The sequence below is a fragment of the Pseudomonas sp. NFACC05-1 genome (assembly GCF_900100135.1).
Taxonomy (GTDB): domain Bacteria; phylum Pseudomonadota; class Gammaproteobacteria; order Pseudomonadales; family Pseudomonadaceae; genus Aquipseudomonas; species Aquipseudomonas fluorescens_Q.
The window spans coordinates 13,905-60,977 of the sequence record NZ_FMTR01000030.1; the positions used below are offsets into that span (position 1 = coordinate 13,905).

The following is a 47,073-nucleotide window of genomic DNA, read 5'->3' on the forward strand; positions in this document are numbered from 1 at the left end:
AACTCATCTGATACACCGAGCCGCCTGGTTTCAGGTCTGCTGCGCAGCCCAGCGGGAGCAAGCTCCCTCGCCACAAAAGCAATCTCGCCAGGCTAGGGGTTATTCGAAGCCCACCCGATTCCGCCCATTGTGCTTGGCCAGGTACAACCCCTTGTCCGCCGCCGAGATCAGTTGCCGGCAATCGCCACCTTGCTGCGGCGTGACGGTCGAGACGCCAATGCTGATGGTCAGGTTCTCGCCGCCGTCAGGCGTGGTATGGGGGATTTTCAGGGCGACGACGCCCTGGCGCAGTTTCTCGGCCATTAGCCGGGCGCCGCCCGGCGAGGTCCCGGGCAGGACCAGGGCGAACTCCTCGCCGCCGTAACGGGCTGGCAAGTCGGAGGGACGGCTGCACGCCTCGCGGATCGCCGTGGCGACCTTGCGCAGCGCTTCGTCGCCCTCCAAATGGCCGAAGTTGTCGTTGTAGGCCTTGAAGTAGTCCACATCGATCATCAGCAGCGACAGTTGGCTCTGGTCGCGCATCGCCCTGCGCCATTCCAGTTCCAGGTATTCGTCGAAGTGCCGGCGATTGGACAGGCCGGTCAGGCCGTCGGAGTTCATCAAGCGTTGCAGCACCAGGTTGGTGTCGAGCAGTTGCTGCTGGCTGACCCGCAGTGCCCGATAAGCCGCATCGCGTTGCAACAGCATCATGTAGGAACGCGAGTGATAGCGGATGCGCGCCACCAGTTCGATGTTGTCCGGCAACTTGACCAGGTAGTCGTTGGCCCCGGCGGCGAACGCCGCGCTCTTGACCAACGGGTCCTCCTTGGTGGACAGGACAATGATCGGGATATCACGGGTGGCCGGATGGTTACGGTACTCGCGCACCAGGCTCAGGCCATCCAGGCCGGGCATCACCAAGTCCTGGAGAATCACCGTCGGCTTGATGCGAACCGCATGGGCGATGGCCTGGTGAGGGTCGGAGCAGAAGTGGAAGTCGATGTTGTCTTCATTCGACAGCCCGCGCCGCACCGCCTCGCCAATCATCGCCTGGTCGTCAACGAGCAAGACCATGGCGGCGTTCTCTTCGCGCTTGAATTCGTCGAGCTGCAGATCATTCATGGTGGCTTACCTGAGTACGGCCTGAGGCAACGCGGGCGGAATTCTTCATGGGGTAAAAATCTCCAACAACCGTGGCGCGATAGCGTCCAGGGCGAGAATATGGACGGCGGCGTCGATGGCGGCCGCCGCTTTGGGCATCCCGTACACCGCGCTGCTGCGCTGGTCCTGGGCGACGGTCACATAGCCCTGCTGGCGCATGAGTTTAAGCCCTTGTGCACCGTCGCGGCCCATGCCGGTGAGCAATACGCCCACCGCGTCACCGCTCCAGTACTGGGCAACACTTTCAAAAAACACGTCGATGGAGGGCCGGTAGATCTCGTTCACCGGCTCGGCGGTATAGGCCAGGGTGCCGTCCTTCAACAAACGCAGATGATGGTTGGTCCCGGCCAGCAACACCGTACCACTTTGCGGCGTCTCGCCGTGCCGGGCCAGGCGCACCGTGTGGCCCGACACGCTGCCCAGCCACTCGGCCATGCCTGCAGCGAACACCTCGTCCACATGCTGGACCAGCACAATGGCCGGGGCAAAGTGACGCGGCAGCGCCTTGAGCAGCACTTCCAGCGCCGCCGGCCCGCCCGCCGACGACCCGATGGCCACCAGGCTCTTGCGCGACACTGCCGCACGCTGCGCCGCCGGCGCGGGGCGCTCATGCTTGTTGCGCTCACCGATCAGCCAGCCGATGTTGGTGATCTTGCGCAACAGCGGTGCCGCCGCGTCCGCCGGATTACCGACACCCAGGGCCGGGGTATCGACCACATCCAGCGCGCCATGGCCCATGGCCTCGAACACTCGGTGGACGTTCTGCTGGCTGTCCCCGGTGACGATCACAATCGCGCAGGGGCTGTCGGCCATGATCCGCCGAGTGGCCTCCACACCATCCATGATCGGCATGAGCAAATCCATCAGGATCAGGTCCGGGGTGTACTCGGCGCAACGCTGCACCGCCTCGGCCCCGTTGGCGGCCACCCAGACCAGTTGGTGCGCCGGCTCGAACGCCAGGGCCCGGCGCAGGGCCTCGACCGCCAGGGGCATGTCATTGACGATGGCGATCTTCAAGCGCGCGCCCCTCCGATCAATTCGACCACGGCATCAAGCAAGGCGTCGTCATGGAAACTCGCCTTGGCCAAATAATAGTCGGCGCCGGCGTCGAGGCCACGGCGGCGATCTTCTTCACGATCCTTGTAGGACACCACCATCACCGGCAGCGATTGCAGCCGGTTGTCACGCCGCAACAGCGACACCAGCTCAATGCCGTCCATGCGCGGCATGTCGATATCGGTGATCAGCAAGTCGAAATCCTCTGAGCGCAATGCATTCCAGCCATCCATGCCATCCACCGCCACCGCCACGTCATAGCCGCGATTGAGCAACAACTTGCGTTGCAGCTCGCGCACGGTCAGGGAATCGTCCACCACCAGGATCCGCTTGCGCGGGGCCTGGGCCTGGTTCTGCCGGGCGATGCGTTCCAGGCGTCCGGTATCGAGCAACTTGTCCACCGAACGCAGCAGGTCTTCGACATCGACAATCAACACCACTGAACCGTCGTCGAGCAAGGCTCCGGCGGAAATGTCCTGGACCTTGCCCAGGCGTTCGTCCAGGGGCAGGACCACCAGGGTTCGCTCGCCGATGAAGCGCTCCACCGCCACGCCATAGATCGTCTCGCGCTCGCGGATCACCACGACCTTGAGGGTTTGGCTGCTGCCTTGCGTCGCCGGGCGATTGAGCAACTGGCTGGCGGCGACCAAGCCGATATGCCGGCCTTCGTGCCAGAAATGCTGGCGGCCTTCGACCTGAACGATGTCTTCCGGCGCCAGGTCGCACATGCGTTCGATGTGGGCCAGGGGAAAGGCGTACGCTTCATCGCCGACTTCCACCACCAGGCTGCGCACCACCGACAGCGTCAGCGGCACCTCAAGATGGAAACGACTGCCCTCGCCCGCCGTCTGCTCCAGTACCACCGCGCCGCGCAGTTGCCGGACCATGTGCTGGACCGCGTCCAGGCCGACGCCGCGCCCGGACACTTCGGTGACCTTGTCGCGCAAGCTGAAGCCGGGCAGGAACAGGAAAGTCAGCAGTTCCTCTTCGCTCAGGCTGGCGGCGGTTTGCTCAGGGGAAAGGCCGCGCTCGACGATGCTGCGGCGCACCCGTTCCAGGTCTACCCCGGCACCATCGTCCGCCAATTCCAGGACCAGCAGGCCAGCCTGATGGGAGGCGCGCAGGCGAATCACGCCTTCGGCAGGCTTGCCGGCCAGTATCCGTTGTTCCGGGGGTTCGATGCCGTGGTCCACGGCGTTGCGCAGCAAGTGGGTCAGTGGCGCTTCAAGCTTTTCCAGCACATCGCGGTCGACCTGGGTTTTCTCGCCTTCAATCTCCAGGCGCACCTGTTTGCCCAGGCTGCGGCCCAGGTCACGGACCATGCGAGCCTGACCCGAAAGCACATCGGCGAACGGGCGCATGCGGCAGGCCAGCGCCGTGTCGTACAGCACCTGCGCCCGCTGACTGGCCTGCCAGGCGAACTCATCCAGCTCAGCGGTTTTCTGCGCCAGCAGTTGCTGGGTTTCGGCGAGCAAACGGCGGGCATCGCCAAGGGCTTCCTGGGCTTGCAGGCTCAGGGCATGGTCCTTGAGGTGTACATTCAGCTCTTCAAGGGCGCGCAAACCGGTGCTTTGCTGGCGCTTGAGCCGCTGCATCGTCGCCAGCCAAGGCTTGAGGCGCTGGGTCTCCACCAGGGACTTGCTCGACAGATCGAGCAAGCTGTTGAGGCGTTCGGCCGTGACCCGCAAGACCCGCTCGCCGCCTTCGGTGACCCGTTTGCGCTTGGGGGCCGGCTCCGTTGCCGGAGGCGGTTCCACTTCCGGCAGCTCGATGCGTAGCGGCTCAACCGCTGTCTCGACGCTTGGTAGGACCACTGTCGGGGCCTGTGGCGCGTTGGGATCAAGCAGCCGCCCCATCAACGCCACACAGGCGTCGATATCCGGGGCACCGACGCTGTTGCCCGGGGTGGCGATACGCATCAGCAGGTCAGTACCTTGCAGCAAGGCATCGATGTGTTCAGCGCCCAGCACCAGGCGCTGCTCCTGGGCGCTGACCAGGCAATCTTCCATCACATGGGCCACGCTGACCCCAGCGTCCACCCCGACAATACGTGCCGCGCCCTTGAGGGAATGCGCCGCGCGCATGCACGACTCCAGGTAATCGGCCTGGGTCGGATCGCGCTCCAGGGCCAGCAGGCCGGCACTCAGTACCTGGACCTGGGCTTCGGCTTCCAGGCTGAACAGCTCCAGCAACGAGGCGTCGCGCATCTGGTCAGGGGTCATGACAGGCTCCGAGCCACGGCGGACAGCAGTTGTTCTTCATCCAGCCAGCGCAGGCTGCGGCCCTTGAAGGGCAGCACACCACGGGTGTACTTGCCCGTCGATTGCGAAGCGCTCGCCAGGACGCGTTCATCGATGGCGTGGATGCCGTCGACCTCATCCACCGGCACCACCACCGGCCCGCCCTTGGCAGCGACAATCAACATGCGCGGCATCACCCGCGCGCCGGAAACCACCGCCGCGCCGGGTTCCAGGTCCAACAGCTCCACCAGCGACAGGCAGGCCACCAGCGCCCCGCGTACATTGGCCACCCCCAACAAGGCCCGCGAGCGCTGGTGAGGCAAGGAATGGATCGGCTGCAACGGCGCCACTTCCACCAGGCTGCGCGTCGTCAGGCCCAGCCATTCCTCGCCGAGGCGGAACATCAGCAGCGAGCGCGTGACCACATCGGTGTCCGCAGGGGCAAGAGACAGATCCCGCTGATCCTGCGGCAAGGCATAACGGTCGAGCAACCGGGTGGCGGCCGCCGAATACACCGAGCAATTGCGGCAGTGAATATGCTCGACCAACAACGGGCAGGACTTGTCGCCATGCACGCCGATGCGATTCCAGCAGTCGTCGATAGCCTGGGCATCGTCATGGGTAACGGTGTAAGAAGCCGAACCGCTCATCGTTTGTGCTCACTGTCTGCCGCGCGCCCGCTACGGGCGGCGCGTTCCTGCAATCGACGGGCTCCGGCCGCGTCTCCCTGGGAAGCCAGCAGCGCCGCCAGATGCACCAGGGCCTCGGCGTGTTGCGGTTCAAGATAAAGCGCCTTGCGATAAAAACCCTGGGCTTCAAGGGCGCTGCCAGCCATGTCGCTGAGCAGGCCCAACCAATAGAACACCTGGGCGTTTGGCGCGTGGCTGCGCAAGTAGGCCTCGCAAGCCACGCGGGCCTCGGCGCTTTTGCCACCGTTGGCCAGGGCAGCAATATTGGCCAACAAGGCCGCAGCGTCACTGCTTTTGGGTTCGGCAATCGGCGTCACGCTTGCCGCAAACGGCCGCGGCCGAATCACCGGTGGGACAACGCGGGGCGGTGGCTGGCGAACCGGCAGCGGGGTCGGCATCAAGGCCGGCAACGGTTGCGGCTCGGGTGCCCCCTGGCGGCTGAAGGCGAACGATTGGGCGATCCCGATCGAGCGCATGCCCAATCGGCCCAGCAAGCTGCCCTCGGCGGGGCCGATAAACAGCACACCGTCCTGATGGGTCAGGCGCTTGAGCACCTCGAACACCTGCTGCTGGGTCGGTTGGTCGAAATAGATCAGCAGGTTGCGACAGAACACAAAGTCGTAAGGTGCCTCGTTCACCAACAAGGCCGGATCCAGCAGGTTGCCCACTTGCAAACGCACCTGTTCGCGCACCCGCTCGCTGAGGCGGTAGCCCTCGTCTTCGGCGTCGAAGTACCGCTCGCGAAAACCCAGCTCCGCACCACGGAAGGAATTCCTGCCGTAACGCGCTTCCTTGGCCCGCGCCACCGACAGCGGGCTGACATCCAGGCCGTCCACCTTGAACTGATGCGGTCCCAGGCCTGCGTCGAGCAAGGCCATGGCAATCGAATAAGGTTCTTCGCCGGTGGAACACGGCAAGCTGAGGATGCGCAGCGCGCGCAGGTGCTTGATCTCGGCCAGGCGCTTGACGGCCAGCCTGGCGAGGGTGGCGAAGGATTCAGGGTAGCGAAAGAACCAGGTCTCAGGGACGATTACCGCTTCGATCAGCGCTTGCTGCTCCTGGGCCGAATACTGCAGGCCCTGCCAATATTCATCGGCGGTTCGCCCGGGCACGGCACCGATACGCTGACGCACGGCTCGCTCAATGATCGCGGTGCCGACGGAGGTCACATCCAGGCCGATGCGCTCCTTGAGAAAATCGAAAAAACGCTGGTCGTTGTTCATGGCGTTGCCTCGAGGTCGTCGAGGTTCAGCGGCGGCGCAGGAAACAGCAGCGCCCGAACCGACTCATCGAGCAGGTCATTGACCCGCACCCATTGCAGCAACCCCTGGGCATCTTCGCGTACCGGGCCGAGGTACGGCGCCTGCCGGTTGTCCAGGCCATAGGGTTTGAAATCGGCCGGGTCACAGCGCATGGTGTCGGTCGCCTGCTCAAGGATCAGGCCCAGCACCTGTCCCGTTTGTTGCGCGTCGCCCTGATAGCGCACCAGCACCAGTCGCGTACTGGTCCGGGCCTCGGCGCTCTGGCCAAAGGTCAGGGCGCACAGGTCGATCACCGGCACCACCGTGCCACGCCAGGCAAACACCCCCGCCACCCAGGACGGCGCCCGGGCGATCGGTTTGAGGGGCAGGCGCGGCAGCACTTCCACCACATCGATGGCCTGCAGGGCGTAACGTTCGTTGCCGATGCAGAACACCAGGAACAACGACTGGCGGGCCGTCGGTGCGGCGCCACGCCGGGTCTCGAGTTCGCCCATCAGACTTTGAAACGCGAGACGCCGCTGCGCAGCCCTACGGCTACCTGGCTCAGTTCGTCGATGGCGGAACTGGCCTGGCGCAGGGACTCCACGGTCTGGCTGCTGGCATCGCCCAGTTGCACCAGGGCGTGGTTGATCTGCTCGGCACCGGTGGCCTGGGCCTGCATGCCTTCGTTGACCATCAACACCCGCGGTGCCAGGGCCTGGACCTGATGGATGATCTGCGACAGCTGCTCACCCACCTGCTGCACTTCGGCCATGCCTCGGCGCACTTCTTCGGAGAACTTGTCCATGCCCATCACGCCGGCCGATACCGCGGACTGGATCTCGCGCACCATCTGCTCGATGTCATAGGTCGCCACGGCGGTCTGGTCGGCCAGGCGTCGTACTTCAGTGGCGACCACGGCGAAACCACGACCATACTCACCGGCCTTTTCGGCCTCGATGGCCGCATTGAGGGACAACAGGTTGGTCTGGTCGGCCACTTTGACGATGGTCACCACCACTTGGTTGATATTGCCGGCCTTCTCGTTGAGGATCGCCAGCTTGGCGTTCACCAGATCGGCGGCACCCATCACCGAATGCATGGTTTCCTCCATGCGCGCCAGGCCTTGCTGGCCAGAGCCAGCGGCCACCGAGGCCTGGTCGGCGGCGGTGGACACTTCAGTCATGGTGCGCACCAGGTCTCGGGAGGTGGCGGCGATTTCCCGGGAGGTCGCGCCGATCTCAGTGGTGGTGGCGGCGGTTTCGGTGGCCGTGGCCTGTTGCTGGCGCGAGGTCGCAGCGATCTCGGTGACCGAGGTGGTGACCTGCACGGAAGAACGCTGGGCCTGGGACACCAGTGAGGTCAGCTCGGCCATCATGTCGTTGAAGCCGGTTTCCACGGCACCGAATTCGTCTTTGCGCGCCAGGTTCAGGCGCCCGCTCAGGTCGCCGCTGCGCATGACCTCGAGGATCTCGACGATGCGGTTCATCGGCCCCATGATCGCCCGCATCAGTAACAGGCCACAGAGTACGGCGACGACCAGCGCGACCAGTAACGACAGGCCCATGGCGATCTTGGCCGCCGTTACCGCGTCGCCAATGGTCTGGGTGGCACTTTGCGCCAGTTCGCGATTGCGCTCGATGATCTGGTTCAAGTGCCCGCGGCCGTCGAGCCACGCCTTGGTCAGCTCCGTGTTCAACGCCAGTCGCGCCCCTTCGTAATCCTTGCGCTGATACAGGTCCAGGACCTTCGCCAAGGCCTTGTTGAAATCCTGGTGATTGACTTCGAACTCGTCGAAAGAGACTTGGTCGGCCGGGTCCTGGATCAGTTTCTGATAGTTCTGTATTTCTTCGCGCAGGTGCTGCTCGAAGCCCTGGTAGCGGGCCTTGTCCTCGGCGGTGATTTCCCGGTTGCCCGAAAGGCCGACGATTTGCTGGGTCAAGACGTAGCTGTCCACCCAGCCACCGCGAATCATGGAGCTGTAATACACCCCAGGCACCGCATCGACCCGGACGTTTTCTTCACTGTCCTCGATCTTCAACAACCGTGAATACGAGACAACCACCATCAACAGCATGATGGCGATGATCACCGCAAAACTCGCCAGGATGCGTTGGCGCAATGTCCAATTCTTCACAGTAAAACCTCGGGCACTTGAAAATGCTGGGGAGTATAGCCGAGGGTTGCGTGGTGACTTAAGGGCGGCGTGGGGCGAAGGCAAGGTTCATTAATCGCCCAGGGCCAGATGAGAGCCCTGTGGCGAGGAAGCTTGCTCCCGCTGGCGTGTGGAGCACGTCCAAACGGACCGACGCGGTATGAGCTGACCCACCGCATCGGCTGGTTTGGGGCGGCTGCGCCACCCAGCGGGAGCAAGCTCCCTCGCCACAGGGGTTGCGCCCTTCTGTGGGAGCCTGCTCGCGATGGCGGTGGATCAGGGAATAGCGCTGGGGCTGTTCTAGGCGGTCGCCTGGCGCACCTGTTTTTCCAGTTCCACTTTCAACCCCGGCTCCAATTTGAGTTGGCGCGCCAGTTCATCGAGGTAGGACTTCTCCATGAAGTTTTCCTCGTCCACCAGCATCACGCTGGCGATGTACATTTCTGCCGCCATCTCCGGGGTGCTGGCGGCGCGGGCGACGTCGGTGGGGTCCAGGGGCTTGTTGAGTTCGGCGTGCAGCCAGTGTTGCAGTTCCTGGTCGTTGTCGAGCTTGGTGAACTCGCCTTCGATCAACTGCCGCTCGCGCTCGTCCACATGGCCGTCGGCTTTGGCCGCCGCCACCAGCGCCTTGAGGATCGCTTGGCTGTGCTGCTCGACCTGCGCCGGAGGTACACGGTCGAGGGTCTGCGGTTCGGATTTCGGCGCGGTGCCTTGCTGGGCCTGCCAGTTGCCGTAGGCCTTGTAGGCGATCACGCCCAAGGCTGCGAGGCCGCCATAAGCCAAGGCCTTGCCGCCGAAGCTGCGGGCTTTCTTGTTGCCCAGCAAAAGGCCCATGGCGCCGGCGGCCAGTGCCCCGCCGCCCGCGCCGGAAAGCATCCCGCCCAGGTTGCCGGAGCCGCCGAGCAATCCACCCAGACCGCCGGATGACTTGCCTTGGGACCCGCCAGCCTTGTTCTGCAACATTTCCTGGCCGGACTTGAGAAGCTGATCGAGCAATCCACGGGTGTTCATTTGTTGCCTCCACCTATTCGGGTCAACTTAAGGCCCCCAGCGTAGATCGAAAGTGCCCCGGCGCCGTTGGCGAGATTGCTTCCAGATGTTGCCTGGCTCATTCAAAGACGCGCTCACCTATCCTTCTAAAAAAACGATATACACTCCAGCACATTGATAAAAATCGCCCACCGGGTATTCGACCATGATGACCCTGCGCCAGATCCGCCATTTCATCGCTGTGGCCGAAACCGGCTCGATCTCCGCCGCTGCGCAAACGGCGTTCATTTCCCAGTCGACCTTGACCCTGGCCATCCAGCAACTGGAGCAGGAAATCGGCGTCAGCCTGTTCAACCGCCACGCCAAAGGCATGACCCTGACCCATCAGGGTCATCAATTCCTGCGCCAGGCCCATTTGATCCTGGCTACGGTCGACAATGCCAAGCGCAGCCTGCAACAGAGCACCGACCAGATCGCCGGCCAAGTCACCATCGGCGTCACCAGCCTGGTCGCCGGCTATTACCTGGCTGACCTGCTGACCCGTTTCCAGCGCGCCTATCCCAACGTGGAAATCCGGGTGATGGAGGACGAGCGGCCCTACATCGAGCATTTACTGGTCAGCGGCGAAATCGACGTCGGGGTGTTGATCCTGTCCAACCTGGAAGACCGCCATGCCTTGCAGACCGAAGTGCTGACGCATTCACCACACCGCTTGTGGCTGCCGGCGCAGCACCCATTGCTGGAACACGACAGCATCAACCTGGCCGACGTGGCCCGCGAACCGCTGATCCAGCTGAACGTCGATGAAATGGACCGTAACGCCCAACGCCTGTGGCGCGGTGCCGGCCTGCAACCGAAGATCACCCTGCGTACGGCATCGACCGAAGCGGTGCGCAGCCTGGTGGCGGCGGGGTTGGGCGTGTCGATCCAGCCGGACATGACCTACCGGCCTTGGTCGCTGGAGGGTGACATCATCGAAGCACGACCGATTGCCGACCTCAACCAGACCCTCGACGTCGGCCTAGCCTGGCGCCGGGGCACGGCGCGACCGGCGTCGGTCGACCCGTTCCTGGCCGTCGCCCGGGAACAGCCTCATGGCGGGCGCAAGCCATCTATTTAATCGAACGCAGCCTTGAGTATTTCGAATTTGTCGGCCTTGAGGCTGAGCACTAGTCTTGCTGCATCACCACATTCCATTGTGGGAGCGAGCAAGCTCGCCCCCACAGGTTCGGTGTTTCAACCGACATAAAAAGAGAAATCGGACATGGCTGGTATGCAAACCCCGTTGTGCACCGCGTTGCTGATCGACGGGGAACTCGTTCCCGGTGCAGGCATTGTCGAGCCGATTCTCAACCCAGCTACCGGCGAAGTGGTGGCTCATATCGCCGAGGCCAGTACCGAGCAAGTCGAAGCCGCGATCCTCGCCGCCCATCAGGCCTTCGACGGTTGGTCGCGCACCACGCCGCAACAACGCTCGAACCTGCTGCTGGACATCGCCAGCGCCATCGAAAAGAACGCCGATGAGCTGGCCCGCCTCGAATCCCTGAACTGCGGCAAGCCGCTGCACTTGGCGCGCCAGGACGACCTCAGTGCGACGGTGGATGTATTCCGTTTCTTCGCTGGCGCCGTGCGCTGCCAGACCGGCCAGCTCAGTGGCGAATACCTGCCCGGCTACACCAGCATGGTGCGCCGCGACCCGATTGGCGTGGTGGCGTCCATCGCACCATGGAACTACCCGATCATGATGGCCGCGTGGAAAATCGCCCCGGCCCTGGCGGCCGGCAATACGCTGGTGTTCAAGCCGTCGGAACACACACCGCTGTCGATCCTGGCCCTGGCGCCGACACTGGCCCAGATCCTGCCTCGAGGCGTCATCAATATCCTCTGCGGGGGCGGCGAAGGTGTGGGCAGCCATCTGGTCAGCCATCCCAAGGTGCGCATGGTCTCGCTGACCGGCGATATCGTCACCGGGCAGAAGATCCTTCAGGCAGCAGCGAAAACCCTCAAGCGCACGCACTTGGAACTGGGCGGCAAGGCACCAGTGATCGTGTGCAACGACGCCGACATCCAGGCCGTGGTCGAAGGCGTTCGCACCTATGGTTATTACAACGCTGGGCAGGATTGCACCGCGGCGTGCCGGATCTACGCCCAAGGCGCGATTCACGATCGCCTGGTGGCCGAACTCGGTGCGGCGGTCAGCAGCCTGCGCTTTGCCGGCAAGCGCGACGCCGACAACGAGATCGGCCCGCTGATCAGCACCCGCCAGCGCGACCGCGTCGCCAGTTTCGTCGAGCGCGCCCTCGGCCAGCCGCACATCGAACGCATCACCGGCGCGGCGGTGCATTCCGGCGCCGGTTTCTACTACCAGCCCACGCTGCTGGCCGGCTGCAAGCAAAGCGATGAAATCGTCCAGCGCGAGGTGTTTGGCCCGGTGGTCACCGTGACCCGCTTCGACGAACTCAGCCAGGCAGTGGACTGGGCCAACGACTCCGAATACGGCCTGGCCTCCTCGGTATGGACGCAGAACCTGGACAAGGCCATGCAGGTGGCGGCGCGGCTGCAATACGGCTGCACCTGGATCAACAGCCATTTCATGCTGGTCAGCGAAATGCCCCACGGCGGCCTGAAACGTTCGGGTTACGGGAAGGACCTGTCCAGCGATTCGCTCCAGGACTACAGCGTGGTGCGCCACATCATGGCCCGCCACGGCCAGCATCTGTAGCTAACAGAACTACTCTAATAACAGGCCAGCCATGGCGTTTCACCCGGTTCGAACACTGCCCCGACCATAATTAAAGCAAGAGGGATTTCCATGTACGCGCACAAGACCGTATTGCTCAGTGCACTCACCACGGCGCTGCTGACCAGCGTCAGCCTCCAGGCCGCCGAACCGCTCAAGGCCGTCGGTGCCGGCGAAGGCCAACTGGATATCGTTGCCTGGCCGGGTTACATCGAACGCGGCGAAAGCGACAAGGCCTACGATTGGGTCACCGGTTTCGAGAAGGAAACCGGTTGCAAGGTCAATGTGAAAACCGCCGCCACCTCCGACGAAATGGTCAGCCTGATGACCAAGGGTGGCTACGACCTGGTCACCGCCTCGGGCGACGCCTCGTTGCGGCTGATTGCCGGCAAGCGTGTGCAGCCGATCAACACCGCGCTGATCTCCAACTGGAAAAACCTCGATCCGCGCCTCAAGGATGCACCGTGGTACGTGGTCAACCAGCAAACCTACGGCACCCCGTACCAGTGGGGCCCGAACGTGCTGATGTACAACACCGACGTGTTCAAGCAGGCGCCCACCAGTTGGAACGTGCTGTTCAGCGCCCAGAACCTGCCCGACGGCAAGCCGAACAAAGGCCGCGTGCAAGCCTACGATGGTCCGATCTACATCGCCGACGCGGCGCTGTACCTCAAGACCGCCAAGCCTGAGTTGGGCATCAAGGACCCGTATCAACTCGACGAGGCGCAGTACAAGGCCGTGCTGGAATTGCTGCGGGCCCAGCAACCGCTGATCCACCGCTACTGGCACGACACCACCGTGCAGATGAGCGATTTCAAGAACGAAGGCGTGGTGGCGTCCGGCGCCTGGCCGTATCAGGTCAACGGGCTGATGAACGAGAAGCAACCGATCGCCTCGACCATTCCCAAAGAAGGTGCCACTGGTTGGGCCGACACCACGATGTTGCACGCCGAGGCCAAGCACCCCAACTGCGCGTACAAGTGGATGGATTGGTCGCTGCAACCGAAAGTCCAGGGTGACGTCGCCGCCTGGTTCGGCTCGTTGCCGGCGGTGCCAGCGGCGTGCAAGGGCAGCGAACTGCTGGGCGCCGAAGGCTGCAAGACCAACGGTTTCGATCAGTTCGACAAGATCGCCTTCTGGAAAACCCCACAGGCCGAGGGCGGCAAGTTCGTGCCGTACAGTCGCTGGACCCAGGACTACATTGCGATCATGGGCGGGCGCTAAGTCCCTCAGTCGGCGAAAAAACCGGAGCTGAGCACCGCTCTTGTGGCGAGGGGATTTATCCCCGCTGGGCTGCGAAGCAGCCCCAAAGCAGGCGATTCAATCTGCCTGATACCCGCAGGTGTCAGGTTTTGGGGGGCTTCGCCCCCAGCGGGGATAAATCCCCTCGCCACAGGTCCGTGCCCGACAATCCAGCCATGACTCAATAGAAGTCGCGCTTTTTGGAGCCCCGCACCATGACGCTTGCAGTCCAATTCACCCAGGTATCCCGTCAGTTCGGCGATGTGAAAGCCGTTGACCGGGTTTGCATCGACATCCAGGACGGCGAGTTCTTTTCCATGCTGGGCCCATCCGGTTCGGGCAAGACCACCTGCCTGCGGCTGATCGCCGGGTTCGAACAACCCAGTGCCGGCTCGATCCGCATCCATGGCGAAGAGGCCACCGGGCTCGCGCCGTACCAGCGCGACGTCAATACGGTTTTCCAGGATTACGCCCTCTTCCCCCATATGAACGTGCGCGACAACGTGGCCTACGGCCTGAAAGTCAAAGGCGTCGCCAAGGCCGAGCGCATCCAGCGCGCCGACGAAGCGCTGGAGATGGTTGCCCTGGGCGGCTACGGCGAACGCAAGCCGGTGCAGCTCTCCGGCGGCCAGCGCCAACGCGTGGCCCTGGCGCGCGCGTTGGTCAATCGCCCACGGGTGTTGCTGCTCGATGAGCCCTTGGGCGCCCTGGACTTGAAGTTGCGTGAACAGATGCAGGGCGAGTTGAAAAAGCTGCAACGCCAGTTGGGCATCACCTTCATTTTCGTCACCCACGACCAGACCGAAGCACTGTCGATGTCCGACCGCGTGGCGGTGTTCAACAAGGGGCGCATCGAACAGGTCGACACCCCACGCAACCTGTACATGAAACCGGCGACCACCTTCGTCGCCGAATTCGTCGGCACCTCCAACGTGATCCGCGGTGAGTTGGCCCGGGAACTGAGCGGTTATCCACAGCCGTTCTCGATTCGCCCGGAACACGTGCGTTTCGCCGAGGGTCCGTTGGCCAGTGGTGAGATCGAAGTCCACGGCCTGCTGCACGACATCCAATATCAGGGCAGCGCCACGCGCTACGAGTTGAAACTTGCCAACGGCCAGACCCTGAACCTCAGCCAGGCCAACACCCAGTGGCTCGACAACACGGCGCAGCACCAGACCGGCCAGCATCTGAGCGTACGCTGGGCGCGGGAGGCGATGGTCGCGCTGCACGACACCGTCAGTGGCGAGGTGTGAGATGAACACCCTGGCCATCGCTCAAACGCCCTCGCCCGGCTCACCGTTGCGACGCTTTTCCAACCTGCTGTACCGGCGCCCCAACCTGTACCTGTCGATGTTGCTGGTGCCGCCACTGATCTGGTTCGGCGCAATCTACCTGGGCTCGCTGCTGACCTTGCTGTGGCAAGGTTTCTACACCTTCGACGACTTCACCATGACGGTCACGCCGGACCTGACCCTGGCGAATTTCACCGCGCTGTTCCAACCGTCGAACTTCGACATCATTTTGCGCACCCTGAGCATGGCGATAGCGGTGTCCATCGCCAGCGCCATCGTCGCGTTCCCGATTGCCTATTACATGGCGCGCTACACCAGTGGCAAGACCAAGGCGTTTTTCTACATCGCGGTGATGCTGCCGATGTGGGCCAGCTATATCGTCAAGGCCTATGCCTGGACACTGCTGCTGGCCAAGGGCGGCGTGGCGCAATGGTTCGTCCAGCACCTGGGCCTGGGGCCGGTATTGCAGTTCGTGCTGGGGATCCCGGGCGTGGGGGGCAGCACCTTGTCCACCTCACACCTGGGGCGTTTTTTGGTGTTCGTCTACATCTGGCTGCCGTTCATGATCCTGCCGATCCAGGCGTCCCTGGAGCGCCTGCCGCCATCGCTGCTGCAAGCCTCTGCCGACCTGGGCGCCAGGCCACACCAGACGTTCATGCAGGTGATCCTGCCGCTGTCGATCCCCGGCATCGCCGCCGGCTCGATCTTCACCTTCTCGCTGACCCTGGGGGATTTCATCGTGCCGCAACTGGTGGGCCCGCCGGGCTACTTCGTCGGCAGCATGGTCTACGCCCAGCAAGGCGCCATCGGCAACATGCCCATGGCCGCGGCGTTCACCCTGGTGCCCATCGTGCTGATCGCGCTGTATTTATCCATCGTCAAGCGACTGGGAGCTTTCGATGCACTCTGACTCTCAAGACCGGGCCTCGTGGGGCTTGCGGATCGCGGCGTGGGGCGGGCTGGTGTTCCTGCACTTCCCAATCCTGATCATCTTCCTCTACGCCTTCAATACCGAGGACGCGGCGTTCAGCTTCCCGCCCAAGGGCCTGACCTTGAAGTGGTTCAGCGTCGCCTTCTCGCGCCCGGATGTACTGGAAGCGATCAAGCTGTCGTTGCAGGTCGCGGCCATCGCCACACTGATCGCCATGGTGCTTGGCACCCTGGCCTCGGCGGCGCTGTACCGCCGGGATTTTTTCGGCAAACAGGGCATTTCGCTGATGCTGATCCTGCCGATTGCCTTGCCGGGCATCATCACCGGTATCGCGCTGCTGGCGACCTTCAAGACCTTGGGCATCGAACCCGGGATGTTCACCATCGTCGTCGGCCATGCAACCTTCTGCGTGGTGATCGTCTACAACAACGTGATCGCCCGCCTGCGCCGCACCTCCCACAGTCTGATCGAGGCTTCGATGGACCTGGGCGCCGACGGCTGGCAGACCTTTCGCTACATCATCCTGCCTAACCTGGGGTCGGCACTGCTGGCCGGCGGGATGTTGGCGTTCGCGCTGTCGTTCGACGAGATCATCGTCACCACCTTCACCGCCGGCCACGAACGCACTTTGCCGCTGTGGCTGCTCAACCAGCTTAGCCGCCCTCGCGATGTGCCGGTGACCAACGTGGTGGCGATGCTGGTGATGATGGTCACGATGTTGCCGATATTGGGCGCGTATTACCTGACCCGTGGCGGTGAGAGCGTGGCCGGTAGCGGCGGGAAATAGTCACGGTGGAACCGGATCCCTTGTGGGAGCGGGCTTGCTCGCTCCCACAGGAGTCACAAACAAGATTGAAGAGGACTTGGACATGCAAACCAAACTGCTGATCAACGGCCACCTGGTGAACGGCGAAGGCCCCGGCCAGGCAGTGTTCAACCCGTCGCTGGGGCGAGTACTGGTGGAAATCAACGAGGCCAGCGAGGCCCAGGTCGATGCCGCCGTGCGCGCCGCCGATGCCGCCTTCGAAGCCTGGTCGCAAGTACCGCCCAAGGACCGCTCCCTGTTGCTGCTCAAGCTGGCCAATGCCATCGAAGCCCACGGCGAAGAACTGGCGAAGCTGGAGTCGGACAACTGCGGCAAACCCTTGAGCGCCGTGCTGAACGACGAGATCCCGGCGATTGCCGACGTATTCCGCTTCTTTGCCGGTGCCAGCCGCTGCATGAGCGGTTCGGCGGGGGGCGAATACCTGCCGGGGCACACTTCGATGATCCGTCGCGATCCGGTGGGCGTCATCGCCTCCATCGCGCCGTGGAACTACCCGCTGATGATGGTCGCCTGGAAAATCGCCCCGGCCCTGGCGGCCGGCAATACCGTGGTGCTCAAGCCGTCGGAGCAAACCCCACTGACGGCGTTGCGCCTGGCGGAACTGGCGTCGGAAATTTTCCCGGCCGGCGTGCTCAACGTGATCTTTGGCCGTGGGCAGACCGTCGGCAATCCGCTGGTCACCCACCCGAAAGTGCGCATGGTGTCGCTGACCGGCTCCATCGCCACCGGCTCGAACATCATTTCCAGCACGTCCGACAGCGTCAAGCGCATGCACATGGAACTGGGCGGCAAGGCCCCGGTGATCATTTTCGACGACGCCGATATTGACGCGGCGGTGGAAGGCATTCGCACTTTCGGTTTCTACAACGCCGGCCAGGACTGCACCGCCGCCTGCCGCATCTATGCCCAGCAAGGCATCTACGAGCAGTTCGTCGAGAAACTCGGTGCCGCGGTGGGCAGCATCAAATACGGCCTGCAAACCGCGCCGGACACCGAAATGGGCCCGCTGATCACCGCCCAGCACCGCGACCGCGTGGCCGCTTTCGTCGAGCGGGCCATCGCCCAGCCTCATATCCGCCTGGTCACCGGCGGCAAAGCGGTGGACGGCAACGGTTTTTTCTTCGAACCGACGGTGCTGGCCGACGCCCAGCAGGATGACGAAATCGTCCGCCGGGAAGTCTTCGGGCCAGTGGTGTCCGTCACCCCGTTCCTCGACGAAGCACAAGTACTGGCCTGGGCCAACGATTCGGACTACGGCCTGGCCTCATCGGTGTGGACCGCCGACATTGGCCGTGCCCATCGCCTGTCGGCACGCCTGCAATACGGCTGCACTTGGGTGAACACGCACTTCATGCTCGTCAGCGAAATGCCCCATGGCGGTCAGAAACGTTCCGGCTATGGCAAGGACATGTCCATGTATGGGCTGGAGGACTACACGGTGGTGCGGCATGTGATGTTCAAGCATTGACGACAAGACAACGTTGGCAACACATGCTCGCGCCTGCCCGGCGTTCGTCCTGCTAAGGTTTTCGTCGATCGGTGCACGCCCGCCGGTTGACGGAAATCCTGGCAGCACCTAGGGTGTCTACAACGTATACACCTTGGAGATCAGCCATGGCCTCGCCCGTTTTGTCCTTTCGTGTGGAAGAAGGTCTGGCCCAACAGCTGGACTTGCTGGCTGCCGCCACCGACCGCGACCGCCAATATCACCTCAAGCGTGCACTGGTTCGATATGTGGAAGCCGAATCCTGGCATCTGCAAGCCATCAGCGAAGGCATGGCCGATGCCGACGCTGGAAATCTGACCGATCTGGACGCCGTGAAGGCTAAGTGGGCAAAGCGTGCCGAGCATCGTACTGACCGACAAAGCACAGAGTGACCTCGACTCGATCCACGAACATTACCAAAGCGCTATCGGCGCAGAAGGCGCCGATGAGGTCATCTTCGCCATCCTGGAGACATTGCGCCAACTGCAACGCTTTCCCGGCTCGGGCCGTCCTTCGGTCGTTCCCGATATTCGAGAGCTGGTGTTGACACGCTACCCGTTCGTTGCCCCGTACCGGCTCGAGCAGGGACAACTACAAGTCCTGCGGATACTGCACCAGCGCACCGAACGTCCCCAGGACTGGTCGGTGGAGTGATGTCGGCCGGCGCGCCTGCCCCGACCGCTCACCTGCGCCACGCTTCAAAACCGCGAAACACTCCTCATCGCATCCACCAGGTAGCGCATGGCGATGCGGTCGTTTTCCGACAACTCCCGATAACGCTCCACCAGTCTCAATTCTTCAAGGCTGAGCCGGCGTGGCCTGCGCGGGTTGGTCAGGCCAGGAAAGATCCCCAGCATTTCGGTAATGCCCTGTATTTTTGTCATGAGTTGTCCTTCTTTACGTCGAGGTTAACCTGATAGCCCCGTCTGAACCCGGATTAGATCGTCTATCACGCTAAAGAATAGGGAGGATTCAAAGCGTGAAAAGGGAGTTTTAGAGTAATTAGTCAAAAAAAGTCGAAATCGATATAAAAAAAGAAATAACTGTAAGAAAATTTGACCAAGCCACGCTTTCCTTGCTCTCAAAGCCCGTATTTCCCCTATGATTTTGCGCCTCGGTGAACCGATCCAGCTCTCAGGCATCTGTTCTAACGTTCGTCGCGTTTGGCCAAAGGCATGTCCGAACTCCCTTATCAGTCTTTGTTGCCAGGAACGGCTCGGGATTGTTTCGAGAAAGGTTGTATTTATGCACCGCAGGAATCTGCTCAAGGCCTCCATGGCCTTCGCCGCCTACACCGGGCTTTCAGCCTCCGGGCTCATGGCCGCACGCGCCTGGGCCGCCGATCAGACTGCCGACGGCGAAGCCCGTCCTTTCGACTTCAACGGTTTGAAAGATCAAGCCCGACGGCTGGCCGAGAGCCGCTATGTCGACACCAAGCAAGTCCTGCCAGAAACCCTGGCCCTGATGTCTCCGCTGCAGTTCAACGCCATCCAGTACGACGTCAACCACTCGCTGTGGAATGACCTGGACGGGCGGCAACTGGATGCGCAGTTCTTCCACGTCGGCATGGGCTTCAAGCAACCGGTGCGCATGTACAGCGTCGATCCGAAGACGCGTATGGCCCGTGAGGTGCACTTCCGCCCGGAACTGTTCAACTATCAGAAAACCACGGTCAACACCGCGCAATTGAAGGGTGACCTGGGCTTCGCCGGCTTTCGCGTCTTCAAGGCGCCGGAACTGGACCGGCACGACATCGTTTCGTTTCTGGGGGCCAGCTACTTCCGCGCCGTGGATGCCAGCGGCCAGTACGGGCTGTCGGCCCGCGGCTTGGCCATCGACACCTACGCCAAGCAACGCGAAGAATTCCCGGACTTCACCAAGTTCTGGTTCGAAACCCCGGAAAAGAACAGCACCCGGTTCGTGGTCTATGCCCTGCTCGACTCCCCCAGCGCCACCGGAGCCTATCGGTTTGACATCGATTGCCAGCCAACCCGGGTAGTGATGGAGATCGACGCGCACATCAATGCCCGTACCGCCATCGAGCAACTGGGTATCGCGCCCATGACCAGCATGTTCAGCTGTGGCACCGTCGAACGGCGCATGTGCGACACCATTCACCCGCAAATCCACGATTCCGACCGGCTGGCCATGTGGCGCGGCAACGGCGAGTGGGTGTGCCGTCCGTTGAACAACCCCGCCACCTTGCAATTCAACGCCTTCGCCGACAAGGACCCGAAAGGTTTCGGCCTGGTGCAGACCGACCACGACTTTGCCAGCTACCAGGACACTGTGGACTGGTACAGCAAGCGCCCAAGCCTGTGGGTCGAACCGACGACGGCCTGGGGCGAAGGCTCGGTCGACTTGCTGGAGATTCCTACCACCGGCGAAACCCTGGACAACATTGTCGCGTTCTGGACGCCGAAAAAACCGGTGGCCGCCGGTGACTCGCTGAACTATGGCTACAAGCTCTACTGGAGCGCGCTGCCGCCGGTCAGCACGGACCTGGCCCGCGTCGACGCCACCCGCTCAGGCATGGGCGGTTTCATCGAAGGCTGGGCACCGGGCGAGCATTACCCGACCGTCTGGGCCCGTCGCTTTGCCGTGGACTTCAGCGGCGGCGGCCTCGACCAACTGCCGCCGGGCACCGGCATCGAACCGGTGGTGACCTGCTCCCACGGCGAAGTGAAGGACTTCAATGTGTTGGTGCTGGATGCGATCAAGGGCTACCGCATTACCTTCGACTGGCACCCGACCGACGACAGTGTGGAGCCGGTGCAGATGCGCCTGTTCATTCGCACCAAGGACCGCACCTTGAGCGAGACCTGGTTGTACCAGTACTTCCCGCCGGCGCCGGATAAGCGCAAGTATCCCTGAGCCCTGCTGCTCGCGATGAGACAGCTATAGACACCGAATATTTCCGCCAGATAAGCAAAAGCCCCGGCCAACAAGACCGGGGCTTTTTTATCCCTCACTCAATCACGCAAATCCGACTCATGAATCGGCTGGTCCCGATGCGTGGCCCGCTGGTACTGCGCGGGCCACGTGGCCTTGCGTCCGCCCAGGTCATCGTCGGCATGCAGGGCCCAGTACGGATCGCGCAACAATTCGCGGGCCAGGAAGATGATATCGGCCTGGCAGGTGCGCAGGATGTGTTCGGCCTGGGCCGGTTCGGTGATCATGCCGACGGTGCCGGTGGCGATTTCCGACTCCTTGCGCACCCGCTCGGCAAAGCGCGTCTGGTAACCCGGGCCGGTGGGAATTTCCGCATTGGCGGCCGTGCCACCCGATGACACATCGATCAAATCCACTCCCAGGGCCCTGAACCGCCGTGCCAGCTCCACGGTTTCGTCCGGGTTCCACCCGTCCTCGACCCAATCGGTGGCAGAAACGCGAACGAACACCGGCAGTTCTTCAGGCCATACGGCCCGCACCGCTTCGGTGACTTGCAGCACCAGGCGGATGCGATTCTCGAACGAGCCGCCATATTGATCGCGCCGCTGATTGCTCAAGGGCGAGAGGAACTGATGCAACAGATAACCATGGGCCGCGTGGACCTCAACCACCTTGAAGCCGGCCGTGAGAGCACGCTTGGCCGAGTCCACGAAGGCCTGGATCACCCCGGCGATCTGCCCTTCGTCCAGTTGGACCGGCTGGGTGTGCTGCGGGTCGAAGGCAATCGGCGATGGGCCAACCGGCACCCAACCGCCGTCCGCCGGTTTTACGCTGCCATGCTTGCCCAGCCAGGGTCGCCAGGTGCTGGCCTTGCGTCCGGCATGGGCCAGTTGTATGCCCGGCACGGCCCCTTGGGCGGTAATGAACCGGGTGATGCGTTGCAAGGGTTCGATCTGTTCATCATTCCACAGCCCCAGGTCCTGGGCAGTGATGCGACCGTCGGCGGTGACGGCGGTGGCTTCGGTGAACACCAGGCCGGCACCGCCCACGGCACGGCTGCCCAAGTGCACCAGGTGCCAATCGTTGGCCAGGCCATCGGTGCTCGAATACTGGCACATCGGCGATACCGCGATGCGATTGGGCAGGGTCAATTGGCGAAGGGTATAGGGTTCCAGCAGCAGACTCATGGGGCACCTCTCGAATCAGTGGGCAGGCTCCAGGGTTCTGTTTGAAAAGTCGACGTGTGACAAAAGGTGCAACACCCGCCCCCGCGGGCAAAAAATTCGACAAGACGTCACAAGGGCTATCAAGCAGTGCTTAGAGCCTAGTCGACAACCCGCAGGGACGGAGGGTTCAGAACTTAAAAACCGACGGTGTGACCAGATTACTCTCGATCGGGCCTGTGACTTTGTGGCGAGGGGATTTATCCCCGCTGGGCTGCGCAGCAGCCCCCTGGACCTATCAGACGGACCGAGTTGTCAGGTTGTAGGGCCGCTTCGCGCCCCAACGGGGATAAATCCCCTCGCCACAGGACAGTATTCCCACAGTAACTAACAGCTAGAGCCTAGCGCGGTTCGATATGGGCAATCATCAACTGCACCGTTTCCTGGCCGCGGAACTCGTTGAGGTCGAGCTTGTAGGCCAGTTCCACCCAGCGCACGGTAGGGTTGGGCCAGATCTCGCGGTCGATGCCGAAGGCAATGCCGTCGAGCTTCACCGAGCCGCACTCGCTCTTGAGGACGACCTTAAGGTGCCGTTCGCCCACCACGCGTTGTTCGACCAACTGGAACACGCCATGGAACATCGGCTCCGGGAAATGCTGGCCCCAGGGACCGGCATGGCGCAGCGCCCGGGCCAGCTCGAGGTGGAATTCCTCCACCGCCAAGGTGCCATCCGACAACAGCCGGCCGGTCAGGTCTTCTTCGCGCAACTGCCGGCGCACTTCCGCATCGAACGCCTCGGCGAACAACGGAAAATTCGCTTCCGGCAGCGTCAGCCCCGCAGCCATGGCGTGACCGCCGTACTTGCTGATCAGGGTGGGATGCTGCGCCGCCACCACACTCAGCGCATCACGAATATGAAAGCCCGGCACCGAGCGCCCCGAGCCCTTGAGCAAGCCGTCCCCGGCATCGGCAAAGGCAATGGTCGGGCGGAAATAGCGCTCTTTCATCCGCGAGGCGAGAATGCCGATGACCCCTTGGTGCCACTGCGGATCGAACAGGCACAAGCCGAATGGCATCGACTCCACGGGCAGGTCCTTGAGCTGAGCCAGGGCTTCGCGCTGCATGCCCTGCTCGATGGACTTGCGGTCCTGGTTCATGCCGTCCAGTTGCGCCGCCATCTCCCGTGCCAGGGCCGGATCGTCGGTGAGCAGGCATTCAATGCCCAGGCTCATGTCGTCCAGGCGTCCTGCCGCATTCAGGCGCGGCCCGAGGATAAAGCCGAGGTCGGTAGAGGTAATCCGTGAAGCGTCGCGCTTGGCCACTTCCAGGATTGCCTTGATGCCGGGCCGGGCGCGTCCGGCGCGAATCCGTTCCAGGCCCTGGTGCACCAGGATCCGGTTATTCGCGTCCAGGGGCACCACGTCGGCCACGCTGCCCAGGGCCACTAGGTCGAGCAATTCGCCGATGTTCGGCTGGGGTGTACTGGCATACCACCCCAGGCTGCGCAGACGCGCCCGCAGGGCCATCAGCACATAGAAAATCACCCCGACACCCGCCAGGGCCTTGCTCGGGAACTCGCAGCCCGGCTGATTCGGATTGACGATGGCATCGGCCGCCGGTAGTTCGAGGCCGGGCAAGTGGTGGTCGGTGACCAGCACCTTGAGCCCCGCCGCTTTCGCCGCCGCCACGCCTTCCACACTGGAAATACCGTTATCCACGGTGATCAGCAACTGCGGTTCGCGGGCCAGGGCGACTTCGACGATTTCCGGGGTCAGCCCGTAGCCATATTCGAAGCGATTGGGCACCAGGTAGTCGACATGGGCCGCACCGAGCAGGCGCAGCCCGAGCATGCCCACGGTGCTGGCGGTCGCGCCATCAGCATCGAAGTCGCCCACGATCAGGATGCGTTGGCGTTGCTCCAGCGCCGTCACCAGCAGATCCACCGCGGCGTCGATCCCCTTGAGCTGCTGAAAGGGAATCAAGCGCGCCAGGCTCTTGTCCAGTTCAGCCTCGGACTGCACACCACGCGCGGCGTACAGGCGGGTCAACAGCGGCGGCAGATCACCGAGAAATGGCAGGGTGTCGGGCAGTTCGCGGGGTTCTATGCGCATGGGGTGACGGACATTTCTCTATTTTTTGGATCCTGGACTGTGGCGAGGGAGCTTGCTCCCGCTGGGCTGCGAAGCGGCCCCTTTTTGTGGGCGCTGCGCACCCAAGCGGGAGCAAGCTCCCTCGCCACAATGAGTTCACTCAATACCGGGTCAACGGCTCAACCACGCTCGCCCAGCAACCATTGCAGCTGGACTTCATGCTGACCACGGTCGTCGGTCACGAAAATCGTGCCCTCACTGATCATCACATCCCACTTGATCACCCGGGGCATGTCCTGGGCCAGGGTTTCGAGCACTTCCTGGGGCACAGCGGCGATGTTGACGTTTTTCAGGTTCTTGACCGCCGGGATCACCTTGCCTTCCCACACCCGCAGGCTGCCGTAAGCCAGCAGGCTGGTGCGCTCGGTCCGGCGCGAACACCAGGTCAGGCGATCGGCATCCGGCTGGCCGACTTCGATCCAGTGCAGCACACGGTCATCCAGGCTTTTTTCCCACAGCGCAGGCTCGTCGACGTCTGACAGGCCACGACCAAACGCCAGCAGCTCGTTGTACCAGAATGCGTAGGCCAGCAGACGCACGGTCATGCGCTCTTCGGTTTCCGAAGGGTGGCGGGCGATGGTCTGCTTCACATTCTCATACACATTGCGGTCGAGATCGGTGAGGTTCAGTTCAAACTTGTAAGTCGTGGACGGCTGGGCCATGAACGGGCTTCTTGATACGAGGAAAGGCGGCAAGTCTAACCGATGACGCGGGCAATCCACGAATTGCCGACCATCAACCTACGGCGACTGACGCTGGCCTATGATAAAACGCTCTATTCGTTCTGCCTTTGTCCTACAGGATCTGTCATGTCGCTTACTGCCAAACCCCTTGCCGGCGTCAAAGTCATCGAACTCGGCACCTTGATCGCCGGGCCTTTCGCCTCGCGCATCTGCGGCGAATTCGGTGCCGAAGTCATCAAGGTCGAATCGCCCGACGGCGGTGACCCCCTGCGCAAGTGGCGCAAGCTATACGAAGGCACCTCGCTGTGGTGGTTCGTCCAGGCACGCAACAAGAAGTCCCTGACCTTGAACCTCAAGCACCCTGAAGGCCTGGCGATCCTGAAAAAGCTGCTCGGCGAAGCCGATATCCTGATCGAGAATTTTCGCCCCGGCGTCCTGGAAAAGCTCGGCCTGGGCTGGGATGTCCTGCACGCGCTGAATCCGAAACTGGTGATGGTGCGGCTTTCGGGCTTCGGCCAGACCGGGCCGATGAAAGACCAGCCGGGGTTTGGCGCGGTGGGCGAATCCATGGGTGGCCTGCGCTACATCACCGGCTTCGAGGACCGCCCGCCAGTGCGTACCGGGATTTCCATCGGCGACTCCATCGCCGCCCTCTGGGGCGTGATCGGCGCATTGATGGCCCTGCGTCACCGCGAGATCAATGGCGGAACCGGGCAAGTGGTGGACGTGGCCCTGTACGAGGCGATTTTCGCCATGATGGAAAGCATGGTGCCGGAGTTCGATGTGTTCGGCTTCATCCGTGAGCGCACCGGCAACATCATGCCCGGCATCACCCCCTCGTCCATCCACACCAGCTCTGACGGAAAGCACGTGCAGATTGGCGCCAACGGCGACGCAATCTTCAAGCGCTTCATGCAGATCATTGGCCGCGACGACCTGGCCAATGACCCGCAACTGGCCAGCAACGATGGCCGTGACAGCCGCCGCGACGAGCTGTACGGCGTCATCGATCGCTGGGTCAACGCGCTGCCGCTCGATAGCGTTATCGACCAATTGAACCAGGCCGGAGTGCCGGCCAGTCGGATCTTCAGCGCCGAGGATATGTTCAGCGACCCACAGTTTCTGGCCCGTGAAATGTTCCTGCAGGCCAAGTTGCCGGACGGCAAGGCGTTCAAGATGCCGGGGATCGTACCGAAACTCTCCGACACCCCGGGCACCTCCGAATGGGTCGGGCCGGCGCTGGGTGAACACAACACACAAGTGCTCGGCGAGCTTGGCTACGATGCACAGCAGATCGCCAAGCTGCGCACCGAGGGTGCCATTTGACACACCGCAGCAGGCCGTCACAGAAGATCAGACCTGTGGGAGCGCCTGACAGAACGCGCTAAAAACGTAAAAGCCAGGCAAAAAGAAACCCCGAGAAGTGGGGAGACGACTCGGGGTTAAACGTGACCATTCATGGTCCGTACAACAAGCGACAAGCACCGGAGCACAATGCTTGCTCTTGTTGGTAAAGAGTTTGACTCGTCAGGACGTAGGAAGGTTCCCACAAACCCCCAGTCAATTCGCCCCGACCATGACCTTGTCGCGCGCCAGATTGCGCAGCGCCGCAATCACACAGGGCTCCAGGCGGCCCTCGGCAATCAATACATCGCGATGCAGGCCATCGACCACATCCGTCAACTGACGCTTGTCGGTCAATTGGGCCTGATTGAACACTCGCTCGACCATGATGGCCCCGGAGGCATTCTTCAGCGTCACCAGGCATTCGCCCTTGGCGCCGGAGGGAGTCAGCGTGACCAGATACGGGCTCAAAGCCTCACTCAGCAATAGGCTGATACTTTCCATTCGCTCACCCTTCAATAGTCCGAAAACAACTGCATGTTCACAGTAAGTGACCGTGGGCCGCAGCAGAAAGTTCGTCAGCGCACCGGACCGGCACGCCTCCAACCTGTTCAACCGAGCATGCGCGCCCAATATGACAGGCAAACAACAGCCTTCTCTTGAGGCCTTGGCGTGGTGACGGTCGGCGTCAGGCCATCAACTTGTCGCAACGGCGCCGCCGACGCCCGGCATCGGTCCAGCCCCCCAGAATGCCGCGCAACTGCCCATCAGCCCCATAGAAGGGCACCGACCAATGATAGATTTCCCGCAAGCCGCTGCTGAACATCAATTGCCGGTCGAAGAACCGAGACTGGCCGGTGCGCAATTGCTCCATCACCTCCCCATGGAGCAACTCAGCGGTGGCCGGTGGAAATGCCGCCAAATCCGTCAGCCGCGTGCCCCGCAGCTTTTCGAAGCGGGTCGCTAACTGGTCCTCGTAGCTTTTGTTGCACATGACCAGGCGCCCTTCCAGGTCCCGGATGAAAATCGGGTCGGGAATGGCGTCCATCAAGGCGCGTTGGAGCATCAATTGGTCCTTGAGGATCGCCTCAGCCTTGAGGCGCTGGTCGATTTGTATCTGCAGACGACGGTTCCATAGCAGGGACAGGAGGCCGAACACCACGACCACGGTCACGCACCAGTACCCCCAGCGAGAAAACCGCTCCCAGATCGATGGCGCCGGCGCGGGTGTGCTGCCGGCCATCCATTTGGAACGCAGCGCGCGCATGTCCTTGGCCGGGAAGGCTTCCAGGGCTTTGTTCAAGATGCTCAGCAGCACGGCCAGGTCCTGGCGTACCGCGAGGTAGTCAGGTTCCCACTTGCCCTCAAGCCCCCTTCCTACCTGCAATTGCCCCGCCGGATAGAGATGCACCCCGGTTTCATTTTCGATGGTGGCATAGGCCTCCCGACTCTCGACCAATGCCCGCGCCTCGCCATAGGTCTTGGTCGTGCGCAATTTGATGGCCGGGTAGTCGCGCCTGATCTCCGCTTCCAGGGCATGCCGCGCCGGCAACGCCAGGACCTTCCCTTCCAGCTGTTCCAGCGAATGGAGGATCGACTCTCCGTCACGGCCAACAAATACCCAGCCCGAGCCACCAAATGCATGGCTGAAGCTCAGGAAATCCCTGCGTTCGTCATTCATCGCCAAGAGGGTCGTCATGTCGGCTTCGCTGTTCTCCAGCATCGTCAGCAACTCGCCGGGGGAGAACGACTCCCGATGCACGAACTCAAGGCCAGTCATTTGCGAGATGCGCTGGAGAATGTCGTGGTTCAGACCGTTCCACTGCCCCAGTTCATTCTTGAACAGGTACAGCGGAAACTGCATCGTGGCCACAATGACGCGGGGGTTCTCCTTGATCCACTTCAATTCCTGTGCATCCAATACCAGCCGCTCGCCAGGATTGAACGGCGGCGTTTCGAAAGCCGCCAACTGCGTCGCATTGCCCCCTTGCACCCAGTGCATCAGGGCCAGGCCCATTACCCAGCCCCGGGCTGGCTTGCATTTGCTAAAAAACGACATCTGCATTTCCTTCGAGATGACTCGCCCGTCCCTCCAAGGGCGAAAACCTGGTCAGTTTGGCATGCAGAAACAAGAAAGCCCGTCAGGAGACGGGCTTCAAAATGTGACAGGTCTAGGCTATCAGAGCGGCTTGCCGCGGTTGCCATGCTGGCTGACAAAGGCCTGCACAGCCTTCAAGTCGTTGGGCAACACGGTGCAACGCTCATCTCGCTCAAACAAATCAGAAAGATGTGCAGGTAGTTCAAGCGCTTTTCCTACACCGGCTTTCTCCACGGCTTCCGGGAACTTGACCGGATGCGCCGTGCCGAGAATCACCATCGGGATGTCCAGGCTACGACGGCACTCACGAGCGGCCCTGACGCCAATGGCCGTGTGCGGATCGAGCAGCTCGCCACTCTGCGTGAACACCTCGGTGATGGTTTCGCAAGTCTGCTCATCGTCCACGGCCAGGGAGTCGAACAACTTGCGGGCTTCGGTCCAGCGCTCAGGCTCGACGCTGAAACCGCCGCCCTGGCGGAAGCTGTCCATCAGGCCGGCAATCGCCGCACCATTGCGACCGTGCAGGTCGAACAGCAAGCGTTCGAAGTTCGACGACACCATGATGTCCATCGAAGGCGACAGCGTGGCATGCAGGGTTTCCTTGACGTACTGGTTGCCGCTCATGAAGCGGTGCAGGATGTCGTTGCGGTTGGTGGCGACGATCAATTGATTGATCGGCAGGCCCATGTTGCGCGCCAGGTAACCGGCGAAAATATCGCCGAAGTTGCCGGTCGGCACCGAGAACGACACGGAGCGGGCCGGGCCGCCCAATTGCAGGGCCGCGTGGAAGTAATAAACGATCTGGGCCATGATCCGCGCCCAGTTGATCGAGTTCACCGCCACCAGCCGCGTGCCCTTGAGGAAGCTCTGGTCGGCGAAACTGGCCTTGACCATTTCCTGGCAGTCATCGAAGTTGCCTTCGATGGCGATGTTGTGGATGTTATCGCCAAAAATCGTCGTCATCTGCCGACGTTGTACTTCCGAGACCCGGTTGTGCGGGTGCAGGATGAAAATGTCGACGTTCTCGCAATGCTTGCAGCCTTCGATGGCCGCCGAACCGGTGTCGCCAGAAGTGGCACCGACGATCACCACACGCTCGCCACGCTTTTGCAGCACGTAGTCCAGCAGGCGACCGAGCAATTGCAGGGCGAAGTCCTTGAACGCCAGGGTGGGGCCGTGGAACAGCTCCATGACCCATTCGTTACCGTTGAGTTGACGCAGCGGTGCGATGGCGTTGTGGGAAAAGACGCCATAGGTCTCTTCCAGGATTTTCTTGAAATCGGCGTCCGGGATGCTGCCGGTGACGAACGGGCGCATGACCCGGAACGCCAGCTCGTGATACGGCAGGCCGGCCCAGGAAGCGATTTCTTCCTGGGTGAAACGCGGCAGGTTTTCCGGCACATAGAGACCGCCGTCCGTGGCCAGGCCAGCCAGGAGGACATCTTCGAAATTCAGGGCCGGTGCCTGGCCGCGGGTGCTGATATAGCGCATAAGGGCAAACCTTCGGTTTGAGCTTCGAGCTTCAAGCGGCAAGCGGCAAGTTGAAAGCGAATCGGCTTTTACTTGTCGCTTGCGGCTCGGAGCTTGCCGCTGATTAATTCAAATGTTCAACGCGGATACGGACCACCGGGCCAACGACACCCTGGAGCGCTTCCAACGCCGCAATCGCGTCGTTGATGCGCTGCTCGACCACACGATGGGTCAGCAGGATCATCGGCACCAGGCCGTCGTGTTCCTCGACTTCCTTCTGCATGATCGACTCGATGTTGATACCGCGTTCCGAGAGAATGCTCGCCACTTGGGCCAGCACACCCGGATGGTCCTTGGCCTGGATGCGCAGGTAGTAGGAGCTTTCGCATGCCTCGATCGGAAGAATCGGGTGAGCCGACAGCGAGTCTGGCTGGAAGGCCAGGTGCGGCACACGGTTTTCAGGGTCCGAGGTCATGGCGCGAACCACGTCCACCAGGTCGGCGATCACCGAAGAGGCCGTCGGCTCCATGCCCGCACCGGCACCGTAGAACAGCGTCGAGCCGGAGGCGTCGCCGTTGACCATCACCGCGTTCATCACACCGTTGACGTTGGCGATCAGGCGATCGGCCGGGATCAAGGTGGGGTGCACACGCAGCTCGATGCCATTGGCGGTGCTGCGCGCCACGCCCAGGTGCTTGATGCGATAGCCCAAGGCTTCGGCGTAGTTCACGTCAGCGGTGGTCAGCTTGGTGATGCCTTCGGTGTAGGCCTTGTCGAACTGCAACGGGATGCCGAACGCAATGGAGGCCAGGATCGTCAGTTTGTGCGCTGCGTCGATGCCTTCCACGTCGAACGTCGGATCAGCCTCTGCGTAGCCCAGGGCCTGGGCTTCGGCGAGCACGTCTTCGAAGGTACGACCCTTCTCGCGCATCTCGGTGAGGATGAAGTTGCCGGTGCCGTTGATGATCCCCGCGACCCAGTTGATACGGTTGGCGGACAGGCCTTCGCGGATCGCCTTGATCACCGGGATACCACCAGCCACGGCGGCTTCGAAAGCCACGATCACGCCCTTCTCGCGGGCCTTGGCGAAAATCTCATTACCGTGAACAGCGATAAGCGCCTTGTTCGCGGTGACCACATGCTTGCCATTCTCGATGGCCTTGAGTACCAGCTCACGGGCAACGGTGTAGCCGCCGACCAGCTCTATGACGATGTCGATCTCAGGGTTCGTGGCCACTTCGAAGACATCGTTGGTAATCGCAATACCGGTCGTCTGGAACTGAGGCTTTGGCGTGCGCATGGCAATTTGTGCCACTTCGATCCCACGCCCGGCACGACGAGCAATTTCCTCGGCGTTGCGCTGAAGTACGTTGAAGGTGCCGCCACCGACGGTACCTAACCCACAGATGCCTACTTTGACCGGATTCACTCTTGACTCCCCATGAAACGGCCGACACAAGGTCGGCCGTGAAATACAGCCGCGCAGCAACGCGACTTTGTGTTTAACGGCCCGACGAAGGTTTTCGCCGAGCCGTGATCTTCAGAAGCGGATCGCCCATGATCATTTTGCGCCCAGGGCCAGTTTGGCGACTTGTGGCGCCGGCTGATAGCCCGGAATCACCTGGCCGTCGGCCAAAACGATGGCCGGCGTGCCGTTCACACCAATGGACTGGCCAAGGGCGAACTGCTTGGAAACCGGGTTCTCGCACTTGGCGGCCTTGATTTCCTTGCCATCGACCATCTTGTCCATGGCCGCTTTCTTGTCCTTGGAGCACCAGACCGCCTGCAACTGCTCATCGCCCGGCGAGCCCAGTCCCTGGCGCGGGAATGCAACATAGCGCACTTCGATGCCACGCTTGTTCAGTTCCGGCACTTCGGCGTGCAGCTTGTGGCAATACGGGCAAGTGGTGTCGGTGAACACGGTGATGTGGGACTTGGTTTCGCCAATGGCCGGATAGACCACGGTTTCAGCAACTGGAATGCCATTGATCAACTTGGAAATGCCCTGGCGCTCGGTCATCTCGGTGAGATTGACCGGCTTGCCGTCCTTGAGCTCGAACAGATTGCCCTGGACGATGTACTGACCGTCGGCGCTGGCGTAAAGCACACGGCTACCCTTGAGCTTGACCTCATACAGGCCAGCCATGGGACTGGCCGAGATGGTTTCGATCGGCACTTCGAGCTGAAGGTTTTCCAGGCTCTTGCGGATAGCCTTGTCGGCCGCGTCGTCGGCAATGGCAAAGGTACTGGCCAGCGCAATGGCGGCGGCGGTGAACATCTGGATCAAACGCATGGGGACTCCTGAGGCGAACAAATGAGACGGGAAACGCCGACCCGCAGATTCGGGTTCCAACCGCCCACTGTGCAAACCGGGAAAGCCTACCACATAAGGCCCGCGCGACCGAATGCACCTGTCGCAAGACAACACGCAATGTACGAGCATCAGTAACTTTGTGGCGAGGGAGCTTGCTCCCGCTCGACTGCGCAGCAGTCGCTAATGACGCACCCGTTTTTCCTGACAGTTCCTGGTGTGCGGATTCAGGGCCGCTGCGCGCCCCAGCGGGAGCAAGCTCCCTCGCCACAAAAAGCGATGCAACGCCTATCCACGCGGGTGATGCTTGGCATGCAAGTCCTGCAACCGCGCCCGGGCGACGTGGGTATAGATCTGGGTGGTGGACAGGTCGCTATGGCCCAGCAGCATCTGCACCACCCGCAAGTCGGCACCGTGATTGAGCAGGTGTGTGGCGAAGGCATGGCGCAAGGTGTGGGGCGAAAGGGATTTGTTGATTCCGGCCACCTTGGCCTGGTGCTTGATGCGGTGCCAGAACGTCTGGCGGGTCATCTGCTCGCCGCGCAGGCTGGGGAACAGCACGTCGCTGGGGCGCCCGCCCAGCAGTTCGTGGCGGGCATCGCGCATGTAGCGCTCGACCCAGACGATCGCTTCCTCACCCATCGGCACCAGGCGTTCCTTGCTGCCTTTGCCCATCACCCGCAGCACGCCCTGGCGCAGATTGACCTGTTCCAGCGTCAAGCTGATCAACTCGGTGACCCGCAGGCCGCAGGCGTACAAGACTTCCAGCATGGCCCGGTCGCGCTGACCAATGGCTTCGCTGAGGTCGGGGGCCGCCAGCAGCGCTTCCACATCGGCTTCCGAGAGGGACTTGGGCAATGGACGCCCCAATTGCGGCATCTCCACGCGCAAGGTCGGGTCCACCGCAATCAATTTTTCCCGCAGCAAATAGCGATAAAAACCACGCAAGCCAGAGAGAAACCGCGCCGTCGAGCGCGGTTTGTAGTTCTGCTCCAGGCGCCACGCCAAGTGATCGAGGATCAATTCCCGGCCGGCATTGATCAGTTCCAGGTGGTTTTCCTGCAACCAACCATTGAACAGCGCCAGGTCACTGCGATAAGCATCACGGGTGTTATCGGACAACCCCTTTTCCAGCCACAGGGCGTCGAGAAACTGGTCTATCAGCGGATGATCGATGGCGGGCATAAGAACTCTTGAAGGATGCGGGCACACACAGCATCAAAATGGCAAGTGAAGCTATGCAGGGTGCTCAAAGCGCAAATCGCAGGCAACAAAAAAGCAGCCCGCAGGCTGCTTTTTTTTGCATCGGAAGCTGGACTTAAGCCAGTTTTTCCTTGATGCGAGCTGCTTTACCCGACAGGTCACGCAGGTAGTACAGCTTGGCTTTACGTACGTCACCGCGACGCTTGACAGCCATGCTGTCGATTTGCGGGCTGTAGGTCTGGAAAGTACGCTCTACGCCAACACCGTTGGAGATTTTACGAACGGTGAATGCACTGTTCACGCCGCGGTTACGCTTGGCGATAACGACGCCTTCGAACGCTTGCAGACGGGAACGGTCGCCTTCCTTCACTTTCACCTGAACGACAATGGTGTCGCCTGGGGCAAAGGTAGGGATTTCTTTGGTCATCTGCTCTGCTTCGAGTGCAAGGATGATTTTGTTAGTCATGCTGTGCTCCTAAGGCAAGTCGTCGGACTCACCATCGATACGTTGTTAACTATCGTCCCGCTCGCGGATGTATTCCTCGAGCAGCTTCTTCTCTTCTCCAGAAAGCGAGCGGCTTTCCAGAAGATCGGCGCGTCGTTCATAGGTCCGACCAAGGGACTGCTGTAAACGCCAACGCCGGATGTGCGCGTGGTTGCCACTTAGCAACACGTCGGGAACACGCTGATCCGCATACACCTCCGGTCGGGTGTAGTGCGGGCAATCCAGCAGACCATCCGTAAAGGAATCTTCCTCAGCGGAATCTGCATGCCCTAAAGCTCCAGGCAGCAGTCGTGTAACCGCATCGATCAGGACCATCGCCGGCAGCTCGCCGCCAGACAGTACATAGTCGCCAATCGACCACTCTTCATCGACATGAGCTTCAATGAAACGCTCGTCAATGCCTTCATAACGGCCGGCAATCAGGATCAATGCATCCGAATTCGCCAGCTCGCGTACCGCCGACTGAGTCAGCTGGCGGCCTTGGGGCGACAGGTAGATCACCTTCGCACCCTCCCCGGCTGCCGTCCTGGCCTGAACCAGCGCATCTTCCAGGGGCTTGATCTTCATCACCATGCCCGGACCACCGCCAAACGGGCGATCGTCCACAGTGTGATGCCGATCCGTGGTGTAGTCCCGCGGATTCCAACAGGTGAGCTGTAACAGCTCCTGTTTCACCGCGCGGCTGGTTATGCCGTACTCGCTGATGGCGGAAAACATCTCGGGAAACAATGTGATGACTTCAACGCGCAAGTTAGCCACGTTCAGAAATCCGCATCCCATTCCACCTTCATCTCGCCTGCGGCAAGGTCGACGGCCAACACGCATTGCTCGGTATAGGGCAACAGGCGTTCGCGATCATCCAGGCTGCCGACGCAAGGCTTGACCACCATGACATCGTTCGAACCGGTCTCGAGCAGGTGATCGATTTTCCCGAGCAATTGCCCGAGGTGGTCGATGACCTTCAGACCCACCAGCTGGTACCAGTAGTACTCGCCGTCGGTCAGTTCAGGGAACAGGTTGCGCGGCACGCAGATCTCATAACCGGCCAGAAGACGCGCTTCTTCACGATCATCGAGACCCTTGAGCTTTGCGACCAGGAACTTGTCGTTCCCGCGTCCGCTGACCAGCTCCACCTGTTTCACGCTACCTTCGCGCTTGAGCGTCCAGGTTTTGTAGTCCAACAGGTTCTTGATCGGATCAGTAAAGGAATACACCTTCACTTCGCCGCGAACGCCATGTACAGAGTAGATTTTGCCGACAACGATCAAATCATCAGCATCTTTTGGCGTCGCGTTCATATTGCTCAGGCCGCAGCCTTAGCCGATTCCTTCAACAACTGAGCAACGCGCTCAGAAGGTTGTGCACCAACGCTCAGCCAGTAGGCTACGCGCTCTTGGTTCACGGACAGACGAACTTCCTGACCACGGGCAACAGGGTTGAAGAAACCAACCTGCTCCTTGTGGGAACCGTCACGCGGGTTGCGGCTGTCGGTTACGGTCAGGTGGTAAAACGGGCGCTTTTTGGAGCCGCCAAGGGCAAGACGGATTGTTAGCATGTGAACATCGTTCCTGTAGTCGGTGCTGCAAATCTAAATGCACAGCGGGCATAGGTGCCCGAAAGGCCGCATATTCTAAGGAATATCCGGACTTTTGCAAATGTCTTTTTCCGGCGCCTGGCGCCATGCGATCAAGATTTGCCATAGAGCCGTCATGAAAAACGGCAAGTCAGCTCCCGCGTAGCGCGGGTTTGCTGGAGATCCCCGCATCCGTGCGGGGCAACGCCGACATGACAGCCGGCGCAGATTCTTTACATTTTCGGCATGCCGCCGCCGGGCAACATACCGCCCATGCCGCGCATCATCTTGGCCATTCCGCCCTTGGCGGAGAATTTCTTCATCATCTTCTGCATCTGCTTGTGCTGCTTGATCAAGCGACCGATGTCCTGCACCTGGGTGCCGGAACCCATGGCGATACGGCGCTTGCGCGAACCACTGATCAGCTCAGGGTCGCGGCGCTCGGCCGGGGTCATGGAGTTGATGATGGCTTCCATCTGCTTGAACTGCTTTTCAGCCGCGCCTTGGGCGTTGCCCATCTGCGCCAGGTTCACGCCGCCGATGTTCGGCAGTTTGTCCATGAGCCCGCCGAGGCCGCCCATGTTCTTCATTTGTTGCAGCTGGTCGCGGAAGTCTTCGAGGTCGAAGCCCTTGCCCTTCTTCAGCTTCTTGGCCAGTTTGTCGGCCTTGTCCTTGTCGAGGGTCTGTTCAGCCTGCTCGATCAGGCTGAGCACGTCGCCCATGCCGAGGATGCGCGAAGCGATACGCTCGGGGTGGAACGGCTCGAGCGCTTCGCTCTTCTCGCCCATACCGATGAACTTGATCGGCTTGCCGGTAATGGCCCGTACCGACAGCGCGGCACCGCCACGGGCGTCACCGTCGACCTTGGTCAGGATCACGCCAGTCAACGGCAGCGCATCGCCGAATGCCTTGGCGGTGTTGGCCGCGTCCTGGCCGGTCATGGCATCGACCACGAACAGGGTTTCCACCGGGTTGATCGCAGCATGCAGCGCTTTGATCTCGCCCATCATCTCTTCATCGATGTGCAGGCGACCGGCGGTATCGACGATGACCACGTCGATGAATTTCAGCTTGGCTTCTTTAATAGCCGCCTGGGCGATGTCCACCGGTTTCTGGCTCAGGTCGGACGGAAAGAACGTCACGCCGATGTCGTTGGCCAGGGTTTCCAGTTGCTTGATCGCCGCCGGACGGTAGATGTCCGCCGACACCACCATCACCGACTTCTTCTTGCGCTCTTTAAGGAAGCGCGCCAGCTTGCCGGCTGTCGTGGTCTTGCCCGCGCCCTGCAGACCAGCCATCAGCACCACCGCTGGCGGTACGGCACTCAGGTTCAGGTCTTCGTTGGCGGCGCCCATCAGGCTTTCGAGTTCGGCCTGGACGATCTTCACGAACGCCTGGCCCGGTGTCAGGCTGCGCGACACTTCGGTGCCGACGGCGCGTTCCTTGACCGAATTGACGAAGTCCTTGACCACCGGCAGGGCGACGTCGGCTTCGAGCAACGCCATGCGCACTTCGCGCAGGGTGTCTTTGATGTTGTCCTCGGTCAGTTTCGCCTTGCCGGTGACATGGCGCAGCGTCTGCGAGAGACGGTCGGTTAGGTTTTCAAACATGCGCGATCCTTTCAGGCCCAGATGAGACCGGGATAATGGCGGCCCAGACCGTGAAAAATGTGCTCGGCGAGCCTGCGGCGTGGGCAGGTCGCGGATTATAGCGAAGAAGCGGGCAACGTACACCTTGCTGTCAGTTGCTGTGGTCTTTCGTGCGGAGGCGGTTCTATGCCAAACTCAGCGCCTTTCGGGCTTGCCTAACAGGATTTATGCTCCCCTTGTCACCCAGCTTGCTTGCCACGCTCGCCGCCGCCTGCCTTTATGCCGCTGCGACCCTCTATCAAGGCACCCGCCTGGCCACCGGCGCCAAGGCGAACAAACGCCTGCTGGTCACGCTCGGCGTGCTGGCGGTGCTCGGCCACGCGGCCAGCCTTTATACCCACTTGATGACGCCGATCGGCCTGGGCCTGGACTTTTTCAACGCCGCCAGCCTGATCGCCGTGGCTGTGATCGCCTTGACGCTGATCGCCTGCTCGCGCATCCCGGTGGAGAACCTGCTGGTGCTGCTGTTCCCGCTGGGGCTGGCGACGGTGCTGCTGGCGCAGTTCGCGCCGTCAGGTACGGTGCAGATCATCGACGAAGAGCCGGGCATCCTTGCCCACATCCTGCTGTCGATCCTCGCCTACGGCCTGTTTACCATCGCAGTGTTCCAGGCCTTGCTGCTGCTGGTGCAGGACCACCAGCTCAAAAACAAACACCCGTCCGGGCTGATCCGCAACTTCCCGCCATTGCAAACCATGGAAAGCCTGCTGTTCGGCTTCCTCTGGGCCGGCTGGAGCCTGCTGTCGCTGTCGCTGATCTCCGGTTGGCTGTTCGTCGAGAACCTGTTCGCCCAGCACCTGGTGCACAAGACCCTGCTGGCCTGCCTGGCGTGGATCGTCTTCAGCGTGCTGCTGTGGGGCCGCAACCGCCTCGGCTGGCGCGGCCACAAGGCGATTCGCTGGACCCTGGCCGGTTTCTGCCTGCTGATGCTCGCGTACTTCGGCAGCAAGTTGGTTCGCGAATACATCCTGCATGTCTGACGGACGGCCCTGATGGATACATTGCCCGTGGTGCCGCTGTTTGCCGTGCTGGTGGTGCTGATCCTCTGGTCGGCCCTGTTCACCGCCATCGAAGCCGCCCAGCAGCATCTGTTGGCCCAGCGCACGGCCTCGCGCGCCAGTGACAAACCGCTGGCAACGCTGACATTCCCACTGGCCAGCCTGATCCTGTGCAATACCCTCTGTCGCACCCTGGCCGTGGTCATCGGCACCTTGCTGGCGATTTTTACCTGGCTGGAAAACGGCCCCTGGGTCGCCTGGCTCGGCACCAGCGCCGCCCTGCTGGTGCTTGCCGACTACCTGCCGCGCGCCTTGGCCACCCGCCAGCCCGAAGCGGTGCTGGCGCTGGGCAACACGTTGCTTGGCATACCGTTGAAGATCCTCTATCCGTTTGCCTGGCTGTTGAATAGTGCCAGCCAATTGTTGCTGCGCCCCTTTGCGCGCAAGGCCAGCATCGTGCAGCAGAGCGACGACGAGATGCCCGCGCCACCGCGCAGCGAACACGAACCTGAGCACGGCAGCAGCCGACTGCACCCGATTTCCGGCATCCACGCCCTGGACAACATCACCGTCAACGATATCCTCGTGCCCCGCAGCGAGGTCGATGGGATCAACCTCGACGACCCCATCGGCGAGATCATCGAACAGCTGCGCCTGAACCGTCGCACCCGCCTGCCGGTGTTCCACAGCGACATCAACCAGGTCGAAGCGGTGCTCAACACGCGCCAGATCCGTCATTTGCTGGCGGATGCGAGCCTGACCCAAGAAGCGCTGCTGGCCGCCTCCCACGAGCCTTACTTCGTCCCTGAAAGCACGCCATTGCAACTGCAATTGCTGAATTTCCACAAGCAGCAACGGCGCTTGGGCATGGTGGTGGACGAGTACGGCGAAGTGCTGGGCATCGTCACCCTGGAAGACATCCTGGAAGAAATCGTCGGCGAATTCGAAAGCGAGCACAGCCTCGACAACCCCCACGTCCACCCCCAGCCCGATGGTCGCCTGATGATCGATGGCGCGGCGTCGATCCGCGAATTGAACAGGACCCTGGGCTGGCATCTGCCTTGCGACGGCCCCAAGACCCTCAACGGGCTGGTGACCGAAGCCCTGGAAACCATCCCCGAAAGCCCGGTGTGCCTGAAGATCGGCCGTTATCGACTGGAAATCATCGAGACCGTGGACAACCGTGTCAGCCAGGTGCTGGCGTGGCATAACAGTTTGGTGCCTGCCGCCTCTTAGCTCCCAACAGTCTCGAAGTGAAACACAGTTGTGGCGAGGGGATTTATCCCCGTTGGGTCGCGCAGCGGCCCCAAATTGTTAGTCAGTTGCCTCAGATTCGGCGCAACGTCTTTTTGGGACTGCTTCGCAGTCCAACGGGGATAAATCCCCTCGCCACAAAGGCTCGTTTCGGCGTCAATAGGTATTGTTGATTCGTTAGCCTCCTTCCTATACTCCATCCGCTTACCCAGCCCCGCCCGAACCCCGTGCCTACCCCGCACCCAGCCGGTTCCGGCCAGACCATCGGCAAAATCCGCATCAGTCCTGCGACTGTTCCCACCCGAAACAGCGAAAGGATACCCGCCCACATCCCTGGGTGTTCGACCATAATAATTCGCTCCAATGGAGCACATGACTGTCAGGGATAACCGCATGACGACCGCTACCTGCAACGAGGCTGTGTCTGCCCAGCCGACAAACTCGACCACCCGCGTGGCCACCGCAAGTTTCATCGGCACCGCCATCGAGTTCTACGATTTCTACGTCTACGCCACGGCTGCGGCCCTGGTGATCGGGCCGGTGTTCTTCCCGCAAACCTCAGGCACGGCACAGATGCTGTCGTCCTTCCTGACGTTCGGCATCGCCTTCCTTGCCCGCCCGTTGGGCTCTGCGCTGTTCGGCCACTTCGGTGACCGGATCGGGCGCAAGTCCACGCTGGTGGCGTCCCTGTTGCTGATGGGTGTGTGCACCACCCTCATCGGTGTGCTGCCCGGTTACGCCAGCATTGGCGCCTGGGCGCCGATCCTGCTGTGCGTGCTGCGTTTCGGCCAGGGCCTGGGGTTGGGCGGTGAATGGGGCGGCGCGGCGCTGCTTGCCACCGAGAACGCGCCCAAAGGCAAGCGTGCCTGGTTCGGCATGTTTCCCCAACTGGGGCCCTCCATCGGTTTCCTGGCGGCCAACGGGCTGTTCCTGACCCTGGCCATGGGCCTGGATGATGAGCAATTCCGCGCCTGGGGTTGGCGGATTCCGTTCCTGCTCAGTGCCGTGCTGGTGATCGTCGGCCTCTATGTACGGCTCAAGCTCCACGAAACCCCGGTATTCGCCAATGCCATGGCCCGACAGGAGCGGGTAAAGGTGCCGTTGGTCGAGCTGTTCAGCCAGTACTGGGCGCCAACGTTGCTGGGCGCGGCGGCGATGGTGGTGTGCTACGCGCTGTTCTACATCTCGACGGTGTTTTCCCTGAGCTACGGCGTATCCACCCTCGGCTACAGCCGCGAGACCTTCCTGGGCCTGCTGTGCTTTGCGGTGCTGTTCATGGCCGCCGCCACGCCCTTGTCGGCCTGGGCCAGCGACCGCTACGGGCGCAAGCCGGTGCTGATCGTCGGCGGCGTATTGGCGATTGCCTCGGGTTTCCTCATGGAACCCTTGCTGACCCACGGCTCGACCAGCGGCGTGGCGCTGTTCCTGTGCATCGAGCTGTTCCTGATGGGGGTGACCTTTGCTCCCATGGGCGCCTTGCTGCCGGAACTGTTTCCGACCCACGTGCGCTACACCGGCGCCTCGGCGGCCTACAACCTGGGCGGCATCGTCGGCGCCTCGGCCGCGCCGTTCTTCGCCCAAAAACTGGTGGCGATGGGTGGTTTGAGTTATGTCGGGGGCTACGTTTCAGCGGCCGCACTGCTCAGTGTGATCGCTGTGCTGTGCTTGAAGGAGACGCGTCATAACGACTTGAACCGGGTCGCCTAGGCCGGGCCTGTGGCGAGGACTCCACGCCTCGCCACGGGAACCTGTCGCAAGCCTGAACATCCGCCAATGAAATAACCGCTAACAATCACTCGCCATTGAAACCACCCCCCACCTGCCCCATCTAAGACCCATACCCCATTGCGCAGGTGCCCCATGAGCGACCAGCACTCTACCGAAGCCACTCACGATTACGCCGATTCCGACCACATCGAACACACCTCCTCCGGCACCGGCCTGGCGCTGCCTGGCCAGAATTTGCCGGACAAGGTCTACATCATCCCGATCCACAATCGTCCATTCTTCCCGGCCCAGGTGCTGCCGGTCATCGTCAACGAAGAACCGTGGGCCGAAACCCTGGAGCTGGTGGCCAAGTCCGACCATCACTCCCTGGCGCTGTTCTTCATGGACTCGCCCCAGGAAGACCCCCGCCATTTCGACACCTCGAAACTGCCGCTATACGGCACGCTGGTGAAGGTGCACCACGCCAGCCGGGAAGGCGGCAAACTGCAATTCGTCGCCCAGGGCCTGACCCGCGTGCGTATCCGCACCTGGCTCAAGCACCATCGCCCACCGTACCTGGTGGAAGTCGAATACCCGCACCAGCCGAGCGAGCCGACCGATGAGGTCAAGGCCTACGGCATGGCGCTGATCAACGCGATCAAGGAACTGCTGCCGCTCAACCCGCTGTACAGCGAAGAGCTGAAGAACTACCTCAACCGCTTCAGCCCCAACGACCCTTCGCCGCTGACCGATTTTGCCGCTGCGCTCACCTCCGCCACCGGCAATGAGCTGCAGGAAGTGCTCGACTGCGTGCCCATGCTCAAGCGCATGGAAAAAGTCCTGCCGATGCTGCGCAAGGAAGTCGAAGTGGCGCGGCTGCAGAAAGAGATCTCCGCCGAGGTCAACAACAAGATCGGCGAACATCAGCGCGAGTTCTTCCTCAAGGAGCAGCTCAAGGTCATCCAGCAGGAGCTGGGGCTGACCAAGGACGACCGCAGCGCCGATATCGAGCAGTTCGAGCAGCGGCTCGAAGGCAAGGTGCTGCCGGCCCAGGCGCAGAAGCGCATCGAAGAGGAAATGAACAAACTCTCGATCCTGGAAACCGGCTCGCCGGAATATGCCGTCACCCGCAATTACCTGGATTGGGCGACCTCGGTGCCGTGGGGCGTGTATGGCCAGGACAAGCTTGACCTCAAGCACGCGCGCAAGGTGCTCGACCAGCACCACGCCGGCCTGGACGACATCAAGGACCGCATCCTGGAGTTCCTCGCCGTCGGCGCCTACAAAGGCGAGATCAGCGGTTCCATCGTGCTGCTGGTCGGCCCGCCGGGCGTGGGCAAGACCAGCGTCGGCAAATCCATCGCCGAATCCCTGGGGCGGCCGTTCTACCGTTTCAGCGTCGGCGGCATGCGCGACGAGGCGGAGATCAAGGGCCATCGGCGCACCTACATCGGCGCCCAGCCGGGCAAGCTGGTGCAGGCGCTGAAAGATGTCGAAGTGATGAACCCGGTGATCATGCTCGACGAAATCGACAAGATGGGCCAGAGCTACCAGGGCGACCCGGCCTCGGCCCTGCTGGAGACCCTCGACCCGGAGCAGAACGTCGAATTCCTCGACCACTACCTGGACCTGCGCCTGGACCTGTCGAAAGTACTCTTCGTCTGCACCGCCAACACCCTGGACTCGATCCCCGGCCCGCTGCTGGACCGAATGGAAGTGATCCGCCTGTCGGGTTACATCACCGAAGAAAAAGTCGCCATCGCCAAGCGCCACTTGTGGCCCAAGCAACTGGCCAAGGCTGGCGTGTCCAAGGGCAGCCTGAGTATCAACGACAGCGCCCTCAAGGCCCTGATCGATGGCTATGCCCGTGAAGCCGGGGTGCGACAGTTGGAGAAACAGCTGGGCAAACTGGTGCGCAAGGCGGTGATGAAGCTGATCGACGACCCCAAGGCCGTGATCAAGCTCGGGCCAAAGGACCTCGAGGCCTCCCTGGGCAAACCGGTATTCCGCAACGAGCAGGTGTTGTCCGGCATCGGCGTAATCACCGGCCTGGCCTGGACCAGCATGGGCGGCGCGACCTTGCCGATCGAAGCGACGCGCATCCACACCCTCAATCGCGGCTTCAAGCTGACCGGGCAACTGGGGGACGTGATGAAGGAGTCGGCGGAAATCGCCCACAGCTACGTCAGTTCGCACCTGAAGCAATTTGGCGGCGATCCGAAGTTCTTTGACGAGGCCTTCGTTCACCTGCACGTACCGGAAGGCGCCACGCCCAAGGACGGCCCGAGCGCCGGCGTGACCATGGCCAGCGCGTTGCTGTCCCTGGCCCGCAACCAGCCGCCGAAAAAAGGCGTGGCCATGACCGGCGAACTGACCCTCACCGGGCACGTCCTGCCGATTGGCGGGGTGCGCGAGAAGGTCATCGCGGCGCGGCGGCAGAAAATCAACGAACTGATCCTGCCGGAAGCCAACCGGGGCAATTTCGAAGAACTGCCGGACTACCTCAAGGAAGGCGTCACGGTGCACTTTGCCAAGCGGTTTGCGGATGTGGCCAAGGTGTTGTTCTGATCGTTATACAGCGGCTGTACCGGCCTCATCGCGAGCAAGCTCGCTCCCACAAAGGAATCTTGTGAACGCCACAAGTCCCTGTGGGAGCGAGCTTGCTCGCGATGGGGCCCTGACAGACAACACATCCCCACCTGACACACCCAGTAGCATCTTCGGTTATGCTCGCCGTTCGTCGTGAATGCCGGAGCCGTTGCCCTTATGTCCCTCACTCGCCTGCTCGTCCCCCTCAGCCTCGCCCTGTTGAGCGCCTGCGCCACGCAGCCGAAACACAACGTGACCGTGGAAAAACTGAGCCAGTGCCCGGTAAGGCTCAATAACGGACAGAACCTGATCCTGAGCCTGCCCAGCAACCCCAGCACCGGTTATCGCTGGGCGATCCAGGATTCGGCCGGTGGTGTATTGAAGGGCTTGGGGCCGGAGGTTTATCGCAACCCGGAAGACGCCGGCATCGTTGGCGCCGCAGGTGTTTCGACCTGGCGCTTCCAGGCGTTCAGCGCCGGCACCGGGCGCTTGCGCCTGACTTATCAACAGCCCTGGGCCCCGGAAGTGCCGCCCGTGGAAACCTTTGACTGCGCCATTTCGGTGAATTGACCGTGGGCTGGCTGATCCTGGCACTGATGGGCGCAGTCACCTACCTGTACGGCCTGACCGTGCACGCCACACTCTTGTGCCTGCTGGTCAAGCCCATGCCGGTGCTGGCCCTGCTCGGCTGGCTGCACGATGCGCCGCCCAGTGACTATCGGCGCTGGGTCAGTCTCGGGCTGATTTTCTCGCTGGTGGGCGACGTATTGCTGGCCTGGCCGGGGGACCTGTTCGTGTTCGGCCTCGGCGCGTTCCTGCTGGCGCACCTGGCCTACCTGAAAGCCTACCTCAGCGACTGCCGCCGCCCGGCGCTGCTGCCCTTGGCCCTTGCCTTGGGCATCGGTGCGATGCTGTTGGGAGTCCTGGTGTCGAACGGCCTAGGGTCGTTGCTGGTGCCGGTGATTGTCTACGGCCTGGTCATCAGCGCCATGCTCTGGCGGGCGTTGGCGCGGCTGGGCACCGGTGTGCCCAAGCGTTCGGCGTGGCTGGCCGCCGCCGGGGCGCTGGCGTTTGTGTTTTCCGACAGCCTCATCGGCATCAACCGGTTCGTGCACCCCTTCCATGCCGCGCCTTACCTGATCATCATCAGTTATTGGCTGGGCCAATGGGGCATTACAGCGTCGGCGTTTACCCAAAAGCCACACGGAGCCAAATAATGTGGGAGCGAACCTGCTCGCGATAGCGGTCTATCAGTCATCATTATCGCTGGCTGAACCATCGCTATCGCGAGCAAGCTCGCTCCCACAGGTTTTTTGGTTAAAATGCCGGCCTTTTCACCACCCATGCCGCTGGAACCGCCGTGAGCAAAGACCCTGATCGCCTATTCGCCCAACCCCTGGCCCAAGTGCCGGACTTCGCCTTCAACGAGGACGTGGTGCGGGTGTTTCCGGACATGATCAAGCGTTCGGTGCCGGGTTACCCGACCATTGTCGAAAACCTCGGCGTGCTCGCCGCGCAATTCGCCCAGCCGGGCAGCGTGCTCTACGACCTGGGCTCGTCCCTGGGCGCCGTGACCCAGGCCCTGCGCCGCCACGTGCGCACCGACGGTTGCCGGGTAATCGCGGTGGATAACTCGGCGGCCATGGTCGAGCGCTGCCGCGAATACCTCAACGGCCAGGACTCGATGTTCCAGGAGCTGCTGCCGGTGGAAGTGATCGAAGGCGACATCCTCGCCCTGACGTTCCAGCCGGCCTCGGTGGTGGCACTGAACTTCACCCTGCAATTCATCGCGCCGGACCAGCGCACCGCACTGTTGAGCCGCATCCGCCAGTCCTTGCTGCCGGGTGGCGCGCTGATCCTGTCGGAAAAATTGCGCTTCAACGATGCAGAGGAACACGCCCTGCTCACCGACCTGCACGTGGCGTTCAAGCGCGCCAACGGCTACAGCGAGCTGGAAATTGCCCAGAAACGCAGCGCCATCGAAAACGTCATGAAGCCCGACAGCCTCGAAGAACACCGCGAACGCCTGCTCGCGGCAGGGTTCTCGAAAGTCGTGCCGTGGTTCCAGTGTCTTAACTTCGCCTCGTTGATTGCCCTGCCATGATCGATCTGTCCCCCCTCGCCCGCCATCTGGCCGGCACGCCCCTGGCCGATTGGGCCGCGACGCTGCAGACGCAACTCGACAGCAAGATGGAAAAGGGTCACGGCGACCTGGAGCGTTGGCAAAGCGCCCTCGATGCGCTGCCGGCCTTGCAACCCACCACCGTCGATCTGCTGAACGGCCTGACGCTCGACACCGATTGTTCCGACGAAACCCGCGCGCAGATGCGTACCGCGTTGATGGGCCTGTCGCCATGGCGCAAAGGACCTTTCGACCTGTTTGGCGTGCACGTAGACACCGAATGGCGCTCGGACTGGAAGTGGTCACGGGTGGCCCCGCACCTGGACCTGAAAGGCAAGCGCATCCTCGATGTGGGCTGCGGCAACGGCTACTACATGTGGCGGATGCTCGGTGCCGGCGCTGACACGGTGATCGGCGTCGACCCCAACTGGCTGTTCTTCTGCCAGTTCCAGGCGGTGCAGCGCTACCTGTCGCAGCCCAACGCCTGGCACCTGCCGTTTCCATTCGAAGCCTTGCCGCCGGAGCTGGAAGGCTTCGACACGGTGTTTTCCATGGGCGTGTTCTACCACCGGCGCTCGCCGATCGAACATCTGCTGGCGCTCAAGGACTGTCTGGTCAAGGGCGGCGAGCTGGTGCTCGAAACCCTGGTGATCGAGGGCGACGAACACCAGGTGCTGGTGCCCGAGGATCGCTACGCACAGATGCGCAACGTCTGGTTCCTGCCGTCGGTCCCGGCCCTGGAGCGCTGGCTGCGCCGCGCCGGGTTCAGCGATGTGCGTTGCGTGGACGTGAGCCTGACCACCGTAGAGGAACAGCGCAGCACCGAGTGGATGAAGTATCAGTCGCTGAGCGACTTCCTCGATCCCGCCGACCACGGCAAAACCATCGAAGGATTGCCGGCGCCGATGCGGGCGGTGATTGTGGCGCGTAAGTAAATAGCCCAGCCTTATTGGAGGCCAATGCTGTTCACTGGAGATGGTCAGAGTCACTGTGGCGAGGGAGCTTGCTCCCGCTGGGCTGCGCAGCAGCCCCCTCTCAAGCTCACTCAATCAACCTGATCCACCGCGTCGCCGGGCTCCAGGGCCGCTGCGCGCCCCAGCGGGAGCAAGCTCCCTCGCCACGGGAATTGGGCACGGCGCGGGTCAAGGGAATGCCTCGAATCAGTGTCAATTTCAAGAGCAAATCGGTTGGTCGACCGGAATGCTTTTGAGCTTTTGAGCTTTTGAGCTTTTGAGCTTTTGAGCTTTTGAGCTTTTGAGCTTTTAGGCTTTTGTGGCGAGGGAGCTTGCTCCCGCTGGGCTGCGCAGCAGCCCCCTCTCAAGCTCACTCAATCA

The 47,073-nt window shown here is 62.0% G+C and carries 42 protein-coding genes; 19 read left to right on the forward strand and 23 right to left on the reverse strand.

Annotated elements, in window-relative coordinates; genetic code table 11:
- Positions 1-99: 99 nt before the first annotated feature.
- The 8 genes from BLO97_RS27310 to BLO97_RS27345 form a co-directional block, all read right to left on the reverse strand.
- Positions 100-1,101, reverse strand: a complete 1,002-nt coding sequence (locus tag BLO97_RS27310; protein ID WP_092143983.1) for a response regulator — start codon at positions 1,099-1,101, stop codon at positions 100-102.
- Between the two features lie 45 nt (positions 1,102-1,146).
- Positions 1,147-2,157 (reverse strand): chemotaxis response regulator protein-glutamate methylesterase, encoded by a 1,011-nt coding sequence (locus tag BLO97_RS27315; RefSeq protein WP_092152525.1) that lies wholly within the window; start codon positions 2,155-2,157, stop codon positions 1,147-1,149.
- Positions 2,154-4,418, reverse strand: coding sequence for a hybrid sensor histidine kinase/response regulator (locus BLO97_RS27320; protein ID WP_092349111.1), 2,265 nt, complete (start codon positions 4,416-4,418; stop codon positions 2,154-2,156). The genes BLO97_RS27315 and BLO97_RS27320 overlap by 4 nt, the downstream gene beginning before the upstream one ends.
- The gene (locus BLO97_RS27325; protein WP_092223282.1) at positions 4,415-5,086 is read right to left on the reverse strand and encodes a chemotaxis protein CheW; all 672 of its coding nucleotides are present in this window, start codon (positions 5,084-5,086) and stop codon (positions 4,415-4,417) included. Before BLO97_RS27325 ends, BLO97_RS27320 begins: the two co-directional genes overlap by 4 nt.
- The gene (locus BLO97_RS27330; protein ID WP_092143971.1) at positions 5,083-6,348 is read right to left on the reverse strand and encodes a CheR family methyltransferase; all 1,266 of its coding nucleotides are present in this window, start codon (positions 6,346-6,348) and stop codon (positions 5,083-5,085) included. The genes BLO97_RS27325 and BLO97_RS27330 overlap by 4 nt, the downstream gene beginning before the upstream one ends.
- Positions 6,345-6,881, reverse strand: a complete 537-nt coding sequence (locus BLO97_RS27335) for a chemotaxis protein CheW (RefSeq protein ID WP_092143969.1) — start codon at positions 6,879-6,881, stop codon at positions 6,345-6,347. The genes BLO97_RS27330 and BLO97_RS27335 overlap by 4 nt, the downstream gene beginning before the upstream one ends.
- Complete coding sequence (locus tag BLO97_RS27340; protein WP_092143966.1) at positions 6,881-8,503, reverse strand: methyl-accepting chemotaxis protein; 1,623 nt, start codon at positions 8,501-8,503, stop codon at positions 6,881-6,883. Before BLO97_RS27340 ends, BLO97_RS27335 begins: the two co-directional genes overlap by 1 nt.
- Before the next feature lie 318 nt (positions 8,504-8,821).
- Positions 8,822-9,532 carry a tellurite resistance TerB family protein gene (locus BLO97_RS27345; RefSeq protein ID WP_092143963.1) on the reverse strand — a complete coding sequence of 237 codons (711 nt, stop codon included), beginning with the start codon at positions 9,530-9,532 and terminating at the stop codon, positions 8,822-8,824.
- A 184-nt stretch (positions 9,533-9,716) separates the two neighbouring features.
- Between BLO97_RS27345 and BLO97_RS27350 the strand changes: the two genes are divergently transcribed.
- The 9 genes from BLO97_RS27350 to BLO97_RS27390 all read left to right on the forward strand — a co-directional run bounded on the left by BLO97_RS27350 (position 9,717) and on the right by BLO97_RS27390 (position 18,682).
- Positions 9,717-10,631 (forward strand): LysR family transcriptional regulator, encoded by a 915-nt coding sequence (locus BLO97_RS27350; protein WP_092223284.1) that lies wholly within the window; start codon positions 9,717-9,719, stop codon positions 10,629-10,631.
- 144 nt (positions 10,632-10,775) lie between these two features.
- The gene (locus BLO97_RS27355; RefSeq protein WP_092223286.1) at positions 10,776-12,233 is read left to right on the forward strand and encodes a gamma-aminobutyraldehyde dehydrogenase; all 1,458 of its coding nucleotides are present in this window, start codon (positions 10,776-10,778) and stop codon (positions 12,231-12,233) included.
- A gap of 90 nt (positions 12,234-12,323) precedes the next feature.
- Entirely contained in the window at positions 12,324-13,475 is a 1,152-nt protein-coding gene (gene ydcS / locus BLO97_RS27360) for a putative ABC transporter substrate-binding protein YdcS (protein ID WP_092223288.1), read from the forward strand.
- Between the two features lie 233 nt (positions 13,476-13,708).
- Positions 13,709-14,746, forward strand: a complete 1,038-nt coding sequence (locus tag BLO97_RS27365) for an ABC transporter ATP-binding protein (RefSeq protein ID WP_003198125.1) — start codon at positions 13,709-13,711, stop codon at positions 14,744-14,746.
- Position 14,747: 1 nt separating this feature from the next.
- Entirely contained in the window at positions 14,748-15,695 is a 948-nt protein-coding gene (locus BLO97_RS27370) for an ABC transporter permease (RefSeq protein ID WP_092223290.1), read from the forward strand.
- Positions 15,685-16,503: an ABC transporter permease gene (locus tag BLO97_RS27375; RefSeq protein WP_057448389.1), complete on the forward strand. Its 819-nt coding sequence runs from the start codon at positions 15,685-15,687 to the stop codon at positions 16,501-16,503. The genes BLO97_RS27370 and BLO97_RS27375 overlap by 11 nt, the downstream gene beginning before the upstream one ends.
- A gap of 82 nt (positions 16,504-16,585) precedes the next feature.
- Entirely contained in the window at positions 16,586-18,010 is a 1,425-nt protein-coding gene (locus BLO97_RS27380; protein ID WP_092223292.1) for a gamma-aminobutyraldehyde dehydrogenase, read from the forward strand.
- 146 nt (positions 18,011-18,156) lie between these two features.
- Positions 18,157-18,420, forward strand: a complete 264-nt coding sequence (locus BLO97_RS27385) for a CopG family ribbon-helix-helix protein (RefSeq protein ID WP_063322816.1) — start codon at positions 18,157-18,159, stop codon at positions 18,418-18,420.
- The gene (locus tag BLO97_RS27390) at positions 18,383-18,682 is read left to right on the forward strand and encodes a type II toxin-antitoxin system RelE/ParE family toxin (RefSeq protein WP_092349114.1); all 300 of its coding nucleotides are present in this window, start codon (positions 18,383-18,385) and stop codon (positions 18,680-18,682) included. The genes BLO97_RS27385 and BLO97_RS27390 overlap by 38 nt, the downstream gene beginning before the upstream one ends.
- Positions 18,683-18,726: 44 nt before the next feature.
- On the opposite strand, the gene BLO97_RS27395 is transcribed toward BLO97_RS27390, so the two are convergent.
- Entirely contained in the window at positions 18,727-18,912 is a 186-nt protein-coding gene (locus tag BLO97_RS27395) for a hypothetical protein (protein ID WP_092143945.1), read from the reverse strand.
- 361 nt (positions 18,913-19,273) lie between these two features.
- On the opposite strand from BLO97_RS27395, the gene BLO97_RS27400 reads away from it, so the two are divergent.
- Positions 19,274-20,902, forward strand: coding sequence for a glucan biosynthesis protein D (locus BLO97_RS27400; protein ID WP_063322818.1), 1,629 nt, complete (start codon positions 19,274-19,276; stop codon positions 20,900-20,902).
- Between the two features lie 98 nt (positions 20,903-21,000).
- On the opposite strand, the gene BLO97_RS27405 is transcribed toward BLO97_RS27400, so the two are convergent.
- From BLO97_RS27405 to BLO97_RS27415, 3 genes are all read right to left on the reverse strand, one after another.
- Positions 21,001-22,107: an NADH:flavin oxidoreductase/NADH oxidase gene (locus tag BLO97_RS27405; protein ID WP_063322819.1), complete on the reverse strand. Its 1,107-nt coding sequence runs from the start codon at positions 22,105-22,107 to the stop codon at positions 21,001-21,003.
- 377 nt (positions 22,108-22,484) lie between these two features.
- Entirely contained in the window at positions 22,485-24,194 is a 1,710-nt protein-coding gene (gene recJ / locus BLO97_RS27410) for a single-stranded-DNA-specific exonuclease RecJ (protein ID WP_092349117.1), read from the reverse strand.
- Positions 24,195-24,352: 158 nt separating this feature from the next.
- The gene (locus BLO97_RS27415; RefSeq protein ID WP_003198109.1) at positions 24,353-24,895 is read right to left on the reverse strand and encodes a YaeQ family protein; all 543 of its coding nucleotides are present in this window, start codon (positions 24,893-24,895) and stop codon (positions 24,353-24,355) included.
- 147 nt (positions 24,896-25,042) lie between these two features.
- On the opposite strand from BLO97_RS27415, the gene BLO97_RS27420 reads away from it, so the two are divergent.
- Positions 25,043-26,242 carry a CaiB/BaiF CoA transferase family protein gene (locus tag BLO97_RS27420; RefSeq protein ID WP_092349120.1) on the forward strand — a complete coding sequence of 400 codons (1,200 nt, stop codon included), beginning with the start codon at positions 25,043-25,045 and terminating at the stop codon, positions 26,240-26,242.
- 234 nt (positions 26,243-26,476) lie between these two features.
- Here BLO97_RS27420 and BLO97_RS27425 read toward each other — a convergent pair whose 3' ends face one another.
- From BLO97_RS27425 to ffh, 11 genes are all read right to left on the reverse strand, one after another.
- Positions 26,477-26,764: a DUF3509 domain-containing protein gene (locus tag BLO97_RS27425; protein ID WP_063322822.1), complete on the reverse strand. Its 288-nt coding sequence runs from the start codon at positions 26,762-26,764 to the stop codon at positions 26,477-26,479.
- A 184-nt stretch (positions 26,765-26,948) separates the two neighbouring features.
- The gene (locus BLO97_RS27430) at positions 26,949-28,319 is read right to left on the reverse strand and encodes a transporter substrate-binding domain-containing protein (protein WP_092223294.1); all 1,371 of its coding nucleotides are present in this window, start codon (positions 28,317-28,319) and stop codon (positions 26,949-26,951) included.
- A gap of 120 nt (positions 28,320-28,439) precedes the next feature.
- Complete coding sequence (gene thrC, locus BLO97_RS27435; protein WP_092349123.1) at positions 28,440-29,849, reverse strand: threonine synthase; 1,410 nt, start codon at positions 29,847-29,849, stop codon at positions 28,440-28,442.
- 103 nt (positions 29,850-29,952) lie between these two features.
- Entirely contained in the window at positions 29,953-31,257 is a 1,305-nt protein-coding gene (locus BLO97_RS27440) for a homoserine dehydrogenase (protein ID WP_003198098.1), read from the reverse strand.
- 132 nt (positions 31,258-31,389) lie between these two features.
- Positions 31,390-32,121 (reverse strand): DsbC family protein, encoded by a 732-nt coding sequence (locus tag BLO97_RS27445; RefSeq protein WP_063322825.1) that lies wholly within the window; start codon positions 32,119-32,121, stop codon positions 31,390-31,392.
- Between the two features lie 306 nt (positions 32,122-32,427).
- Positions 32,428-33,324 carry a site-specific tyrosine recombinase XerD gene (gene xerD / locus BLO97_RS27450; protein WP_003198093.1) on the reverse strand — a complete coding sequence of 299 codons (897 nt, stop codon included), beginning with the start codon at positions 33,322-33,324 and terminating at the stop codon, positions 32,428-32,430.
- 133 nt (positions 33,325-33,457) lie between these two features.
- On the reverse strand, positions 33,458-33,808 hold the full coding sequence (gene rplS, locus BLO97_RS27455; RefSeq protein WP_003175895.1) for a 50S ribosomal protein L19: 351 nt from the start codon (positions 33,806-33,808) through the stop codon (positions 33,458-33,460).
- Between the two features lie 45 nt (positions 33,809-33,853).
- A complete protein-coding gene (trmD, locus tag BLO97_RS27460; RefSeq protein WP_170845966.1) occupies positions 33,854-34,627 on the reverse strand; it encodes a tRNA (guanosine(37)-N1)-methyltransferase TrmD in 774 nt (257 codons plus the stop codon).
- Positions 34,609-35,145, reverse strand: a complete 537-nt coding sequence (rimM, locus tag BLO97_RS27465; RefSeq protein WP_058544503.1) for a ribosome maturation factor RimM — start codon at positions 35,143-35,145, stop codon at positions 34,609-34,611. The genes trmD and rimM overlap by 19 nt, the downstream gene beginning before the upstream one ends.
- A 5-nt stretch (positions 35,146-35,150) precedes the next feature.
- On the reverse strand, positions 35,151-35,402 hold the full coding sequence (gene rpsP, locus BLO97_RS27470) for a 30S ribosomal protein S16 (protein WP_003198088.1): 252 nt from the start codon (positions 35,400-35,402) through the stop codon (positions 35,151-35,153).
- A 251-nt stretch (positions 35,403-35,653) separates the two neighbouring features.
- Positions 35,654-37,030 (reverse strand): signal recognition particle protein, encoded by a 1,377-nt coding sequence (gene ffh, locus BLO97_RS27475; protein WP_003198085.1) that lies wholly within the window; start codon positions 37,028-37,030, stop codon positions 35,654-35,656.
- A 206-nt stretch (positions 37,031-37,236) separates the two neighbouring features.
- On the opposite strand from ffh, the gene BLO97_RS27480 reads away from it, so the two are divergent.
- From BLO97_RS27480 to cmoB, 8 genes are all read left to right on the forward strand, one after another.
- Positions 37,237-38,049 carry a cytochrome C assembly family protein gene (locus tag BLO97_RS27480; protein ID WP_092143920.1) on the forward strand — a complete coding sequence of 271 codons (813 nt, stop codon included), beginning with the start codon at positions 37,237-37,239 and terminating at the stop codon, positions 38,047-38,049.
- A 12-nt stretch (positions 38,050-38,061) separates the two neighbouring features.
- Entirely contained in the window at positions 38,062-39,303 is a 1,242-nt protein-coding gene (locus BLO97_RS27485; RefSeq protein ID WP_092349126.1) for a transporter associated domain-containing protein, read from the forward strand.
- A 411-nt stretch (positions 39,304-39,714) separates the two neighbouring features.
- On the forward strand, positions 39,715-41,028 hold the full coding sequence (locus BLO97_RS27495) for an MFS transporter (protein WP_092349132.1): 1,314 nt from the start codon (positions 39,715-39,717) through the stop codon (positions 41,026-41,028).
- A 153-nt stretch (positions 41,029-41,181) separates the two neighbouring features.
- Positions 41,182-43,596, forward strand: a complete 2,415-nt coding sequence (gene lon / locus BLO97_RS27500) for an endopeptidase La (RefSeq protein ID WP_092143911.1) — start codon at positions 41,182-41,184, stop codon at positions 43,594-43,596.
- Between the two features lie 198 nt (positions 43,597-43,794).
- A complete protein-coding gene (locus tag BLO97_RS27505) occupies positions 43,795-44,187 on the forward strand; it encodes a protease inhibitor I42 family protein (protein ID WP_092223301.1) in 393 nt (130 codons plus the stop codon).
- 2 nt (positions 44,188-44,189) lie between these two features.
- Positions 44,190-44,834 carry a lysoplasmalogenase gene (locus BLO97_RS27510; RefSeq protein ID WP_092349135.1) on the forward strand — a complete coding sequence of 215 codons (645 nt, stop codon included), beginning with the start codon at positions 44,190-44,192 and terminating at the stop codon, positions 44,832-44,834.
- 143 nt (positions 44,835-44,977) lie between these two features.
- Entirely contained in the window at positions 44,978-45,721 is a 744-nt protein-coding gene (gene cmoA / locus BLO97_RS27515; RefSeq protein WP_018611163.1) for a carboxy-S-adenosyl-L-methionine synthase CmoA, read from the forward strand.
- On the forward strand, positions 45,718-46,674 hold the full coding sequence (gene cmoB / locus BLO97_RS27520) for a tRNA 5-methoxyuridine(34)/uridine 5-oxyacetic acid(34) synthase CmoB (RefSeq protein ID WP_092143899.1): 957 nt from the start codon (positions 45,718-45,720) through the stop codon (positions 46,672-46,674). Before cmoA ends, cmoB begins: the two co-directional genes overlap by 4 nt.
- Positions 46,675-47,073: the final 399 nt, after the last annotated feature.

What these genes read in the sequence shown, in the direction of transcription:
- BLO97_RS27330 (WP_092143971.1), bottom strand. Translation starts at nt 6,348, where the DNA reads ATGAACAACGACCAGCGTTTTTTCGATTTTCTCAAGGAGCGCATCGGC.
- BLO97_RS27400 (WP_063322818.1), top strand. Translation starts at nt 19,274, where the DNA reads ATGCACCGCAGGAATCTGCTCAAGGCCTCCATGGCCTTCGCCGCCTAC.
- BLO97_RS27325 (WP_092223282.1), bottom strand. Translation starts at nt 5,086, where the DNA reads ATGAGCGGTTCGGCTTCTTACACCGTTACCCATGACGATGCCCAGGCT.
- xerD (WP_003198093.1), bottom strand. Translation starts at nt 33,324, where the DNA reads ATGCCCGCCATCGATCATCCGCTGATAGACCAGTTTCTCGACGCCCTG.
- BLO97_RS27405 (WP_063322819.1), bottom strand. Translation starts at nt 22,107, where the DNA reads ATGAGTCTGCTGCTGGAACCCTATACCCTTCGCCAATTGACCCTGCCC.
- BLO97_RS27445 (WP_063322825.1), bottom strand. Translation starts at nt 32,121, where the DNA reads ATGCGTTTGATCCAGATGTTCACCGCCGCCGCCATTGCGCTGGCCAGT.
- BLO97_RS27495 (WP_092349132.1), top strand. Translation starts at nt 39,715, where the DNA reads ATGACGACCGCTACCTGCAACGAGGCTGTGTCTGCCCAGCCGACAAAC.
- cmoB (WP_092143899.1), top strand. Translation starts at nt 45,718, where the DNA reads ATGATCGATCTGTCCCCCCTCGCCCGCCATCTGGCCGGCACGCCCCTG.
- rimM (WP_058544503.1), bottom strand. Translation starts at nt 35,145, where the DNA reads ATGAACGCGACGCCAAAAGATGCTGATGATTTGATCGTTGTCGGCAAA.
- BLO97_RS27395 (WP_092143945.1), bottom strand. Translation starts at nt 18,912, where the DNA reads ATGACAAAAATACAGGGCATTACCGAAATGCTGGGGATCTTTCCTGGC.
- rpsP (WP_003198088.1), bottom strand. Translation starts at nt 35,402, where the DNA reads ATGCTAACAATCCGTCTTGCCCTTGGCGGCTCCAAAAAGCGCCCGTTT.
- BLO97_RS27320 (WP_092349111.1), bottom strand. Translation starts at nt 4,418, where the DNA reads ATGACCCCTGACCAGATGCGCGACGCCTCGTTGCTGGAGCTGTTCAGC.
- BLO97_RS27485 (WP_092349126.1), top strand. Translation starts at nt 38,062, where the DNA reads ATGGATACATTGCCCGTGGTGCCGCTGTTTGCCGTGCTGGTGGTGCTG.
- BLO97_RS27350 (WP_092223284.1), top strand. Translation starts at nt 9,717, where the DNA reads ATGATGACCCTGCGCCAGATCCGCCATTTCATCGCTGTGGCCGAAACC.
- recJ (WP_092349117.1), bottom strand. Translation starts at nt 24,194, where the DNA reads ATGCGCATAGAACCCCGCGAACTGCCCGACACCCTGCCATTTCTCGGT.
- BLO97_RS27385 (WP_063322816.1), top strand. Translation starts at nt 18,157, where the DNA reads ATGGCCTCGCCCGTTTTGTCCTTTCGTGTGGAAGAAGGTCTGGCCCAA.
- ffh (WP_003198085.1), bottom strand. Translation starts at nt 37,030, where the DNA reads ATGTTTGAAAACCTAACCGACCGTCTCTCGCAGACGCTGCGCCATGTC.
- rplS (WP_003175895.1), bottom strand. Translation starts at nt 33,808, where the DNA reads ATGACTAACAAAATCATCCTTGCACTCGAAGCAGAGCAGATGACCAAA.
- BLO97_RS27415 (WP_003198109.1), bottom strand. Translation starts at nt 24,895, where the DNA reads ATGGCCCAGCCGTCCACGACTTACAAGTTTGAACTGAACCTCACCGAT.
- BLO97_RS27380 (WP_092223292.1), top strand. Translation starts at nt 16,586, where the DNA reads ATGCAAACCAAACTGCTGATCAACGGCCACCTGGTGAACGGCGAAGGC.
- BLO97_RS27335 (WP_092143969.1), bottom strand. Translation starts at nt 6,881, where the DNA reads ATGGGCGAACTCGAGACCCGGCGTGGCGCCGCACCGACGGCCCGCCAG.
- BLO97_RS27365 (WP_003198125.1), top strand. Translation starts at nt 13,709, where the DNA reads ATGACGCTTGCAGTCCAATTCACCCAGGTATCCCGTCAGTTCGGCGAT.
- BLO97_RS27425 (WP_063322822.1), bottom strand. Translation starts at nt 26,764, where the DNA reads ATGGAAAGTATCAGCCTATTGCTGAGTGAGGCTTTGAGCCCGTATCTG.
- BLO97_RS27370 (WP_092223290.1), top strand. Translation starts at nt 14,748, where the DNA reads ATGAACACCCTGGCCATCGCTCAAACGCCCTCGCCCGGCTCACCGTTG.
- thrC (WP_092349123.1), bottom strand. Translation starts at nt 29,849, where the DNA reads ATGCGCTATATCAGCACCCGCGGCCAGGCACCGGCCCTGAATTTCGAA.
- lon (WP_092143911.1), top strand. Translation starts at nt 41,182, where the DNA reads ATGAGCGACCAGCACTCTACCGAAGCCACTCACGATTACGCCGATTCC.
- BLO97_RS27430 (WP_092223294.1), bottom strand. Translation starts at nt 28,319, where the DNA reads ATGTCGTTTTTTAGCAAATGCAAGCCAGCCCGGGGCTGGGTAATGGGC.
- BLO97_RS27505 (WP_092223301.1), top strand. Translation starts at nt 43,795, where the DNA reads ATGTCCCTCACTCGCCTGCTCGTCCCCCTCAGCCTCGCCCTGTTGAGC.
- BLO97_RS27420 (WP_092349120.1), top strand. Translation starts at nt 25,043, where the DNA reads ATGTCGCTTACTGCCAAACCCCTTGCCGGCGTCAAAGTCATCGAACTC.
- BLO97_RS27345 (WP_092143963.1), bottom strand. Translation starts at nt 9,532, where the DNA reads ATGAACACCCGTGGATTGCTCGATCAGCTTCTCAAGTCCGGCCAGGAA.
- BLO97_RS27480 (WP_092143920.1), top strand. Translation starts at nt 37,237, where the DNA reads ATGCTCCCCTTGTCACCCAGCTTGCTTGCCACGCTCGCCGCCGCCTGC.
- BLO97_RS27310 (WP_092143983.1), bottom strand. Translation starts at nt 1,101, where the DNA reads ATGAATGATCTGCAGCTCGACGAATTCAAGCGCGAAGAGAACGCCGCC.
- ydcS (WP_092223288.1), top strand. Translation starts at nt 12,324, where the DNA reads ATGTACGCGCACAAGACCGTATTGCTCAGTGCACTCACCACGGCGCTG.
- BLO97_RS27355 (WP_092223286.1), top strand. Translation starts at nt 10,776, where the DNA reads ATGGCTGGTATGCAAACCCCGTTGTGCACCGCGTTGCTGATCGACGGG.
- trmD (WP_170845966.1), bottom strand. Translation starts at nt 34,627, where the DNA reads ATGGGATGCGGATTTCTGAACGTGGCTAACTTGCGCGTTGAAGTCATC.
- BLO97_RS27375 (WP_057448389.1), top strand. Translation starts at nt 15,685, where the DNA reads ATGCACTCTGACTCTCAAGACCGGGCCTCGTGGGGCTTGCGGATCGCG.